This is a genomic window from Paenibacillus sp. PsM32, from assembly GCF_030433815.1.
Taxonomy (GTDB): Bacteria; Bacillota; Bacilli; order Paenibacillales; family Paenibacillaceae; genus Saccharibacillus; species Saccharibacillus kyungheensis.
The window spans coordinates 1-57671 of the sequence record NZ_JARUWY010000017.1; the positions used below are offsets into that span (position 1 = coordinate 1).

70 protein-coding genes and 1 other annotated feature are annotated in these 57671 nt (G+C 40.8%); all 70 genes read right to left on the minus strand.

The annotated features are described in order from the left end of the window. Positions 1 to 189 precede the first annotated feature (189 nt). The gene (locus QCD85_RS21530; protein ID WP_069328383.1) at positions 190 to 420 is read right to left on the minus strand and encodes a hypothetical protein; all 231 of its coding nucleotides are present in this window, start codon (positions 418 to 420) and stop codon (positions 190 to 192) included. Positions 421 to 588: 168 nt separating this feature from the next. Then, complete coding sequence (locus QCD85_RS21535) at positions 589 to 1215, minus strand: stage II sporulation protein M (RefSeq protein WP_301263869.1); 627 nt, start codon at positions 1213 to 1215, stop codon at positions 589 to 591. Between the two features lie 114 nt (positions 1216 to 1329). Continuing rightward, the gene (locus tag QCD85_RS21540; RefSeq protein WP_301263870.1) at positions 1330 to 2439 is read right to left on the minus strand and encodes a P-loop NTPase; all 1110 of its coding nucleotides are present in this window, start codon (positions 2437 to 2439) and stop codon (positions 1330 to 1332) included. Between the two features lie 235 nt (positions 2440 to 2674). Then, positions 2675 to 3844, minus strand: coding sequence for a sulfate adenylyltransferase (gene sat, locus QCD85_RS21545; RefSeq protein WP_301263871.1), 1170 nt, complete (start codon positions 3842 to 3844; stop codon positions 2675 to 2677). Between the two features lie 139 nt (positions 3845 to 3983). Then, positions 3984 to 4676: a phosphoadenylyl-sulfate reductase gene (locus QCD85_RS21550; RefSeq protein ID WP_204827276.1), complete on the minus strand. Its 693-nt coding sequence runs from the start codon at positions 4674 to 4676 to the stop codon at positions 3984 to 3986. Between the two features lie 376 nt (positions 4677 to 5052). Next, positions 5053 to 5445 carry a 30S ribosomal protein S9 gene (gene rpsI, locus QCD85_RS21555; RefSeq protein ID WP_069328378.1) on the minus strand — a complete coding sequence of 131 codons (393 nt, stop codon included), beginning with the start codon at positions 5443 to 5445 and terminating at the stop codon, positions 5053 to 5055. 19 nt (positions 5446 to 5464) lie between these two features. Beyond that, on the minus strand, positions 5465 to 5902 hold the full coding sequence (gene rplM, locus QCD85_RS21560; RefSeq protein ID WP_273613659.1) for a 50S ribosomal protein L13: 438 nt from the start codon (positions 5900 to 5902) through the stop codon (positions 5465 to 5467). A 268-nt stretch (positions 5903 to 6170) separates the two neighbouring features. Continuing rightward, complete coding sequence (truA, locus tag QCD85_RS21565) at positions 6171 to 6950, minus strand: tRNA pseudouridine(38-40) synthase TruA (RefSeq protein ID WP_301263872.1); 780 nt, start codon at positions 6948 to 6950, stop codon at positions 6171 to 6173. Between the two features lie 144 nt (positions 6951 to 7094). Then, a complete protein-coding gene (rplQ, locus tag QCD85_RS21570) occupies positions 7095 to 7460 on the minus strand; it encodes a 50S ribosomal protein L17 (protein WP_069328375.1) in 366 nt (121 codons plus the stop codon). 35 nt (positions 7461 to 7495) lie between these two features. Then, positions 7496 to 8440 (minus strand): DNA-directed RNA polymerase subunit alpha, encoded by a 945-nt coding sequence (locus QCD85_RS21575; RefSeq protein ID WP_069328374.1) that lies wholly within the window; start codon positions 8438 to 8440, stop codon positions 7496 to 7498. A gap of 139 nt (positions 8441 to 8579) precedes the next feature. Next, complete coding sequence (gene rpsK / locus QCD85_RS21580) at positions 8580 to 8975, minus strand: 30S ribosomal protein S11 (protein ID WP_017815387.1); 396 nt, start codon at positions 8973 to 8975, stop codon at positions 8580 to 8582. Positions 8976 to 8991: 16 nt separating this feature from the next. After that, positions 8992 to 9357 (minus strand): 30S ribosomal protein S13, encoded by a 366-nt coding sequence (gene rpsM / locus QCD85_RS21585; RefSeq protein WP_069328373.1) that lies wholly within the window; start codon positions 9355 to 9357, stop codon positions 8992 to 8994. Positions 9358 to 9380: 23 nt separating this feature from the next. Beyond that, positions 9381 to 9494, minus strand: coding sequence for a 50S ribosomal protein L36 (gene rpmJ / locus QCD85_RS21590; RefSeq protein WP_003333770.1), 114 nt, complete (start codon positions 9492 to 9494; stop codon positions 9381 to 9383). A gap of 113 nt (positions 9495 to 9607) precedes the next feature. Continuing rightward, positions 9608 to 9823 (minus strand): translation initiation factor IF-1, encoded by a 216-nt coding sequence (infA, locus tag QCD85_RS21595; protein WP_017815385.1) that lies wholly within the window; start codon positions 9821 to 9823, stop codon positions 9608 to 9610. Between the two features lie 2 nt (positions 9824 to 9825). Continuing rightward, positions 9826 to 10122, minus strand: a complete 297-nt coding sequence (locus QCD85_RS21600; protein ID WP_204827282.1) for a KOW domain-containing RNA-binding protein — start codon at positions 10120 to 10122, stop codon at positions 9826 to 9828. Positions 10123 to 10151: 29 nt separating this feature from the next. Continuing rightward, positions 10152 to 10901 carry a type I methionyl aminopeptidase gene (gene map / locus QCD85_RS21605; protein WP_204827274.1) on the minus strand — a complete coding sequence of 250 codons (750 nt, stop codon included), beginning with the start codon at positions 10899 to 10901 and terminating at the stop codon, positions 10152 to 10154. 5 nt (positions 10902 to 10906) lie between these two features. After that, positions 10907 to 11554 carry an adenylate kinase gene (locus QCD85_RS21610; protein WP_069328371.1) on the minus strand — a complete coding sequence of 216 codons (648 nt, stop codon included), beginning with the start codon at positions 11552 to 11554 and terminating at the stop codon, positions 10907 to 10909. Between the two features lie 94 nt (positions 11555 to 11648). Beyond that, positions 11649 to 12947, minus strand: coding sequence for a preprotein translocase subunit SecY (gene secY, locus QCD85_RS21615; RefSeq protein WP_204827272.1), 1299 nt, complete (start codon positions 12945 to 12947; stop codon positions 11649 to 11651). Next, a complete protein-coding gene (gene rplO / locus QCD85_RS21620) occupies positions 12947 to 13387 on the minus strand; it encodes a 50S ribosomal protein L15 (protein WP_069328369.1) in 441 nt (146 codons plus the stop codon). Before rplO ends, secY begins: the two co-directional genes overlap by 1 nt. Before the next feature lie 45 nt (positions 13388 to 13432). After that, entirely contained in the window at positions 13433 to 13618 is a 186-nt protein-coding gene (gene rpmD, locus QCD85_RS21625; protein ID WP_204827271.1) for a 50S ribosomal protein L30, read from the minus strand. A 12-nt stretch (positions 13619 to 13630) separates the two neighbouring features. Continuing rightward, entirely contained in the window at positions 13631 to 14128 is a 498-nt protein-coding gene (gene rpsE / locus QCD85_RS21630) for a 30S ribosomal protein S5 (protein ID WP_069328367.1), read from the minus strand. Positions 14129 to 14154: 26 nt separating this feature from the next. Beyond that, positions 14155 to 14520, minus strand: a complete 366-nt coding sequence (gene rplR, locus QCD85_RS21635) for a 50S ribosomal protein L18 (protein WP_204827270.1) — start codon at positions 14518 to 14520, stop codon at positions 14155 to 14157. An 81-nt stretch (positions 14521 to 14601) separates the two neighbouring features. Beyond that, complete coding sequence (gene rplF / locus QCD85_RS21640; protein WP_273613661.1) at positions 14602 to 15144, minus strand: 50S ribosomal protein L6; 543 nt, start codon at positions 15142 to 15144, stop codon at positions 14602 to 14604. Positions 15145 to 15175: 31 nt separating this feature from the next. Next, entirely contained in the window at positions 15176 to 15574 is a 399-nt protein-coding gene (rpsH, locus tag QCD85_RS21645) for a 30S ribosomal protein S8 (RefSeq protein ID WP_069328364.1), read from the minus strand. A 32-nt stretch (positions 15575 to 15606) separates the two neighbouring features. Next, on the minus strand, positions 15607 to 15792 hold the full coding sequence (locus tag QCD85_RS21650; RefSeq protein ID WP_037291562.1) for a type Z 30S ribosomal protein S14: 186 nt from the start codon (positions 15790 to 15792) through the stop codon (positions 15607 to 15609). A gap of 68 nt (positions 15793 to 15860) precedes the next feature. After that, positions 15861 to 16403: a 50S ribosomal protein L5 gene (gene rplE, locus QCD85_RS21655; RefSeq protein ID WP_204827268.1), complete on the minus strand. Its 543-nt coding sequence runs from the start codon at positions 16401 to 16403 to the stop codon at positions 15861 to 15863. A gap of 33 nt (positions 16404 to 16436) precedes the next feature. Next, positions 16437 to 16793 carry a 50S ribosomal protein L24 gene (gene rplX, locus QCD85_RS21660; RefSeq protein WP_069328362.1) on the minus strand — a complete coding sequence of 119 codons (357 nt, stop codon included), beginning with the start codon at positions 16791 to 16793 and terminating at the stop codon, positions 16437 to 16439. A gap of 56 nt (positions 16794 to 16849) precedes the next feature. Continuing rightward, on the minus strand, positions 16850 to 17218 hold the full coding sequence (rplN, locus tag QCD85_RS21665) for a 50S ribosomal protein L14 (RefSeq protein WP_069328361.1): 369 nt from the start codon (positions 17216 to 17218) through the stop codon (positions 16850 to 16852). A 37-nt stretch (positions 17219 to 17255) separates the two neighbouring features. After that, complete coding sequence (gene rpsQ / locus QCD85_RS21670; RefSeq protein WP_017815371.1) at positions 17256 to 17519, minus strand: 30S ribosomal protein S17; 264 nt, start codon at positions 17517 to 17519, stop codon at positions 17256 to 17258. Between the two features lie 48 nt (positions 17520 to 17567). Continuing rightward, positions 17568 to 17768 (minus strand): 50S ribosomal protein L29, encoded by a 201-nt coding sequence (gene rpmC, locus QCD85_RS21675; protein ID WP_017815370.1) that lies wholly within the window; start codon positions 17766 to 17768, stop codon positions 17568 to 17570. After that, entirely contained in the window at positions 17758 to 18192 is a 435-nt protein-coding gene (gene rplP, locus QCD85_RS21680; protein WP_069328360.1) for a 50S ribosomal protein L16, read from the minus strand. Before rplP ends, rpmC begins: the two co-directional genes overlap by 11 nt. A 2-nt stretch (positions 18193 to 18194) precedes the next feature. Then, positions 18195 to 18860: a 30S ribosomal protein S3 gene (gene rpsC / locus QCD85_RS21685; protein WP_069328359.1), complete on the minus strand. Its 666-nt coding sequence runs from the start codon at positions 18858 to 18860 to the stop codon at positions 18195 to 18197. Between the two features lie 20 nt (positions 18861 to 18880). Then, on the minus strand, positions 18881 to 19228 hold the full coding sequence (gene rplV, locus QCD85_RS21690; protein ID WP_069328358.1) for a 50S ribosomal protein L22: 348 nt from the start codon (positions 19226 to 19228) through the stop codon (positions 18881 to 18883). Positions 19229 to 19264: 36 nt separating this feature from the next. Continuing rightward, complete coding sequence (rpsS, locus tag QCD85_RS21695; protein ID WP_069328357.1) at positions 19265 to 19543, minus strand: 30S ribosomal protein S19; 279 nt, start codon at positions 19541 to 19543, stop codon at positions 19265 to 19267. Positions 19544 to 19605: 62 nt separating this feature from the next. Continuing rightward, positions 19606 to 20436, minus strand: a complete 831-nt coding sequence (gene rplB / locus QCD85_RS21700) for a 50S ribosomal protein L2 (RefSeq protein WP_069328356.1) — start codon at positions 20434 to 20436, stop codon at positions 19606 to 19608. 13 nt (positions 20437 to 20449) lie between these two features. Next, on the minus strand, positions 20450 to 20743 hold the full coding sequence (rplW, locus tag QCD85_RS21705; protein WP_069328355.1) for a 50S ribosomal protein L23: 294 nt from the start codon (positions 20741 to 20743) through the stop codon (positions 20450 to 20452). Then, positions 20743 to 21366, minus strand: coding sequence for a 50S ribosomal protein L4 (gene rplD / locus QCD85_RS21710; RefSeq protein WP_273613662.1), 624 nt, complete (start codon positions 21364 to 21366; stop codon positions 20743 to 20745). The genes rplW and rplD overlap by 1 nt, the downstream gene beginning before the upstream one ends. A gap of 25 nt (positions 21367 to 21391) precedes the next feature. Continuing rightward, entirely contained in the window at positions 21392 to 22015 is a 624-nt protein-coding gene (rplC, locus tag QCD85_RS21715; protein WP_069328353.1) for a 50S ribosomal protein L3, read from the minus strand. A 44-nt stretch (positions 22016 to 22059) separates the two neighbouring features. After that, a complete protein-coding gene (gene rpsJ / locus QCD85_RS21720; protein ID WP_028609655.1) occupies positions 22060 to 22368 on the minus strand; it encodes a 30S ribosomal protein S10 in 309 nt (102 codons plus the stop codon). 329 nt (positions 22369 to 22697) lie between these two features. Further along, positions 22698 to 23888: an elongation factor Tu gene (tuf, locus tag QCD85_RS21725; RefSeq protein WP_204827267.1), complete on the minus strand. Its 1191-nt coding sequence runs from the start codon at positions 23886 to 23888 to the stop codon at positions 22698 to 22700. Positions 23889 to 23998: 110 nt separating this feature from the next. Beyond that, positions 23999 to 26074, minus strand: coding sequence for an elongation factor G (fusA, locus tag QCD85_RS21730; RefSeq protein ID WP_273613663.1), 2076 nt, complete (start codon positions 26072 to 26074; stop codon positions 23999 to 24001). A gap of 51 nt (positions 26075 to 26125) precedes the next feature. Then, positions 26126 to 26596: a 30S ribosomal protein S7 gene (gene rpsG / locus QCD85_RS21735; protein WP_069328350.1), complete on the minus strand. Its 471-nt coding sequence runs from the start codon at positions 26594 to 26596 to the stop codon at positions 26126 to 26128. Positions 26597 to 26645: 49 nt separating this feature from the next. Continuing rightward, positions 26646 to 27065 (minus strand): 30S ribosomal protein S12, encoded by a 420-nt coding sequence (gene rpsL, locus QCD85_RS21740; RefSeq protein WP_069328349.1) that lies wholly within the window; start codon positions 27063 to 27065, stop codon positions 26646 to 26648. Positions 27066 to 27208: 143 nt separating this feature from the next. Further along, positions 27209 to 27457 (minus strand): ribosomal L7Ae/L30e/S12e/Gadd45 family protein, encoded by a 249-nt coding sequence (locus QCD85_RS21745; protein WP_069328348.1) that lies wholly within the window; start codon positions 27455 to 27457, stop codon positions 27209 to 27211. A 229-nt stretch (positions 27458 to 27686) separates the two neighbouring features. Beyond that, positions 27687 to 31301: a DNA-directed RNA polymerase subunit beta' gene (rpoC, locus tag QCD85_RS21750; RefSeq protein WP_204827264.1), complete on the minus strand. Its 3615-nt coding sequence runs from the start codon at positions 31299 to 31301 to the stop codon at positions 27687 to 27689. A gap of 156 nt (positions 31302 to 31457) precedes the next feature. Further along, positions 31458 to 35006 carry a DNA-directed RNA polymerase subunit beta gene (gene rpoB / locus QCD85_RS21755; protein ID WP_204827263.1) on the minus strand — a complete coding sequence of 1183 codons (3549 nt, stop codon included), beginning with the start codon at positions 35004 to 35006 and terminating at the stop codon, positions 31458 to 31460. A 368-nt stretch (positions 35007 to 35374) separates the two neighbouring features. Next, on the minus strand, positions 35375 to 35971 hold the full coding sequence (locus tag QCD85_RS21760; RefSeq protein WP_273613664.1) for a class I SAM-dependent methyltransferase: 597 nt from the start codon (positions 35969 to 35971) through the stop codon (positions 35375 to 35377). Positions 35972 to 36058: 87 nt separating this feature from the next. Then, the gene (gene rplL, locus QCD85_RS21765) at positions 36059 to 36424 is read right to left on the minus strand and encodes a 50S ribosomal protein L7/L12 (RefSeq protein ID WP_273613665.1); all 366 of its coding nucleotides are present in this window, start codon (positions 36422 to 36424) and stop codon (positions 36059 to 36061) included. A gap of 102 nt (positions 36425 to 36526) precedes the next feature. Continuing rightward, positions 36527 to 37030 (minus strand): 50S ribosomal protein L10, encoded by a 504-nt coding sequence (rplJ, locus tag QCD85_RS21770; protein ID WP_273613666.1) that lies wholly within the window; start codon positions 37028 to 37030, stop codon positions 36527 to 36529. 72 nt (positions 37031 to 37102) lie between these two features. Beyond that, positions 37103 to 37267 (minus strand) — a sequence feature (ribosomal protein L10 leader region). Between the two features lie 76 nt (positions 37268 to 37343). Then, complete coding sequence (gene rplA, locus QCD85_RS21775; RefSeq protein ID WP_273613667.1) at positions 37344 to 38036, minus strand: 50S ribosomal protein L1; 693 nt, start codon at positions 38034 to 38036, stop codon at positions 37344 to 37346. A gap of 97 nt (positions 38037 to 38133) precedes the next feature. Continuing rightward, positions 38134 to 38559 carry a 50S ribosomal protein L11 gene (rplK, locus tag QCD85_RS21780; RefSeq protein WP_069328341.1) on the minus strand — a complete coding sequence of 142 codons (426 nt, stop codon included), beginning with the start codon at positions 38557 to 38559 and terminating at the stop codon, positions 38134 to 38136. A 174-nt stretch (positions 38560 to 38733) separates the two neighbouring features. Next, on the minus strand, positions 38734 to 39267 hold the full coding sequence (nusG, locus tag QCD85_RS21785; protein ID WP_204827258.1) for a transcription termination/antitermination protein NusG: 534 nt from the start codon (positions 39265 to 39267) through the stop codon (positions 38734 to 38736). A 22-nt stretch (positions 39268 to 39289) separates the two neighbouring features. Continuing rightward, positions 39290 to 39481, minus strand: a complete 192-nt coding sequence (gene secE / locus QCD85_RS21790; protein ID WP_069328339.1) for a preprotein translocase subunit SecE — start codon at positions 39479 to 39481, stop codon at positions 39290 to 39292. Between the two features lie 320 nt (positions 39482 to 39801). Further along, positions 39802 to 40446, minus strand: a complete 645-nt coding sequence (sigH, locus tag QCD85_RS21795) for an RNA polymerase sporulation sigma factor SigH (RefSeq protein WP_069328338.1) — start codon at positions 40444 to 40446, stop codon at positions 39802 to 39804. A gap of 185 nt (positions 40447 to 40631) precedes the next feature. After that, the gene (locus tag QCD85_RS21800) at positions 40632 to 41156 is read right to left on the minus strand and encodes an NYN domain-containing protein (RefSeq protein ID WP_273613668.1); all 525 of its coding nucleotides are present in this window, start codon (positions 41154 to 41156) and stop codon (positions 40632 to 40634) included. 5 nt (positions 41157 to 41161) lie between these two features. After that, on the minus strand, positions 41162 to 41914 hold the full coding sequence (gene rlmB / locus QCD85_RS21805; protein ID WP_274171827.1) for a 23S rRNA (guanosine(2251)-2'-O)-methyltransferase RlmB: 753 nt from the start codon (positions 41912 to 41914) through the stop codon (positions 41162 to 41164). 32 nt (positions 41915 to 41946) lie between these two features. Next, entirely contained in the window at positions 41947 to 42399 is a 453-nt protein-coding gene (locus QCD85_RS21810; protein ID WP_273613670.1) for a Mini-ribonuclease 3, read from the minus strand. Further along, positions 42396 to 43793 (minus strand): cysteine--tRNA ligase, encoded by a 1398-nt coding sequence (cysS, locus tag QCD85_RS21815; protein WP_301263873.1) that lies wholly within the window; start codon positions 43791 to 43793, stop codon positions 42396 to 42398. Before cysS ends, QCD85_RS21810 begins: the two co-directional genes overlap by 4 nt. Positions 43794 to 43854: 61 nt before the next feature. Beyond that, complete coding sequence (gene cysE, locus QCD85_RS21820) at positions 43855 to 44499, minus strand: serine O-acetyltransferase (protein WP_273613672.1); 645 nt, start codon at positions 44497 to 44499, stop codon at positions 43855 to 43857. Positions 44500 to 44962: 463 nt separating this feature from the next. Continuing rightward, entirely contained in the window at positions 44963 to 46423 is a 1461-nt protein-coding gene (gltX, locus tag QCD85_RS21825) for a glutamate--tRNA ligase (RefSeq protein ID WP_301263874.1), read from the minus strand. Positions 46424 to 46462: 39 nt separating this feature from the next. Next, positions 46463 to 46942: a 2-C-methyl-D-erythritol 2,4-cyclodiphosphate synthase gene (ispF, locus tag QCD85_RS21830; protein WP_273613674.1), complete on the minus strand. Its 480-nt coding sequence runs from the start codon at positions 46940 to 46942 to the stop codon at positions 46463 to 46465. Then, on the minus strand, positions 46939 to 47637 hold the full coding sequence (ispD, locus tag QCD85_RS21835; RefSeq protein WP_301263875.1) for a 2-C-methyl-D-erythritol 4-phosphate cytidylyltransferase: 699 nt from the start codon (positions 47635 to 47637) through the stop codon (positions 46939 to 46941). Before ispD ends, ispF begins: the two co-directional genes overlap by 4 nt. Positions 47638 to 47764: 127 nt before the next feature. Next, positions 47765 to 48757 (minus strand): PIN/TRAM domain-containing protein, encoded by a 993-nt coding sequence (locus tag QCD85_RS21840; RefSeq protein WP_301263876.1) that lies wholly within the window; start codon positions 48755 to 48757, stop codon positions 47765 to 47767. A 105-nt stretch (positions 48758 to 48862) separates the two neighbouring features. Next, positions 48863 to 49573, minus strand: coding sequence for a CDP-diacylglycerol--serine O-phosphatidyltransferase (gene pssA / locus QCD85_RS21845; RefSeq protein WP_069328328.1), 711 nt, complete (start codon positions 49571 to 49573; stop codon positions 48863 to 48865). Between the two features lie 55 nt (positions 49574 to 49628). Then, positions 49629 to 50705, minus strand: a complete 1077-nt coding sequence (disA, locus tag QCD85_RS21850; RefSeq protein ID WP_204827281.1) for a DNA integrity scanning diadenylate cyclase DisA — start codon at positions 50703 to 50705, stop codon at positions 49629 to 49631. A gap of 12 nt (positions 50706 to 50717) precedes the next feature. Beyond that, the gene (gene radA, locus QCD85_RS21855) at positions 50718 to 52085 is read right to left on the minus strand and encodes a DNA repair protein RadA (RefSeq protein WP_204827247.1); all 1368 of its coding nucleotides are present in this window, start codon (positions 52083 to 52085) and stop codon (positions 50718 to 50720) included. Between the two features lie 198 nt (positions 52086 to 52283). Then, positions 52284 to 54779, minus strand: coding sequence for an ATP-dependent protease ATP-binding subunit ClpC (gene clpC / locus QCD85_RS21860; protein ID WP_273613677.1), 2496 nt, complete (start codon positions 54777 to 54779; stop codon positions 52284 to 52286). 20 nt (positions 54780 to 54799) lie between these two features. Next, positions 54800 to 55873, minus strand: a complete 1074-nt coding sequence (locus QCD85_RS21865) for a protein arginine kinase (RefSeq protein ID WP_204827245.1) — start codon at positions 55871 to 55873, stop codon at positions 54800 to 54802. A gap of 13 nt (positions 55874 to 55886) precedes the next feature. Further along, on the minus strand, positions 55887 to 56411 hold the full coding sequence (locus QCD85_RS21870; protein WP_273616361.1) for a UvrB/UvrC motif-containing protein: 525 nt from the start codon (positions 56409 to 56411) through the stop codon (positions 55887 to 55889). A 27-nt stretch (positions 56412 to 56438) separates the two neighbouring features. Continuing rightward, positions 56439 to 56900 (minus strand): CtsR family transcriptional regulator, encoded by a 462-nt coding sequence (locus QCD85_RS21875; protein WP_204827244.1) that lies wholly within the window; start codon positions 56898 to 56900, stop codon positions 56439 to 56441. Between the last annotated feature and the right edge of the window lie 771 nt (positions 56901 to 57671).

Below are 57671 nucleotides of genomic sequence, written 5' to 3' on the forward strand. Positions count from 1 at the left end.
CAGCAACTCTTATAATATATCATGCTCATTTCATTTCGTCAACACTTTTTTTCAATCTTTTTTTCAAGCGATCTACAATGTTGAAATTTGTTAATCTCTCTCATTGCGTTCATCACTTTAAAACATTAAAAACAGTGCGAGAATTAATTTATCATATATTTATAGTTTACGTCAATAGTTTTTTATAATTTAATTATTAGTCTCTTTGTAGCGACCATTCCGTACATATTTTGATAGTTCTTTTTGTGGTGCAAAACGTGCATACATTTGGAAAATAGTTTTATATCTTTTATCTATTGATTTACGTATATCTTGATTTAATCGTTGATCACTTAGATCAAATAACATTTCGTCTAACTCTTTCCGTAATACATACGCCATCTCTTTGCACTCTTTATCGTTCAATAACATTCCAAGCATATAAATATCCTCCCTAAATTGTAACTCTTCACAGTATATCTTTCAGGCTGCTATTTATCAGTTCATACCTCTTGATAGAATTATGATAGATAACAGCCTTCTGGATAGTGATGAATTAACCTAATTAGGCATACTTGTAACTGTTTGTATGTGGTTTTTTATAAATAACTAAGCCTTCATCAACCAAAATGTTATTGTACTCTCGATGATTGCTGCTACAAAAAGGATAATTACGATCCAAAATGAAGCAGTAATTGTAGATCTCATAAATTGTTTCCACGCTATTTTAAGTTGATATCGCCCTGCTGGGTTCCAAGTAGTGAGACTATCTAATACTAACTTGCCCAATTTTAAGCTATAAGCTGCTGCGATAAGAATAGCTGGAATTTCAAATATTCCATGTGGTAATAATCCTTTGACTATTAAAGTCACCACATCCTGTCCTTGCATATCATAAGTTCGTAATAGAAATCCTATAATCATTCCGTTCATGACTAAGAAGAATACAGGGACAATCCCAATAAAGACTCCTAAATAGATGATAAGGATACTTTTAATTGCATTGTTTAAAAAGATAAATACAAAATAATTAAGTTCTACATGCTGTCCTTGATCAAGCTGCCCTTTAACTATTTGCAATTGTTGTAATTGTTCTCTTAGATAGTTACCTAATGGTTCCACTAATAAGATACCTGCTATGATTCCTACTACAAACAGAACAGTTGAAACCAACAGCATGGATCGGTTGGATTTGAGATCGCGCCAAAAGGTACGAAATGAAAATAATGAACCCATATGTGTACTCCTTTGCAATGTCATTTGATAGAAAGATAAAAAATAAAGAGAAAGGTATACTACTCCTTCCTCTCTATCTGCTCTTTATATATTCCTCATGATCTAGTTTAAGATTTAGTTGTGTTTTTCAATAATTTTCAGAGCTAATTCATTATACAGTTGACCGATTTCACTATCTTCTTTGTAGACAGAAGGTGAAAAGTCCGGGTCTGTTGGTAAATTATCAGGTGCACCTAATGGGATTTGAGCGAGTAACTCTGTATGCAAGGTTTCTGCAAGTTGTCCACCGCCACCTCTACCAAATACATACTCTCTTTGTCCATCTCTTGCCTGGTAATAGGACATATTTTCAACGACACCTAGAATTTCATGATCGGTCTGTAATGCCATTGTTCCTGCGCGAGCTGCTACAAATGCTGCTGTTGCATGAGGAGTCGTGACGAGTATCTCTTTACTTTGTGGCAGAATTTGATGAACATCGAGTGCGACATCACCTGTTCCTGGTGGAAGATCTAACAACATGTAGTCCAGTTGATCCCAATCTACATCGGCAAAAAATTGACGAAGCATTTTGCCAAGCATCGGTCCGCGCCATATAACAGGATTATTTTCTTTAATAAAGAATCCCATCGACATCACTTGAACTCCAAATCGCTCCACCGGTTGAATACGTCCTTCTTCTACTGTAGGCCCTTCTTCTATTCCCATCATATCTGGAATACTGAAACCGTAGATATCAGCATCAATAATGCCGACTCTTTTTCCTTGGCGCACTAATGCCGTTGCTAAATTGACAGTAACAGTAGATTTACCTACTCCACCTTTACCACTAGCTACAGCTATAAAACGAACACCAGAGTTAGCATGAATGATAGGGAGCTGCTCCAGACCTGCTGCATGACCTTTGTGGGTCTCAGATTCAGGCGGTAATGCTTCTTCTGTGTCTGGAGAGAGTAATTGACGTACTGTAGCCATTTCAAGCTCAGAAGGCGCTCTAAAACGAATATGTAGATCAATAGGTTCTACAATTTTGAGAGCTGACCGAATCGACTGTTCTAAAGCGTCTTTATACTCTTGACCTAACTCAATCCCCACTACGGTGAGAGAAATTCTGGAATCTTTGATCATAATATCACGAATAAATTGCATTTCTACTAGAGGAAAATCATACTGTGGATCTGTAACAGTACTTAGTAATTCCAAAACATAGTCTCTTGATAACATATGAGGTGCACTCCTTATGTGATTAGATTCAATATACCGTTATAAAGATAACCATGAGATCATAACGCAATACGTTGTATTATACCATTTTATAATATTGATTCGCGAATCATACATTGTAAAAATACAAATAAAATGTTTCTGCATCTATTCCAGTTGTTCTATATACTAAAAACCGTTCTACTCTAGATCATCATAACATGACCCAAGTAAAACGGTTTTGTCGTTCTCACATTTAGGAGTTGATATGTTCAGCCATACCTTCAATCAACACTTCTGCTACTTCTGGACGTGTGAACTCAGGTGGAGGGCATTGACCATCTCTTAGTAATGCTCTTACTTTTGTCCCAGAAAGGGTTAAATGATTTTCTTTCGGATGCGGGCAGGTTTTGCTAGAAGCCATGTTACCGCATTTGGTACAAAAAAAGCTATGTTCAAAAAATAATGGCGTAATTCCTAATTCTTCTGCTGTAAAATGCTTAAAAATTTCTTGAGCTTCATATGTTCCGTAATAATCACCCACACCTGCATGATCACGACCAACGATAAAATGAGTACAACCATAATTTTTGCGAACCATTGCATGGAATATAGCTTCTCTTGGCCCTGCATAACGCATAGCCGCCGGAAACACACCTAAAAATGCTCGATCTTTTGGATAGTAATTTTCTAAAAGAACCAAATAACTACGCATCCGTACATTAGCAGGAACATCATCGGATTTGGTTTCACCTACTAATGGGTTTAGAAACAAAGCATCTACAATTTCCATCGCACTTTTTTGAATATACTCATGAGCACGATGAACAGGATTACGAGTCTGGAATCCTACCACAGTTTTCCAACCTTTATCTGCAAAAATTTGTCTTGTTTGTTCGGGATCAAAATAAAACTCACCAAATTTCTCAGGCTGAGGACGTTTTAAGACTTGGATAGGTCCTCCAACATAAATGGAAGAACGACTAATTAATTTTTGTACCCCTGGATGCTCAGGATCATCGGTTTTGAAGACTTTCACAGCTTCTTGTTGTTGATCTACGTTATAGATACTACGTACTTCTAATGTACCGTAGATTTCTCCATCCTGCTCTCCTACCAAAGCCACCTGTTCGCCGATTTGCAATGTGGATGTAATAGACTCGTCTAAAGCTAGAGTAATTGGAATACTCCATACCGTACCATTGGACAATCTCATATTTTCCAAAACAGAATGATAGTCCTTTTCTTCCATAAATCCTTCTAGTGGAGAGAAAGCACCTACACCTATAAGATCTAGATCAGATATAGTCCATGTATTGATAGGAATCTGTTTCCATTGCTGAGCTTGAGCCAATAACTGATCACGATCTTCCTCTTTTACAATACGTTGAATCAATCGACCACCATGCGGCAAAATTGTTGTCATTCTGTAATCGCTCCTGTCTTATCATAAATAGGTATGTTGTATTGTCTAACTGTGCTAAGTATACATGAAGCCGACCAGATGGTTAGAAAAATCACTTGGTCGGCTTATGTTATTTATATTTATCATGAAGTTAATTTGTTTATTTGTGCAATCCACATTCTGTTTTATCTGAATTAGCCCAGCGTCCTGCGCGAGGGTCTTCACCAGGCATCACCTGACGTGTGCATTGTTCACAACCTATACTAGGATAATGTTGATCATGAAGAGGGTTGTAGATAATATCGTTATCACGAATATACTTCCATACGTCTTCAGAAGTCCAATCTGCAATCGGATTAAACTTCATTAACCCAAATTTAGAATCGTACTCTATTTTTTTAGCATTTGCACGAGTTGGCGCTTGATCGCGACGAATACCTGTAATCCAAGAATCATATTGAGATAATATACGAGTTAAAGGCTCTACTTTACGAATATTGCAGCATGCATTAGGATCTACTGTCCATAAAGCTTCTCCATGAGCGGCTGCTTGTTCTTCCGGTGTTAGCTTAGGATCTACTTTTACAAACTCCAAACCATAACGTTCAATCATACGATCACGTGTCTCGTAGGTTTCTTTAAAATGGAAATCAGTATCTAAATAGAAAATATCAGTGGACGGGCTGATATTTTGTAACATATCAACAATAACTACATCTTCCGCTCCAAAACTACAAGCAAAAGTAAGACTTTCAAAATTATCCACAGCCCAACGAATCACTTGTTCAGCTGTAGCATGTTCTAATTCTTCAGCTTTCACTCTAGCTAATTCTTCTTTTTCCAATAGATTCATATTTAGTTCCCCCACCTTTGGAATTCATTTTCCCATTTTGGTTTTAAGTACGTTCAACAAATGACTATTTATTAATCATATTTTTAAAGCCGACTAAACAACTAAGAATTATGTATATTATAGTACTTAATGGTTGAGGATTCAATAGTATTTTGAAAGTTAATCACAAGTTATTCACACTATTTTATAACTAAGAATAACTTTGTTGAAATGATTGTCATAGTAGTTACTTTATACACAAGGTTATGCACAAATCACATGTGGTCAAATGGTGGTCAAATGGTGGTCAAACGAGCTTCAATTGAAAGATAAACACAAAAAAGCCTCCCACCATTTCTGGTAAGAGGCTTCTGTAATCCTTGATAAACAAGGAATATTAACGTTTGGAGAACTGAGGTGCGCGACGTGCTGCTTTAAGACCGTATTTTTTACGTTCTTTCATACGAGGGTCACGAGTCAGGAATCCAGCTTTTTTCAAAGATCCACGAAGTTCAGGATCAGCTTTAAGCAATGCACGGGAAATACCGTGACGGATTGCTCCTGCTTGACCAGAAATACCACCACCGTGAGCCAATACGATTACATCGTAGCTTCCGATTGTTTCTGTCAAGTTAAGTGGTTGTTTTACGATCAGTTTAAGTGTATCTAAACCGAAATATTCATTGATGTCGCGTTTATTGATGACAATGCGTCCTTCACCCGGTACAAGGCGAACACGTGCTACCGAATGTTTACGACGACCTGTCCCATAGTATTGTACTTGTGCCATGAAACTGTCCTCCTTTTAATTAGCCGCGAAGTTCGTAAACTTCCGGTTTTTGTGCTGCATGTGGGTGTTCTACGCCAGCATATGCTTTCAATCTTAACTTCATTTGGTTACCCATACGAGTTTTTGGAAGCATACCATGAACTGCAAATTCGATTACACGTTCAGGTTTGTTTTTGATCATTTCATCAGCAGTGGTAACTTTAAGACCACCTGGATGCATGGAGTGACGGTAGTATTTTTTGTCTTGCAATTTTTTACCAGTCAAGTGGATTTTGTCAGCATTGATTACGATAACGAAATCTCCACCGTCTACATGAGGGGTAAATTGTGGTTTGTGTTTGCCGCGAATAAGTGCAGCTGCTTCACTAGCCAAACGACCAAGCGTTTTGCCTTCAGCATCGATAATGTGCCAATTGCGTTCTACTTCACTTGGCTTCGCAATGTACGTCGTACGCATGAAAAGTTCCTCCTTAGTGTGCTTTTGAAAATATATCATTAAGACATATTCTCATATATCTTCGTTCTTGAGTTAGTGTTGTTAATACACAGTGTTACATAGTCATTAAGTGATGGATTAAAAATTTTTGGTGGTGTTATTCTTAATGGGGCTGTGGGATAGCCTTAAGAAAACACAAACTTTATTTTACAGCATAAAAACATGTTAAGCAAGAACTATTTGAAGTTTTTCTAGAAAAATTTTCTTAGGAATTTCCTTTGAAATTTTACTATGTATTAAACTCCTCATAGTGAACCCCCCACATCGTTAACGCTTTGCTAACTGCGGTAGGTCCTGCCATACTACGATCCTCTGCAGCAATCATTCTAGGAATAGCATCCGGTTCGTGTTTACCTTCTCCCACTTGTACCAGAGTCCCTATAATGATACGTACCATATGCTGTAAAAATCCACTGCCTGTTATATAAAAGTGTAAAATACCTTGGTCTCTTGTATCAGGACGGGTCATAGAATAATCTACTTCCAAACGTGCCTCATAGATTGTACGGATATGACTTTGCTTTTCGGAATGTTTTGAAGCAAACGTTGTGAAGTCATAAGTGCCAATAAAGTAGGAAAGAGCTTCACGCATTGCTCCAATATTCAGTTTGCCTGGATGATGTAATTGCATATGCCTTAGAAAAACGTCTGGATATTGATTAGCGTTAATCGTGTATCGATATGTTTTTCGTTTAGCTGAGCGCCGTGAGTGGAAGTCCAAATGAACCTCGCGCGCATTTGTAACAATAATATCTTTAGGCAAGCGACCATTTAAAGCAAGTGGCCAACGTTCTGCTGGAACAGTTGATTCAGTCAAGAAATGAAATACTTGTCCGATCGCATGTACACCCGCATCGGTACGACCTGAGCCATGAATCTTTGGTTTTTCTCCAATGATCGAAGCAATTGCTTTTTCTAAATGATCCTGAATCGTATTTCCGTCTGGTTGGGTCTGAAATCCGTTATATCTTGTTCCATCGTAATTGACAGTCATACAAAGATTCCTCATATATCCTCACCTTTTATACAAAGCAAGGGAGCCCCTAATGGAGCTCCCTCCCTCATTATCCTCAAACACTGCATGTTCCAAACAGAGAAAAAAAGGGTTTTGTCAGAATCTGTTGACCCTGTCCACCCTTTCCTCATCTGCATGTTACGCGCGGTCTACCAATTCAAGATAAACCATAGGTGCAGCATCGCCGCGACGAGGTCCTAATTTAAGAATACGAGTGTATCCACCTGGACGCTCTGCATAGCGAGTTGCTAAATCAGAAAACAATTTTTGGATAGCATCTTGTCCACCATCGAGAGACTCGCGACGAACATAAGCAGCTACTTGACGACGAGCATGAAGATCTCCACGTTTAGAAAGGGTGATCAATTTTTCAGCGATAGAACGAACTTCTTTCGCTTTAGCTTCAGTCGTTTGAATACGCTCATACAAGAACAGGTCAGTTACCAGGTCACGAAACAAAGCTTTACGAGCGCTGGAATTACGACCCAATTTTTGGTATGCCATGTTGTTTTTCCCTCCTTCATTACACTATTAAATGATTAGTCTTCTTGACGAAGTCCTAATCCTAATTCTTCAAGCTTCTCTTGAACTTCCTCAAGCGATTTGCGGCCCAAGTTGCGGACTTTCATCATATCGTCTTCGGATTTCGTAGTTAGCTCTTGTACGGTATTAATACCAGCACGTTTCAAGCAGTTGTAAGAACGTACAGAGAGATCAAGCTCTTCGATAGTCATCTCGAGCACTTTCTCTTTTTTATCTTCCTCTTTTTCGACCATGATTTCAGCATCTTTTGCTTCGTCAGTCAGACCAACAAATAACATCAAATGCTCAGTCAAAATTTTAGCGCCCAGACTAACTGCTTCTTCTGGTCGAATGCTACCATCCGTCCAAATTTCAATAGTTAGCTTGTCATAGTTCGTTACTTGACCTACACGAGTATTTTCCACGCCATAGTTAACGCGGGAAATCGGAGTATAGATAGAATCTACAGGAATGACACCAATTGGTTGATCATCACGTTTATTCTTATCTGCAGCAACATAGCCACGACCACGATTTGCAAAAATACGCATGTGAAGTCTAGAACCTGGAGCTAAAGTGGCGATATGAAGATCCGGATTCAGGATTTCAACATCACTGTCTGCACGGATATCTCCTGCAGTGATCGCCCCTTCTCCTTCCGCATCAATCTCCAACACTTTTTCTTCATCAGAGTGGATCTTAAGCGAAAGGGCCTTGAGGTTCAGAATGATTTCTGTAACGTCTTCCATCACACCTTGAACCGTTGAGAACTCATGCAATACACCATCGATTTGAACAGATGTTACTGCTGCTCCCGGAAGAGAAGATAACAAAATTCTACGAAGTGAGTTGCCAAGTGTTGTGCCATAACCACGTTCGAGCGGTTCAATGATGAATTTACCGTAGTTACCTTCATCATTTACATCTACGGTCTCAATTTTCGGCTTTTCGATTTCTATCACTGCAATATCCCTCCTTCAAAACGTCGCTCCTGTGAAACTGTCGCTGAATACTTACAAATAGACATGCAGTAGTATACCCGGTAAATGTATCTTTACCTTTGCCGGGGATTATACTACAAAATAAAGAGACATGCTTCAATTATACGCGGCGACGTTTTGGTGGACGGCATCCGTTATGCGGGATTGGCGTTACATCTTTGATTAGGTTAACTTCAAGACCAGCTGCTTGCAAAGAACGAATTGCTGCTTCGCGTCCAGCTCCTGGACCTTTAACCATAACCTCAACGGCTTTCATACCGTGTTCCATTGCTGCTTTAGCTGCTGTTTCAGCTGCTAATTGCGCTGCGAATGGAGTAGACTTACGAGAACCTCTGAAACCTAAACCGCCTGAGCTAGCCCAAGAGATCGCGTTTCCGTGAGGATCCGTAATTGTAACGATTGTATTATTAAACGTGGAACGGATGTGCGCCACGCCAGATTCAATATTTTTACGGTCACGACGTTTTGTACGTACGACTTTTTTAGCTTTAGCCATTGTGCTTTAACCTCCCTTACTTCTTCTTGTTCGCTACTGTACGACGAGGACCTTTACGTGTACGAGCATTAGTTTTAGTACGTTGTCCACGAACCGGCAATCCACGACGGTGACGAACACCACGGTAACATCCGATTTCGATTAGACGTTTAATGTTAAGAGAGATCTCACGACGAAGATCACCTTCAACTTTAGTACTACCAATTACTTCACGCAATTTTCCTACTTCATCTTCTGTAAGATCGCGGACACGAGTGTTCAGGTCAATACCAGTATCACTCAGAATTTTCTGGGAAGTCGTTTTACCGATTCCGAAAATATATGTCAAGGCGATCTCAACGCGTTTATCACGTGGTAAATCCACGCCAGCTATACGTGCCATTTTACGCTACACCCCCTAGATAATTATCCCTGTTTTTGTTTGTGTTTAGGATTCTCACAAATAACCATTACATTCCCTTTGCGGCGAATGACTTTGCATTTTTCGCAGATGGGTTTTACAGAAGGTCTTACCTTCATGCTAATTACCTCCTCAAGTTTTACGTCCGTAAAACTTACTTGTAATCATTGTATCTGCTGACAAGCAATGATTTCATAAACATCTATTATAACATAGATTAGTGTTAAAGTGTCTATTTGCGGTAAGTTATACGACCTTTTGTCAAATCATAAGGTGACAATTGTACAACTACTTTATCTCCAGTCAGAATACGGATAAAGTGCATCCGTAGCTTTCCAGAAACATGAGCGAGAATCTGATGACCATTCTCTAATTCAACTTTGAACGTTGCATTCGGCAAGGGTTCAAGAACCACGCCTTCTACCTCAATAACATCTTCCTTGGCCACAGTCAGTCTCCTTTCTGTTCAACACTGTTTTCGGCAGATTCCAAGAACTTGGTAACTGCATAACGCAATTTCCCGTTCGTGACCCGACCGCTTTCTTGCAAACTGTTTACTACTTCGCTGCTGATCACCGGCATTAGCTCCAGATGAAGCAGATTCTTCTTCTTCGGCTGGTCAAACTTTCGTTTGTTCCCGTCGGCGATATAAACAAACTTCTCATCCGGTATTGCAATGATAACAGCAGGTTGAGGAGCTCCTTGACCTTTTAACACTTTCACAATTTGACCGACCTGCGGGTTCATTGTTGTTTTCACAAGAATCACCTACGCATTTAGTTTAGTTTTGTGAAAATCTCCATACCGTCCGGTGTAACCGCAACTGTATGTTCAAAATGGGCACATAATGAGCCATCAACAGTAACTACTGTCCATTTGTCTTCAAGCGTTTTGACATGTTGCGTGCCGGCATTTACCATCGGCTCGATTGCCAGAACCATTCCCGGCTTCAGCCTTGGTCCGCGATCCTTAACTCCATAATTAGGAATTTGAGGTGCTTCGTGCAGCTTCGTTCCGATACCATGTCCTACGTATTCACGTACAACAGACATACCGGCATCTTCAATAAAACGCTGTATCGCATGCGATATTGTAAACAAGCGTACATCTGGCTTGACCAGTTCAAGTCCTGCATACAAAGAACCTTCAGTTACTTCCAAAAGTTTTTTTGCATCATCAGAAATCTGTCCTACCGGATATGTCCATGCAGAATCTCCATGATAACCACGGTACTCAGCTCCAATATCAAGTGTAACGATGTCGCCTTCTTGCAATTTGCGTTTATTCGGGAATCCATGAACTAATTGCTCATTAACCGAAGCACAAATGCTGGCAGGAAAACCATTGTATCCTTTGAATGACGGTAAGGCATTTTGACTGCGAATATAACGGTCTGCAATCTGATCAAGGTGTTCGGTCGTAATACCTGGCTCGATCGCTTGCTTGATTAGACGATGCGTCTCAGCTACAATTCGCCCTGCTTCCCGCATAAAGCCTAGTTCTGTTTCGGATTTGCAAATGATCATTCTGCCTAACCTCTTAGTAATGAAACAATATCCTTAGATACTGCATCAATACTTTGATCGCCATCAATCTCTCTCAACAGCTTTTGATCACCGTAGTAAGCAATAAGAGGCGCTTCTGTTTTCGTATGGTACTCATTCAGACGCGTTCCTACACTTTCTTCGTTATCATCAGCACGTTGATAAAGTTCACCACCATCAATATCACATACGCCTTCTTGCTTCGGCGGATTGAATTCAATATGGTAAGTAGCTCCACAAGTCTTGCAAATACGTCGTCCGGTAATCCGAACAAGCAATTTGTTGAGATCTACTTTTAAATTGATCACGTGGTCCAGCTTACGCTCCATTGCTGCCAGCATTTTATCCAGTGCTTCAGCTTGAGCTAAAGTTCTTGGAAAACCGTCAAGCAAGAAACCTTTTTTACAATCGGGCTGAGCAAGACGCTCTTCCACGATTCCGTTCGTTACGTCATCCGGTACAAGTAAACCTTGATCTATGAATTCTTTGGCTTTTACTCCAATAGGAGTTTCCTGTTTGATCGCTAGACGAAATGCATCGCCTGTAGAAATATGAGGAATACCTAGCTCTTTCACAATCACAGCTGCTTGTGTTCCTTTTCCTGCTCCCGGAGGCCCCATGAATATGATGTTCACGTAATGTCACTCCCCCTAAGACTAATGCTGCAAGAACAGCACGAAAGGCGCCGGTTGTGAACAAGCATGACTTATTCCAGCCGGAACCTGCCGTCTATTTATTGATAAAACCTTTGTAATGGCGTTTAATGAGCTGGCTTTCGATCGTTTTCATCGTGTCAAGGGCAACCCCAATAACGATAAGAAGCGATGTACCACCGATTTGCACAGATTGTGGCAAACCTGAAATAGCTCCTAAGAATACTGGTAGTACCGAGATAACCGCCAGGAATAATGATCCTGTCATGGTCAAACGAGTCATAACACGAGTCAAATAAGTAGCCGTTGGCTTACCTGGACGAACACCCGGGATATATCCACCATTCTTTTTCATATTATCGGCCATTTGCGTAGGATTCATTTGCACAAATGTATAGAAGAAAGTAAAACCTATGATCATTATAACATACAGCACCATACCAAGCGGTTTGTCATACCACAAATTCTGAGTAATCCATTTCGCCCAGAGATGAGTAGACCAGAAGCTTGCTATAATAATCGGAAATTGTAGCAATGAAACGGCAAAGATAACAGGGATAACACCCGCTGAGTTAACTTTCAACGGAATATGTGTATTCTGTCCACCATACATTTTGTTACCTACAACGCGTTTTGCATATTGTACTGGAATTTTACGAATACCCTGTTGGATAAAGATAACTCCGACAACGATGAAAATCACGACAATAACAACAATGGCTAACTTCGCAACATTAAAGAACGTCTGACCTTGTTGCAGGAAATCCGATTGAACCATATCACGGATATGCTGTGGAATAGCTGCAACAATACCAGCGAAGATGATGATCGAAATACCGTTACCGATTCCTTTTTCAGTGATTTGTTCCCCGAGCCACATCAAGAATGATGTACCCGCCGTCAACACGATTGCAATAATGATGTAATCTACCGCAGTAGCATTAGGAATCATTTCTGCATTGTATAAACGGTTGAAACCAATCGATGTACCAAAGGCTTGGATCAGACCCAGAATAACAGTACCATACCGGGTAATCTGTGCCAGTTTCTTTTTACCGTGTTCCCCTTGTTTGGCCCATTCCGCAAATTTCGGAATGACATCCATCGATAATAACTGAACTATAATGGATGCAGTGATATACGGCATGATCCCAAGGGCAAAAATGGAGAAATGCCCCAAAGCTCCCCCTGAGAAAGTATTTAGAAGACCGAATAGTTCTTTACCTTGAGCGTTAGCAGACTGGAAAACACTTTTGTCTACACCCGGAACCGGTACAAACGCACCGATACGGTAGACAATGAGCACCAGCAAGGTAAAGATAATCCGATTTCTAAGATCCTCAACCCGCCATATATTCTTTAGGGTCTTGAACATTAGATCACCTCGGTTTTACCGCCGGCAGCCTCGATTTTCTCTACCGCAGATTGAGAGAACTTATTCGCTTTTACAGTCAATTTCACAGTGATGTCGCCATTACCAAGAATTTTAATTCCGCTTCTTGCATTTTTAACGATTCCCTGTTCCATCAAGAACGTAGGAGTTACTTCTGTATCAGCAGCAAAGCTGTTTAAATCTTCGATGTTTACGAGTGCATATTCTTTACGAGTAGGGTTAACAAATCCGCGTTTAGGCAAACGACGATACAATGGATTTTGTCCGCCTTCAAATCCTGGACGAACTCCTCCGCCTGAACGAGAGTTTTGTCCTTTGTGACCACGACCCGATGTTTTACCAGTACCACTACTTGGACCGCGACCTACACGTTTGCGTTCCTTGCGTGAACCTGGGCTTGGTGAAAGCTCATGCAATTTCATCGTTCGTTGCACCTCCTTATTGATAGTAGGTTAATTTTTTTAAAATTAACCTTCGATTTCTTTTACAGATACTAAATGTTGCACTTGTTTGATCATACCGCGCATAGCAGCATTATCGTTTTGAACTACTGAGTGGTTCAGTTTACGTAGTCCTAGTGTTTTAACAGTAGTACGTTGTTTCTCTGAACGACCGATCACGCTACGGACGAGGGTAATTTCCAATTTAGCCATGAGGTTCCCTCCTTAACCGAGCAACTCTTCGATAGATTTTCCACGAAGTTTAGCCACGTCTTCAGCACGTTTCAAACGAGACAAGCCTTCTAACGTTGCGTTAACCATGTTCATGGAATTCGAAGAACCCAGAGATTTAGTCAAGATATTGCCTACACCAGCAAGTTCTAGTACAGCACGAACCGGTCCACCAGCAATAACTCCAGTACCTTCGGATGCTGGTTTCAACAATACACGTCCTGCTCCGAATTTACCTGTAACAAGGTGAGGAATTGTTGTTCCAACGATCGGAACATGAATCAAGTTTTTCTTAGCATCTTCGATGCCTTTACGGATAGCGTCAGGTACTTCACCGGCTTTACCGATACCAGCGCCTACCCAACCATTACCATCGCCCACTACTACAAGTGCGCTAAAGCTGAAACGACGTCCACCCTTAACTACTTTAGCTACACGATTAATGTTTACAACTCTTTCAGTCAGCTCTAAAGTGTTTGGATCAATACGCAAGTCGTTAACCTCCTTTTTACAATGTTTTAGAATTGAAGACCAGCTTCACGAGCTGCATCTGCCAAGGCTTGAATCCGTCCGTGATACAAGTAGCCTCCGCGATCAAATACAACAGCTGTGTGCCCTTTTTCAGATGCACGTTTTGCAACCAGTTCGCCAACTTTAGTAGCAGCTTCTACGCTACCGCCGTTTTTAATATCTGCAAGTTCTTTATCAAGAGTCGAAGCGGAAACCAAAGTTACACCCGCTACGTCATCGATCAATTGAGCGTAGATATGTTTAGCAGAACGGAATACGTTCAAACGTGGACGTTGAGAAGTACCAGTGATGTTCTTACGAACACGTAGGTGTCTTTTCAGACGTGCTTTATTTTTATCTGCTTTTGTAATCATGACTGTACATTTCACTCCTTTCACGTTGCCTTCACAGGCTCACTTCAACACGCATAAGGTAAAGGAACGTATTCCTTTATCTTATTTTTTCTTACCAGCTTTACCTTCTTTACGAAGAATACGCTCGCCTTCATACTTGATACCTTTACCTTTATATGGTTCTGGTTCACGTACGGAACGGATTTTTGCAGCGTAAGCTCCTACGCGCTCTTTATCGATTCCATTAACGATGATTTTCGTATTTGTAGGCACATCGAACTCGATGCCTGGTTCAGGAGAAATTTCTACTGGATGAGAGTAACCCACGTTTAGAACAATTTTGTCGCCAGATTTGCTTGCGCGGTATCCAACACCAACTAGCTCTAGGGATTTGGAGAAACCTGTAGTTACTCCACTCACCATGTTACTTACTACACTACGAGTAGTGCCGTGCAGGGAACGATGAGTCTTATTATCAGAAGGACGTTCGATTGTGATCGTGTTCTCTTCGATATTTACTTTCATATCTTTATGAATCTCACGGGAAAGCGTACCTTTCGGTCCTTTAACCGTAATTTGAGTATTATCCAAGTTGATTTCAACACCACTTGGTACTTCGATTGGTTTGCGACCAATACGAGACATAGAGTTGCACCTCCTTATTATATGACGTTAATTACCAAACGTAGCAAACAACTTCGCCGCCGCTTTTCGATTGACGAGCTTCTTTATCAGTTACTACCCCTTTAGAAGTAGAGATGATAGCGATTCCCAGTCCACCTAGTACGCGAGGGATTTCATTGCTTTTCGTGTAAACACGAAGTCCTGGTTTACTGATACGTTTCAAACCAGTAATTACACGTTCGTTATTTTGACCGTATTTCAAGAAAATACGGATAATTCCTTGTTTGTTATCCTCAACAACTTCAGCATCACGAATGAAACCTTCACGTTTTAGGATATCAGCGATTTGCTTCTTCATCGTAGAAGCAGGAACTTCAACTGTTTCGTGACGCACAACGTTGGCGTTACGAATACGAGTAAGCATATCAGCAATTGGATCTGACATAGTCATGTGTGTAAACCTCCTTCCCCTTAATCAAATGTTTACCAGCTTGCTTTTTTCACACCAGGGATCTGGCCTTTATGAGCCAATTCACGGAAGCAAATTCTGCAAATTTTGAACTTTTGCAATACCGAGTGTGGACGACCACAACGTTCGCAACGTGTGTATGCACGTACTTTGAACTTCGGAGTGCGTTGTTGTTTAACTTTCATTGAAGTTTTAGCCACTTAGCCTGACACCTCCTAATATTTTCGGAGAACTAGGGTTTATATCCGAACCCTGTACATTTCAATAATTATTTTACGAAAGGCATTCCCAATTGGGTAAGCAATTCGCGAGACTCTTCGTCAGTTTTAGCAGTCGTTACGATAACGATGTCCATACCGCGAACTTTGTCTACTTTATCATACTCGATTTCCGGGAAGATCAATTGCTCTTTCAAACCCAGTGTATAGTTACCACGTCCGTCAAATGCTTTAGAAGAAACACCGCGGAAGTCACGTACACGTGGAAGTGTGATGTTGAACAATTTATCTAAGAAATAGTACATACGATCGCCACGAAGTGTTACTTTAACACCGATAGGCATGTTTTCACGAAGCTTAAATCCAGCAATAGATTTTTTAGCACGTGTGATAACTGGTTTTTGACCAGAAATCAATTGAAGATCGTTAACAGCAGAATCCAATACTTTGGAGTTCGATACCGCTTCACCTACACCCATGTTGATAACAACTTTTTCAACTTTTGGTACTTGCATAACCGTTGTATAGTTGAATTTTTGTACCAAAGCCGGGGAGATCTCATTCAAGTAAAGCTCTTTCATTCTTGTTGCCATTTTGGAAGGTCCTCCTTTCCGTAACAATTAGTATTAGTCGATTGTTTCACCGGAGCGTTTAGCTACGCGAACTTTTTTGCCGTTATCCAATGTTTTGTAACCGATACGGGTTACTTTTTTTCCGTCCTTAGGATCAACGTGCATTACGTTCGAAACGTGGATCGGCGCTTCTTGCTCAACACGTCCTCCTTGCGGATTCAGTTGAGTTGGTTTTTGGTGTTTGGTGATCATATTCACGCCTTCAACCAACACGCGGTTTTCACGAGGATACGCTGCGATAACGCGACCTTTTTTACCTTTGTCTTTACCGCTGATTACAAGAACCGTATCATCTTTTTTCACGTGTAGTTTGTGGTTGTGAGATTCCAACACTTTTTTCACTTTCGCCATTTGTGTACACCTCCTATAACTCACTTCAGGCCATAGCCTTTATATCTTACAATCGTTTAGATAACTTCCGGAGCCAAAGAAACGATTTTCATGAAGTCTTTATCACGCAATTCACGAGCAACTGGTCCAAAGATACGAGTACCACGAGGGCCTCTGTCATCTTTAACAACTACTGCTGCATTCTCATCAAATGCGATGTAAGATCCGTCTTTACGACGAACGGAACTCTTTGTACGAACGATTACCGCTCTTACAACATCACCCTTTTTGACAACGCCGCCTGGTGTTGCTTGTTTTACAGAACAAACGATCAAATCGCCGATTGCAGCTGTACGACGTCCAGTACCACCTAGTACGCGGATACACATAAGTTCTTTTGCGCCAGAGTTATCGGCTACAGCCAAACGTGTAAATGGTTGAATCATTGTTAGTTCCTCCTTCCAGACAGGTTAGCATCATTCATCAAATGATGATTGCTTCTTCTACAACTTCCACTAATCTCCAGTTTTTATCTTTAGATAATGGACGTGTCTCCATGATTTTAACAACATCACCAATTTTAGCAGTGTTATTTTCATCATGAGCCTTGAATTTTTTCGTATATTTAATACGTTTGTGATACAAGTCATGCTTTTTATAAGTTTCTACAGCAACAACGATGGTTTTATCCATTTTATCACTGACCACTTTGCCTACTTGTACTTTACGGGCATTGCGTTCGCTCATAGTTAATCTCCTTCCTAGCTGATAGCATTTAAGCTCTCAAATATTGGATTACGATGTGATTCCAAGTTCTCTTTCACGAACTACTGTTTTAGCACGTGCAATTTGTTTACGCACAGCACTGATACGAGTAGGGTTATCCAATTGACCGGTAGCAAGTTGAAAGCGCAGGTTAAAGAGTTCCTCTTTAAAACCAGCAATCTTTTGCTCGATTTCAGCAGTGGTAAGGTTGCGCAATTCATTAGCTTTCATTTGCTTCACCACCCAATTCTTCACGTTTCACAAACTTAGTTTTTACAGGCAACTTGTGAGAAGCAAGACGCATAGCTTCACGCGCGATCTCTTCAGAAACACCTGCAAGTTCAAACATAATTTTACCTGGTTTAACAACGGCAACCCATTTTTCTACGTTACCTTTACCACTACCCATACGAACCTCAAGAGGTTTTTGAGTGATTGGCTTGTCCGGGAAAATTTTGATCCATACTTTACCACCACGTTTGATATAACGAGTCATAGCAATACGAGCAGCTTCGATTTGACGGTTAGTGATCCAAGAAGGCTCAGTAGCTTGCAAACCGAATTCTCCGAAGTTCAATTCAGTACCGCCTTTAGCGCGACCTGACATGCTTCCGCGTTGTTGTTTACGGTGTTTTACACGTTTTGGTACCAACATGATTAGTTGCCTCCTTCCTGAGCAGCTTGTTTCTTAGCCGTAGGAAGAACCTCTCCACGATAAATCCATACTTTTACGCCAATACGACCATAAGTAGTATGCGCTTCTGCTGTACCATAGTCAATATCGGCACGAAGCGTATGAAGTGGAACAGTTCCTTCGCTGTAGCCTTCAGAACGGGCAATTTCAGCACCGCCAAGACGTCCGCTAACTGCTGTTTTAATTCCTTTAGCGCCTGAACGCATAGTTCTTTGAATTGCTTGTTTCAATGCACGACGGAAAGAAACACGACGTTCCAATTGTTGTGCAATACTTTCTGCAACTAGAATTGCATCAAGTTCTTGATTTTTGATTTCAGAAATGTTGATATGAACTTTTTTACCACCAGCAATTTTAGTTACTTGTGTACGAAGAACTTCAACTTCTGAACCACCGCGTCCGATAACCATACCAGGTTTAGCTGTATGGATCGTCACGTTCACACGATTAGCCGCTCTCTCGATTTCGATATGAGAGACAGCAGACTCTTTAAGTTTGGTTTTAAGGTATTCACGGATTTTAACGTCTTCGATAAGAAGATCGCCAAAGTCTTTACCAGCATACCATTTAGATTCCCAATCACGGATAATACCTACACGTAATCCGACGGGATTTACTTTTTGGCCCACACGTTTTCCCTCCTTCTATCTTATTTTTCAGCTACCACCAAAGAAATATGGCTGGTGCGTTTGTTAATTTTACTTGCACGTCCCATTGCACGAGGGCGGAAACGTTTCAGTGTTGGTCCTTGGTTAACGTAAACCTGGGAAATTACCAAGTTGTTAACATCAAAAGTCAACTCTTTTTCTGAGCTAATAAACTCAGCGTTGGCAATTGCGGAGTTAAGAAGCTTCTCAACAATTGGGGATGCGGATTTCGGCGTATGACGCAGAATTGCGATCGCTTCTCCAACTTGCTTACCGCGGATCAAGTCAACTACTAATTGAACTTTACGCGGAGCGATGCGTACAAACTTTGCGTGTGCTTTCGCTTGCATTGCGTGACCTCCTCTCTTACTTTAAATCCTTATATATTAACGTCTTGTTTTTCTGTCGTCATTAGCATGACCTTTGTACGTACGAGTTGGTGCGAACTCACCAAGCTTGTGTCCGACCATATCTTCCGTTACATATACCGGTACATGTTTGCGACCATCATAAACAGCGAATGTATGTCCGATAAATTGTGGGAAAATCGTCGAGCGACGGGACCAAGTTTTGATTACGACTTTTTTATCGTCTTCGTTCAATACTTCTACTTTTTTAAGCAAGTACCCGTCCACGAAAGGACCTTTTTTAAGACTACGGCTCATAGGTTGAATCCTCCCTTCATCTTTTCGTCACTTCACACTTTACAAGCATTCAAGCACAAATCTTACTTCGTGCGGCGGCGAATGATGTATTGATCGGAAGCCTTACCTTTTTTACGAGTTTTGTATCCAAGAGTAGGTTTACCCCATGGAGACATTGGAGATTTACGTCCGATTGGAGCTTTACCTTCACCACCACCGTGTGGGTGATCATTAGGGTTCATTACTACGCCTCGAACTTGTGGACGTTTGCCCAACCAGCGATTACGACCGGCTTTACCGATTTTAATCAATTCATGATCTTCATTACCAACAGATCCGATTGTAGCACGACATACTTTAAGTACGCGACGTACTTCACCAGAAGAAAGGCGAATGGAGACATATTTTTCTTCTTTACCAAGTAATTGAGCTTCCGTACCAGCTGCGCGAACAAGCTGACCACCTTTACCTGGTTTTAATTCGATATTGTGAATAACTGTACCAACTGGAATGTTTTCCAATGGAAGGCAGTTACCGATTTTGATATCAGATCCTACGCCAGAGAAAATTTGATCTCCAACTTTTAATCCTTTAGGAGCGATAATGTAACGTTTCTCTCCATCAGCATAGTGGATCAGAGCAATGTTAGAAGTACGGTTTGGATCGTACTCGATTGTAGCAACGTTACCTGGTATTCCATCTTTAGTACGTTTGAAGTCGATGATACGGTATTTACGTTTGTGTCCGCCGCCGTGGTGACGAACTGTAATTTTACCTTGGTTGTTGCGGCCTGCTCTTTTGAAAAGAGGAGCCAACAACGATTTCTCCGGTTGGTTCGTTGTAATCTCTTCGAATGTAGAAACACTCATGTTACGACGAGCCGGGGATGTCGGTTTGTACTTTTTAATTGGCACTGTTTATTCCTCCTTACTCTACAGATTCAAAAAACTCAAGCGGTTTACTTTCTGGAGCCAAAGTCACGATAGCTTTCTTCCATTCGGAAGTGTAGCCGGAATGACGTCCATAACGTTTCGGTTTAGCAGGCATGCGAAGAGTGTTTACTTTAGACACTTTCACTTTGAAAATTTCTTCAATTGCCTTTTTAACTTCCGTTTTATTAGAACGAATGTCTACTTCGAAAGCATATTTCAGTTCACTCATGTACTCGGCAGTGCGCTCAGTAATTACCGGACGCTTAATAATATCACGAGGATCTTTCATTACGCGAACACCTCCTCTACCTTGTGAACTGCATCCTTAGTAAGGATCAGCTTATCGTACGTAAGTACGTCTAGAACATTAACGCCGTCAGCTGCAACGAATTTAACACCTGGGATGTTACGAGCAGATAGTGCAACATTATCATCATAACTAGGAGTTACGATCAATACTTTGCGATCTACTTTCAGGTTGTTCAAAATTGCTGCGAACTCTTTTGTTTTCGGTGCGCTAAAGCTTAGTGCATCCAAAACGATGATTTCGTTAGCTACTACTTTAGAAGATAAAGCAGATTTGATCGCTAAACGACGAACTTTTTTAGGCAGTTTGTAAGCATAGCTGCGTGGAGTCGGTCCAAATACTACGCCGCCGCCTTTCCATTGTGGAGAACGAGTAGAACCTTGACGCGCGCGTCCTGTTCCTTTTTGTTTCCATGGTTTACGTCCACCACCACGAACTTCAGAGCGTCCTTTTACTTTGTGATTACCTTGACGAAGGGAAGCACGTTGCATAATGACTGCATCATGAAGCACATGAGTGTTAGGTTCGATACCGAATACGGAATCACTCAATTCAACTTCGCCAACTTGGCTACCGTCGATACTATAAAGTGCTACTTTTGGCATTTCCTGTTCCTCCTTTCTTGATTGGTTATTTTTTAACCGTTTCTCTTACTTTTACATAACTATTTTTAGCACCAGGGATAGAGCCTTTAACGAGAATTACGTTACGTTCAGCATCTACTCTGATAACTTCGAGGCGTTGGATCGTTACTGTATCATGACCCATGTGACCTGGCAGACGTTTACCTTTCGGCACACGGTTCGCTTGGATAGAACCCATTGAACCTGGTCTGCGATGATAACGGGAACCGTGAGACATTGGTCCGCGGCTTTGGCCCCAACGTTTGATAACGCCGGCAAAACCTTTACCTTTAGAAATACCCGTTACGTCAACGAACTCACCTTGAGCAAACAAGTCTGCTTTGAGTTCCTGGCCAACCTCGACATTAGCGAGGTCAACACCGCGAATTTCGCGAACGTAGCGCTTAGGCACAGTATTCGCTTTAGTAGCGTGTCCTGCTTCCGGTTTGTTAGATCTGCTTGCTTTTTTATCAGCAAAACCGATTTGTACCGCTTCGTATCCGTCATTTTCCAGGTCTTTCTTCTGCAGAACCACACATGGTCCAGCTTCGATAACCGTTACAGGAATTACGTTACCTTCCGCGGTAAAGACTTGAGTCATACCCAGTTTTCTTCCTAAGATACCTTTCATGTTGACACCTCTTTTCATTTTACGTGTTACCACATCTATGTGGATTATAATTTAATTTCGATATCTACGCCAGACGGTAAGTCCAAACGCATCAATGCATCCACAGTTTGTGGAGTTGGGTTAACAATATCGATCAAACGTTTATGTGTACGTTGCTCGAATTGCTCACGAGAATCCTTGTATTTATGAACCGCACGAAGAACAGTGATAATCTGTTTTTCAGTAGGAAGCGGAATTGGTCCAGATACTCCTGCGCCAGAACGTTTAGCTGTTTCAACGATTTTCTCTGCGGATTGATCAAGAATTCTATGATCGTATGCTTTCAAACGAATACGAATTTTTTGCTTTGCCATTTTTAGTCCCTCCTTCTATCGCCCAATTTGGTATCGGACATACTCAGTGAAAATTTTCCGGCATACCGTCCATGGCAAAGGAGCCGGGTGTGTCGGTAACCTCTCACGTCATCGCAACGTCTCAGAACAACATTTATTATTGTATATGATAACAAACAGTTATGCAAGTCTTTTTTGAAACATTTACACAAAAAAATAAGACCTGTCTCCCTTATAAGGAAACAGGCCTCATTTGGTCTTTCGTTTACAATACAATGTTACTTCGTTACAGTACAATGTTGCTTATATTAAAATCTTCAAATCATTTCTGATTCACAATGAAGATTTAATTATTTTTGGATAGATGCTACAGCGCCAGCGCCTACTGTACGTCCACCTTCGCGAATAGCGAAACGTGTACCTTCTTCAATCGCGATTGGATTGATTAGGGATACAGTAACAGTGATGTTATCACCAGGCATAACCATTTCAGTACCTTCTGGTAAAGAAATAACGCCAGTTACATCAGTTGTACGGAAGTAGAACTGTGGACGGTAACCAGTGAAGAAAGGTTTGTGACGTCCGCCTTCTTCTTTAGTCAAAACGTATACTTGAGCAGTGAACTCAGTATGAGGTTTAACAGTACCTGGTTTAGAAAGTACTTGACCACGTTCGATTTGGCTACGCTCTACACCACGCAACAATGCGCCGATGTTGTCACCCGCTTGTGCGGAATCCAACAATTTACGGAACATCTCTACGCCTGTAACAACGGATTTTTTAGTTTCTTCATGGATACCAACGATTTCGATCTCTTCGCCGACTTTAACAGTACCACGCTCTACACGACCAGTTGCAACTGTACCACGACCAGTGATCGAGAATACATCCTCAACAGGCATCAAGAAAGGTTTGTCAGTGTCGCGCTCTGGATCTGGAATGTAAGTATCGATTTCTTCGAACATTTCAACGATTTTTTTAGCCCATTCGCCATCAGGGTTAGCCAATGCTTCACGAGCAGATCCACGAGTGATTGGAGTATCGTCACCAGGGAACTCATATTCGTTAAGAAGGTCGCGTACTTCCATTTCAACCAATTCCAAAAGCTCTTCGTCTTCAACCATGTCGCATTTGTTTAAGAATACAACGATGTAAGGTACGCCTACTTGACGAGACAACAAGATGTGCTCGCGAGTTTGTGGCATAGGACCGTCAGCTGCAGATACAACCAAGATCGCTCCGTCCATTTGTGCAGCACCAGTGATCATGTTTTTAACGTAATCGGCGTGACCTGGGCAGTCAACGTGTGCATAGTGACGGTTAGGTGTTTCGTACTCAACGTGTGCAGTTGAGATTGTGATACCGCGTTCGCGCTCTTCTGGAGCTTTATCGATTTGATCAAATGCTACAGCAGCACCACCGTAAGTTTTAGACAATACAGTTGTGATTGCAGCAGTCAAAGTTGTTTTACCATGATCGACGTGACCAATAGTTCCGATGTTAACGTGCGTTTTATTACGTTCAAATTTAGCCTTTGCCATGTTAAACGTTGCCTCCTTGAAGGTAGAGTTGTTTATATTTTAGTTTGAAATGTACAGAGAGCAGTCATGCTACTTCCTGTACATCCCAGAAGTGAAAACGGATTAAGAACTTAGCCGTTTGCTTTGGAGCTAATTTCGTCAGCGATGCTCTTAGGTACTTCTTCATAATGAGAAAGTTCCATTGAGAACACACCGCGACCTTGTGTACCAGAACGAAGTGTTGTGGAATATCCAAACATTTCAGATAAAGGTACTTTTGCACGAATGATTTGAGTACCACCGCGTGAATCCATACCTTCGATACGGCCACGACGAGAGTTCAACATACCCATAACATCACCCATGTATTCTTCAGGTACTGTTACTTCAACTTTCATGAGTGGCTCAAGCAATACAGGACGACATTTGTCTTTTGCAGCTTTAAGCGCCATAGATCCGGCAATTTTAAATGCCATCTCATTGGAATCGACATCATGATAAGATCCGTCCACTACAGTAGCTTTTACGTCTACTAGTGGGAAACCAGCAAGAACACCGTTCTTCATAGCTTCTTCAATACCTTGTAGTGCAGGACCAATGTATTCTCTTGGTACTGAACCACCGACAACTTTACTTTCGAACTGACTACCAGTACCTGCTTCAAGAGGTTCGAACTCAACCCATACATGACCGTATTGACCACGACCACCGGATTGACGAACAAATTTACCCTCGACGCGAGCTGGTTGACGGAATGTTTCACGATAAGCAACCTGAGGTTTACCTACGTTAGTGTCCACTTTGAATTCGCGACGCATACGGTCAACGATGATCTCAAGGTGAAGCTCACCCATACCCGCCAAGATTGTTTGGCCAGTTTCTTCATCCGTATGAGCACGAAGAGTTGGATCTTCTTCAGTCAATTTGGACAAAGCAATACCCATTTTATCTTGGTCAGCTTTTGTTTTTGGTTCAACTGCGAGTTCGATAACTGGATCAGGGAAGTTCATTGACTCCAAGATAACAGTTTCTTTCTCATCACACAGTGTATCACCTGTACCTGTATCTTTCAAACCAACAGCTGCCGCGATATCACCGGAGAAAACTTCGCTGATCTCTTGACGAGCGTTAGCATGCATTTGCAGGATACGACCAATACGTTCGCGTTTGCCTTTAGTAGCATTAAGAACGTAAGAACCGGATTGCAATACGCCAGAATATACGCGGAAGAACGTAAGTTTACCCACGTAAGGGTCTGTCATAATTTTGAACGCTAGTGCAGAGAATGGCTCTTCATCCGAAGAATGACGAACTGCCTCTGTGCCGTCTTCGTGCAAACCTTTAATTGCCGGTACATCCGTAGGAGCCGGAAGGTAGTCGATAACAGCATCCAACATAGGTTGAACACCTTTGTTACGGTAAGAAGAACCACAGATTACAGGGAAGATTTTAACGTCACAAACACCTTTACGTAGAGCAGCCTTAATCTCAGCGACTGTTGGCTCTTCTCCTTCAAGGTATTTCATCATTAGATCTTCGTCTAGTTCTGCAACTCTTTCGATCAAGTCAGCACGCAGTTCTTCAACTGTTGCTTTAAGATCTTCTGGAATTTCGATAGATACTGGATCGCGTCCAAGATCATCTTGATATTCGATAGCTGTTTGCTCGATGATATCGATAATACCAACGAAGTCATTCTCTGCGCCGATCGGCAATTGAATCGCTACTGCGTTCGCTTGCAGACGTTCACGCATGTCTTTAACAACGTTAAGGTAGTCAGCACCAATAATATCCATTTTATTAACATATGCTATACGAGGTACACCATAACGATCTGCTTGTCTCCAAACAGTCTCGGATTGTGGTTCTACACCCTCTTTTGCACTAAATACGCCTACTGCTCCGTCCAATACACGCAGGGAACGTTCAACTTCAACTGTAAAGTCAACGTGACCTGGAGTATCAATGATATTAACGCGGTAGCCTCTCCACTGAGCCGTAGTAGCTGCGGACGTAATAGTGATCCCGCGCTCTTGCTCTTGTTCCATCCAGTCCATTGTAGCAGCGCCTTCGTGAACTTCACCGATTTTGTGCGTACGGCCTGTATAGAACAAGATACGTTCTGTAGTGGTAGTTTTACCAGCATCGATATGAGCCATGATACCAATATTACGTGTATTTTCTAAGGAGAACTCTCTTTTTGCCATGAATGGGTGCTCCCTTCAAAAATATCAATTTTTGAAATAAAGGCTTTAATCCTACCAGCGGTAGTGAGCGAATGCTTTATTCGCTTCAGCCATTTTGTGTGTATCTTCGCGTTTTTTCACTGCTGCGCCTGTATTGTTAGAAGCATCAATGATTTCAGCTGCTAAACGTTCTTCCATTGTTTTTTCTCCGCGGCTACGTGAATAGTTCACTAACCAACGAAGTCCCAATGTAGTACGTCTTTCAGGTTTAACTTCGATCGGAACTTGATAGTTAGCGCCACCTACACGGCGAGCTTTAACTTCGAGAACTGGCATGATGTTCTTAATTGCCGCCTCAAATACTTCCATAGGATCGTTACCTGTACGTTCTTGAATCAATTTGAAAGAATTGTAAAGGATGCTTTGAGCAACCCCACGCTTTCCGTCGACCATAATGCGGTTGATCAAACGTGTAACCAACTTGCTGTTATACATAGGATCTGGCAATACGTCTCTTTTCATTACTGGACCTTTTCTTGGCATGGTTATCCCCCTTTCTTAGATATGCAGCGCAGTGGTCTGCGCTAACGAATTATTTTTTCTCTTTCGGACGTTTTGTACCGTATTTTGAACGTGATTGCATACGATTGTTTACGCCTGCTGTATCCAAAGCACCACGAACGATATGATAACGAACCCCTGGTAAATCTTTAACCCGTCCACCGCGGATAAGTACCACGCTGTGTTCTTGAAGGTTATGACCGATACCTGGAATGTAAGCAGTAACCTCGATACGGTTCGTTAAACGAACACGAGCATACTTACGAAGTGCGGAGTTCGGTTTTTTTGGAGTCATAGTACCTACACGAGTACATACACCACGTTTTTGTGGAGCGCTAATGTTCGTCTCTTGACGTTTCAAAGCATTGTACCCTTTTTGAAGTGCAGGTGATTTTGATTTCTCAATTTTTGCTTGACGTCCTTTACGGACTAATTGATTAATAGTTGGCATTGTGTTGCCACCCCCTTCCCATATTTGTAGTTCCAATATAAACCATATATTAAGTCCACAGACCCAGGTGGTTCATAAAAGAACAAATGAAAAGCCTTTGCCTGCCACTCACGACCAGCAAAAACATTCCTGATTGCATTACATTATTTAAGGACAACGGCCATAGCAGTTCCCACTTCGATTCCGCAAGCTTTGCCCAATTCTTTCATTGTATCCACATAAGTGATTTTAACAGAATGAGTCGAGCATAATTGAACGATTTTCGAGATGAGATGATTTTCCGCATCCTGCGCAACATAGACTTCTTCAGCTTGACCCGTCTCGACCATCCGCATAGTTTGCTTCGTGCCTACTTTGATCCGGGCATCCTTTAATCCTTTGTCATTAGTCATCTTCCGATTTCCTCCAAAAGATCAGGGATCAGCACTCTATTCACGCACCTTTGCTATAGTACCATTAGCTAAAGGATACTGTCAATAGATAACTATAATTCTATTTGATAAATAATTGTTATATTGTCTTATCACACTCATTAAACCGTAGCTAAAACTGAATAATATAATCATTATTCAGCTTAGCCACGTATGAATGAGCAATACAACTTTATAGTTACTTCTTTAATTAATCAACAGTTACTGTTTCCAGACCTTCTTGTTTTGGTTCAAGTTTGTCTGCATCCTCAAATTGAACGCTACGGTAACGATTCATTCCTGTACCAGCTGGAATTAGCTTACCGATAATAACATTCTCTTTAAGTCCAAGTAATTTATCGACTTTACCTTTGATTGCTGCATCAGTAAGGACACGAGTTGTCTCCTGGAAGGATGCCGCAGACAAGAAGGAATCAGTTTCCAGAGATGCTTTGGTAATACCAAGCAATACTGGTTTAGCAACAGCTGGCTCTTTGTCAGCCATGATTGCTACTCTGTTTGCATTCTCGTATTCGTACATATCAACAAATGAACCTGGCAACAATGTTGTTTCACCAGCATCGATGATACGGATTTTACGTAACATCTGTCTGATCATAACTTCAACGTGCTTATCATTGATTTCTACACCCTGGTTACGATATACACGTTGTACTTCTTGCAGGATATAGTTTTGTACGCCACGGATACCTTTGATACGTAGCATTTCTTTAGGGTCAATCGAACCATCTGTTAGTTCATCCCCAGCTTCGATTTCCATACCTTCTTTAACTCTTAGGCGGGAACCGTAAGTAACAGGGTAAACTTTAGTTTCCGCTTCACCTTCAACCTCGATTTCGCGACGGTCTTTAGCTTCACGAATTTCTTTAACAATACCATCAATTTCACTGATGATTGCTTGACCTTTAGGATTACGCGCTTCGAAAAGCTCTTGAATACGCGGCAAACCTTGAGTAATATCGTCTCCTGCAACACCACCGGTATGGAACGTACGCATTGTAAGCTGTGTTCCTGGTTCACCGATAGATTGTGCTGCAATAATACCAACTGCTTCACCAATCTCAACGTGTTTACCAGTAGCAAGGTTACGACCGTAACATGTTTTACATACTCCGTGTTTTGCACGACAACTAAGCACTGAACGGATTTGAAGTTTTTCAACTCCAGCTTCAACGATTGCTTCAGCTTTATCCGAATCAAGTAATTCGTTACGACGAGCAAGAATCTCACCTGTTTGTGGATGGCGAACAGTTTCGAAGCAATAGCGACCTTCTAAACGATCGTATAGATCTTCAATAACTTCTTTACCATCTTGAATACGGCTTACAGTGAAACCTTTATCTGTTCCGCAATCTTCTTCACGTACGATTACATCTTGTGCTACGTCCACTAGACGACGAGTTAGGTAACCTGAGTCAGCGGTACGAAGTGCTGTATCCGCCAAACCTTTACGCGCTCCGTGAGTAGAAAGGAAGTACTCTAGTACTGTCAGACCTTCACGGAAGTTCGATTTGATAGGAAGTTCGATAATACGACCGGATGGATTCGCCATCAGACCGCGCATACCACCAAGCTGAGTGATCTGCGATTTGTTACCACGAGCTTTGGAGTCAACCATAAGCATAATAGAGTTATAGCGATCCATTGATTTCATAAGAACTTCTGTAATATCGTCCTTCGTACGAGACCAGATCTCAATAACACGATCATAACGCTCTTCATTCGTAATCAAACCACGACGGTATTGATTCGTAATAACAGCAACTTTTTTATCAGACTCATCCAAAATTCCTTGTTTTTCAACAGGAACAATAACGTCAGATACACCAACAGTGATACCTGCACGCGTAGAATAAGTGAATCCAAGTTGCTTAATTTTATCCAAAATCATAGATGTTAGTGTTGTATGGTAAATTTCAAAACAACGAGCGATAATTGAACCCAAATACTCTTTACCGATAGCGCCTGTTTGAGGAACACTACTGATAAATTCACGGATATTTACGCCTTTATCATAGATAAAGTAATGATCCGGTGTACCCTGGAACAAGTTACGACGTGTTGGCTCATTGATATACGGGAATGATTCAGGGAAAATCTCGTTAAAGATAATTCGTCCGATAGTTGTTACCATCATTCCTGTTTGTTGCTTCTCTGTAAAGCTTGTTTTGTTCAAAGCTTTAACAGGGATTGCTACACGAGCATGCAATGAAGCTACACCACGTTGATAACCAGATACTGCTTCATTTACTGTACGCAGGATCATACCAGAACCTTTAGCTTCATCGTTATCCATTGTTAGATAGAATGAGCCCAAGACCATATCCTGTGAAGGAGTAACAACTGGTTTACCATCTTTAGGGTTCAAAATGTTACCAGATGCAAGCATCAAGATGCGTGCTTCCGCTTGCGCTTCAGCAGACAATGGTACGTGAACCGCCATTTGGTCACCATCAAAGTCAGCATTATATGCTGTACATACAAGTGGGTGAAGACGAATAGCACGTCCTTCAACCAAAATAGGTTCAAATGCTTGAATACCAAGTCTATGCAGCGTAGGTGCGCGGTTTAGAAGAACTGGATGTTCTTTGATTACTTCTTCTAGTACATCCCATACTTCTGGACTTACACGTTCTACTTTGCGTTTTGCGCTCTTGATATTATGAGCAAGACCTTTGTTAACCAATTCTTTCATAACGAAAGGTTTGAATAACTCTAGTGCCATCTCTTTTGGAAGACCACATTGGTACATTTTCAGGTAAGGACCTACAACGATAACCGAACGACCAGAATAATCGACACGTTTACCTAGTAAGTTCTGACGGAAACGTCCTTGTTTACCTTTTAGCATATGGCTAAGAGATTTCAATGGACGGTTACCTGGTCCTGTTACTGGACGACCACGACGACCATTATCAATAAGAGCATCGACAGCTTCTTGAAGCATACGTTTCTCATTTTGTACGATAATGTCAGGCGCGCCTAGATCCAATAAACGTTTAAGACGGTTATTACGGTTAATTACACGACGATACAAATCATTCAAGTCAGACGTCGCAAAACGTCCACCATCCAACTGTACCATCGGACGAAGTTCTGGAGGGATAACTGGCAATACATCCATGATCATCCAATCAGGGAAGTTACCAGAGTTACGGAATGCTTCGATAACTTCAAGGCGTTTGATCGCACGATTACGACGTTGACCTTGAGCAGTACGTAGCTCTTCACGTAAAAATTCTAGTTCTTTATCGATATCAAGGTCTTGAAGCAATCTTTTAATCGCTTCTGCACCCATACCTGCATGGAAACCATGACCGTATTTTTCACGGTAGCTACGGTATTCTTTTTCAGATAAAAGTTGTTTTTTCTCCAGTGGAGTCTCACCTGGATCAGTAACAACATAAGATGCGAAGTAAATTACTTCTTCCAAAGAACGTGGAGACATATCAAGTGCTAGACCCATACGGCTTGGAATACCTTTGAAATACCAAATGTGAGATACAGGAGCAGCAAGCTCAATGTGTCCCATACGTTCGCGACGTACTTTAGCGCGTGTTACTTCAACGCCGCAACGATCGCAGACTACGCCTTTGTAACGTACACGTTTGTATTTACCGCAGTGGCATTCCCAGTCTTTGGTTGGTCCAAAAATACGTTCACAGAACAACCCGTCTTTCTCTGGTTTAAGCGTACGATAGTTGATTGTCTCCGGTTTTTTAACTTCTCCGCGGGACCAAGAACGAATTTTGTCTGGGGAAGCTAGCCCAATTTTCATAAATTCGAAATTGTTAACGTCTATCAAAAGACACCCCTCCTAAGGCCAAATCCTGTTTATTGTCATTCTTATCAAAAGCTGTATAAATCCCAAAACATGATCTCACCAATAAGGGATAGACCGGGATAAATCTCCGGTCTACCTTCATTGTTAGATCACATAGGGAATGTGTAGTGGCAATAGTTACTCGGCTCCGACTTCAGAACCTTCTAGATTAAGACTTAGCTTATCGTTCGTGCTAGTCTCTTCTTCATCATCCAATTCTCGCATTTCAATCTCATTCTCATTTTCGTTGAGAATTTTGACATCCATACCCAAACTTTGCAATTCTTTGATTAGAACTTTGAATGACTCAGGAACGCCTGGTTCAGGAACATTCTCGCCTTTAACGATGGATTCGTATGTTTTCACACGACCAACGACATCATCGGATTTGACTGTAAGGATTTCTTGTAGGGTATATGCAGCACCATAAGCTTCAAGTGCCCATACTTCCATCTCCCCGAAACGCTGTCCACCAAACTGAGCTTTACCACCCAGCGGCTGTTGCGTAACCAAAGAGTAAGGACCTGTAGAACGAGCATGGATTTTATCATCAACCATGTGTGCCAGCTTGATCATGTGCATGACACCAACAGTTACTTCACGTTCAAATTCTTCACCGGTTCTACCATCGTAAAGGATAGTTTTACCATTACGTTGCATACCTGCTTCTTCCATCGTATCAAATACATCGTACTCTTTTGCTCCATCAAATACTGGTGTAGCAACATGAATACCCAGTTTCATCGAAGCCATACCTAAATGGACTTCAAGAATCTGACCGATGTTCATACGGGAAGGTACACCTAGTGGATTCAATACAACTTGTACTGGAGTACCATCAGGCATAAACGGCATATCTTCTTCTGGCAAAATACGTGCTACAACACCTTTGTTACCATGTCGTCCCGCCATTTTATCGCCTTCAGAGATTTTACGTTTTTGAGCAATGTACGCACGTACCAAGTGATTAACACCCGGTGGCAACTCATCGCCATTTTCTCTAGTGAACACTTTAACGTCTACAACAATACCATCTGTACCATGCGGTACACGAAGACTAGTGTCGCGAACTTCACGAGCTTTTTCACCAAAGATAGCGTGCAGAAGGCGTTCTTCAGCAGTTAGTTCAGTTACACCTTTAGGTGTTACTTTACCAACAAGAATATCACCAGCGGCAATTTCAGCACCGATACGAATAATTCCGCGTTCGTCAAGGTTTTTGAGTGCTTCTTCACCAACGTTAGGAATATCACGTGTGATTTCTTCAGGTCCAAGTTTAGTGTCACGAGCTTCAGATTCGTATTCCTCGATATGAATCGAAGTGTATACATCTTCTTTAACAAGTTTTTCACTCAATAGGATCGCATCTTCATAGTTGTAACCTTCCCAAGTCATGAAGGCAACGACTACGTTACGTCCTAATGCAATCTCGCCCATCTCAGTCGAAGGACCATCAGCAAGGATATCTCCTTTTTTGATGTAATCGCCTGTTTTAACGATTGGACGTTGATTAATACAAGTTCCCTGATTCGATCTCATAAATTTGTGTAATTTATGTTTAATAAGATCGCCTTTTACTTCTTTGCCATCTACGACTTCAATACGACGTACTGTAATCTCGTTAGCAGTAGAGCGTTCAACGATTCCATCATGTTTACTTACGATACAAACGCCTGAATCTTTAGCTGCTTTGTGCTCCATACCTGTACCAACTAGTGGCGCTTTAGGAATAAGCAAAGGAACAGCCTGACGCTGCATGTTAGAACCCATCAATGCACGGTTGGAGTCATCATTTTCCAAGAAAGGAATCAATGCTGTTGCTACAGACACAACCTGTTTAGGAGATACGTCCATATAATCAACACGTTCATTTGGCATTGGCAAAATGTTATCCGCTTGTTTGTTATAACGAACGATAACCATTTCTTCAGCGAAAGATCCATCTTCATTCAATGCTGCATTCGCCTGAGCGACAACATAGTTATCTTCTTCATCAGCAGTCAAATAATCAATTTGATCTGTAACACGGTTTGTCTTCGGATCTACACGACGGTATGGAGCTTCAATAAAGCCATACTCATTAATACGTGCAAATGTAGACAAGGAGTTAATCAAACCGATATTCGGTCCCTCTGGAGTCTCGATCGGACACATACGGCCATAGTGACTGTGATGGACGTCACGAACTTCAAAGCCTGCGCGTTCACGAGTCAAACCGCCGGGTCCCAAAGCAGATAAACGACGTTTGTGCGTCAATTCACCTAATGGGTTCGTTTGGTCCATAAACTGTGAAAGCTGGGAGCTACCGAAGAACTCTTTGATCGATGCAATAACAGGACGTATATTGATCAAAGCTTGTGGTGTAATGACGTTAGCATCTTGAATAGACATTCTTTCACGAACCACACGTTCCATACGGGACAAACCGATACGGAATTGGTTTTGTAAAAGCTCACCTACAGAACGCAAACGACGGTTACCCAAGTGATCGATATCATCTGTATCGCCAATACCGTTCAACAAGTTCAAGAAATAACTGATTGAAGCGATAATATCAGCTGGAGTAATATTTTTAACTGTTTTATCAATAATTCCGTTCGCAATCAAAGTAACGACTTTACCATCTTCGATTGGAGAGAATACATTGATGCTTTGCATTGGGATATCATTATCATCCAATACGCCGCCAGCCACATGATATGTTTTATGATTCAAATCGCCTTCCAAATACGGCATAATTTCGTCTAAAAGACGACGGTCTACCATTTGTCCAGCTTCAGCAATAATTTCGCCTGTATCTGTATCAATAAGCGTCTCAGCCAAACGTTGGTTGAATAGACGGTTTTTGATGTGGAGTTTTTTGTTGATTTTGTAACGACCTACGTTAGCAAGGTCATAGCGTTTTGGATCAAAGAAACGTGCTACTAACAAGCTTTTCGCATTGTCGAGAGTTGGTGGTTCACCTGGACGCAAACGCTCATAAATTTCAATCAGCGCTTTGTCAGTGGAATCCGTGTTATCTTTATCTAAAGTATTGCGGATATATTCATCATTACCAAGTAGGTCTAAGATTTCAGCATCTGTACCGAATCCAAGTGCCCGCAATAGTACCGTAACTGGAATCTTACGAGTACGGTCAATACGAACATAAATGATATCCTTAGCATCCATTTCAAGTTCAAGCCATGCGCCACGGTTAGGAATAACTGTAGCAGTATATGATGTTTTACCATTCTTATCGACTTTAGTGCTGAAATAGACGCTGGGAGAGCGAACCAACTGGCTGACAATAACCCGTTCTGCACCATTAATAACAAAGGTACCGGTTTCCGTCATCAACGGGAAATCACCCATAAATACTTCCTGCTCTTTGACTTCACCCGTTTCTTTGTTGATGAGACGGACTTTTACCCGAAGTGGAGCAGAATAAGTAACGTCACGCTCTTTTGCGTCGTCTACTGTATATTTCGGCTCACCAAGGCTGTAATCGATGAACTCAAGAACCAAATTGCCTGTAAAATCTTGGATTGGCGAGATATCGTGAAACATTTCGCGCAAACCTTCTTCCAAAAACCACTGATATGATTTTTGTTGGATTTCGATCAGGTTAGGTACTTCAAGAACTTCGTTAATTCGTGCATAACTTCGCCGAGTGCGTCGACCATATTGAACAAGATGTCCTGCCAACTTAAACTCACCCCTTAATGTCTACTCGCTTAAAAATTTCATTGCGAACTACTGTTTGGATCACGTATAATAGGTGCATACATAGAAGTTCACATCCATTAAATAGAGAAAAGCCCTTATCGAATGCTTTCGAAAAAAGAGCAGCATCAGCTATCAACGCATGTGATTACACATTTGAATGCTGTATAACGGTTGAAATTGACCGAAATACCCCTTAATATACGATTATAGACAATACTAAACACCTTCGTGGATGAATAATTTTCATGATTATTTCAGAAAACTAAAGCCAAGAAGGGCATCTTAATACTGACATTTTGTAATCATACCACGTTCAGAACTTCGAGTCAATGATCCTAAAGCAACTTTTATTTTGTCGCTTTAAAAATCCGATAGCCTTTATCCTTTGTTACTTCCTCTACCGTTTCAAACAACTCTTCTAATTTAGCTTTGGCTGAAGGTGCACCTTGCTTCTTCTGAATCACAATCCACAATGTACCATTTGTATTCAAATGTTCAAAAGCCTCTTCAAAAATAGTATGAACTGTTGATTTACCTGCACGAATAGGTGGATTGGTTAGAATCACATCAAACATCTTTCCTTTGACTGAACTAAACAAATCACTTTCCAAAATAGTTACGTTTGTGATCCCATTCAACTTTGCATTTTCTTTTGCTAATTGAACAGCTCTTTCGTTTACATCAATCATTGTCACATGACCTTTAGCAGCAAGATAAGCAGCTGATAAACCCATAGGTCCATACCCGCAACCTACATCTAACACTTGAGCATCTTCATGAATATCCATTGCCTCAATCAATACACGACTTCCATAATCAATGCCTGTTTTGGAAAAAACACCAGCATCGCTTGTAAAACGAAATACTTTACCTCGCAAGGTTGCTTCCAGGACTCGCCGATCGTGTGCCGCTCCTGGCTGATTGGAATAATAATGGTCTCCCATATTCTCCGCTCCCTCTTTTCAAGCTGATCTACAAAACAAACCCCTTGAACGAATTCAAGGGGTTTGCCGAAAATAAGAGAAAAACTCTTATTTTACTTCTACAGATGCGCCAGCTGCTTCTAATTTTTCTTTGATAGAATCAGCTTCTTCTTTAGCAACGTTTTCTTTGATTGCTTTAGGAGCGTTATCTACTACTTCTTTAGCTTCTTTCAAGCCAAGACCAGTGATTTCGCGTACTGCTTTGATTACGTTGATTTTAGATCCGCCAGCAGAAGTCAAGATAACTTCGAATTCTGTTTGCTCAGCAGCAGCTTCTCCGCCACCAGCGCCACCAGCAGCAGCTACAGGAGCAGCAGCAGTTACGCCGAATTCTTCTTCAATTGCTTTTACAAGATCGTTTAATTCAAGAACTGTCATGCCTTTGATGGCTTCAAGGATTTGTTCGTTACTCATTTGTAAACCCTCCATATAATGGTTTTATTTTTAAATCAATTTTAGCTGATCACACAGCCATCGTTATATCTGTTAAACAAATGTAACGGTTGAGCAAAAAGCTTACGCGCTTTGCTCTTCTTTTTCTGCAACAGCTTTGACAGCCAGTGCAAAACCGCGCATTGGTGCTTGAAGCACGCTGAGAAGCATAGACAACAAACCTTCGCGTGATGGCAATTCTGCCAACGCTTTGATTTCTTCAGCTCCAACAATACGTCCTTCAACCACTCCACCTTTTAATTGAAGAGCATCGTTTTTCTTAGCGAAGTCATTCAAAATTTTAGCTGGAGCAATTGCATCATCTTTACTGAAAGCAATAGCAGTAGGACCGGTAAGAATTTCATTCAAACCAGCAAGATCAGCAGATTCAGTAGCGCGACGAACCAATGTATTTTTCAATACTTGGAATTCAACTCCAGCTTCACGTAATTGCTTACGTAATTCTGTAACTTGAGCTACGTTTAGACCACGATAGTCAGCTACAACTGTAGTTGTGCTTTCGCGCAATTTACTTGCTACAACTTCTACCGCTTCTTGTTTTGCTTGGATTACTTTTGCGTTTGCCAAATTGGACACCTCCTGATCGTATTCTAGCTTTTCTCTGTTTCCGTAGAAGTCAGAAGAAAAGACTTTCCTACACGGACATTAAAAAAAGCCCCCGCAGAATGACGAAGGCTTGATTGAGCGGAACCGAGACGCAGACTAATCTGCGCTCCCAAGTATCCGGTATTCTATCATAACACCTCGGTAGGAAATTAAGCCTGTTACAGCACCTACTGTCTACGGTTAAACATATTCAAATGTAAATGCAAGTACAAAGTTCAAGCATTTTCACAACTTTTACATAATATCAAGTATATTGACTATTGTCAACAACTAATTATCTGTAAGTAGAAGCGTTGATGCGTGCGCTTGGTCCCATTGTCGAAGAAATCGCAATGTTTTTAAGGTAAACACCTTTTGCAGCAGCAGGTTTAGCACGGTTAAGAGCTTCAACAAGTGCAGAAAGGTTATCGTTCAATTGCTCAGAACTGAAAGATACTTTACCGATAGGAGCGTGAATTTGTCCTGCTTTGTCTAGACGGTATTCGATTTTACCAGCTTTGATTTCTTGAACAGCTTTGGTAACGTCGAATGTTACTGTGCCGGCTTTAGGGTTAGGCATAAGACCTTTACCACCAAGCAAACGACCCAATTTACCAACTTCGCTCATCATGTCAGGCGTAGCTACGCAGACATCAAATTCGAACCATCCTTGTTGGATTTTGTTAATCATATCTTGATCGCCTACGAAATCAGCTCCAGCAGCTTCTGCTTCTTTTGCTTTTTCTCCTTTAGCGAATACCAAGACACGTTGAGTTTTACCAGTACCGTGTGGCAATACAACTACACCACGAACAGCTTGGTCTTGTTTACGTGGGTCTACGCCCAAACGTACTGCTGCTTCAACAGTTTCGTCGAATTTTGCAGTAGATGCCTTTTTCACTAGTTCAACAGCTTCTGAAGGCTCGTAAGTTGCTTCGCTATCAATAAGCTTAACAGCTTCTAAATATTTTTTACCGTGTTTAGCCATTTTATATTCCTCCTTTGTGGTATTAGCGGATATTCCTCCCACAACTACTGGGTTCATAAATGAACTCAGTACTGAGACTATTCACTACAAGAGTGAATTAGTCTTCGATCGTGATACCCATGCTACGTGCTGTACCTTCAACCATCAACATCGCCGCTTCTACGGACGCTGCATTCAAGTCAGGCATTTTTTGTTCTGCAATTTCACGAACTGCGGAACGTTTAACAACTGCAACTTTTTTCTTGTTAGGTTCGCCAGATCCTTTTTCGATCTTAGCAGCAACTTTCAAAAGAACTGCAGCCGGTGGAGTTTTAGTGATGAAAGTGAAAGAACGATCTTCAAACACTGTGATTTCAACCGGAATGATCAAACCTGCTTGATCAGCTGTACGAGCGTTGAATTCTTTACAGAATGCCATGATGTTGACACCTGCTTGACCCAATGCCGGACCTACTGGAGGAGCCGGATTCGCTTTACCCGCTGGAATTTGCAGTTTCACCATTTTGATTACCTTTTTAGCCATGTAAAACACCTCCTTGCGAATAGTGGTAGACGGACATTGCTGCCCTCCCACGCAAAACGCCGCATTATATGAAAATCGTAATCCTCATATAATTACGGTAAAACTGGAAGCACTGATCAGGAGCCATTGTGATACAAGATCATCAACGATTCCCCGTGTCATCCTAGAAACCTACTATATCTTTTCCACTTGAGTATAATCTAGCTCAAGCGGGGTTTCCCGTCCGAACATGTTAACATGTACTCTCAGCTTGCTCTTTTCAACCAAAATTTCTTCCACGGAGCCAACAAAGTTCGCAAACGGTCCAACTTTAATGCGTACAGATTCTTTAACGTCGAATTCAATAGTTTCCTTCGGCTCATCCATACCCATGTGTTTGAGAATTTGTTCTACTTCTTCCGGTAATAATGCGGTTGGCTTAGAGCCAGCACCTGTTGAACCGACAAAGCCAGTTACACCAGGAGTATTACGCACAACATACCAAGAATCGTCAGTTTGAACCATTTCGACAAGAACATAACCGGGGTAAACTTTACGCATAACGGTTTTTTTCTTACCGTCTTTGTTTACCACTTCTTCTTCCATAGGAACAAGAACGCGGAAAATTTTGTCTTCCATGCCCATAGACTCAACGCGTTTTTCTAAATTGGCTTTGACTTTGTTCTCATACCCTGAATAGGTATGAACGACGTACCATCTTTTTTCCATATCAAGCCACCTGGAACCCTTCTTAAATTATCGCTTCGATCACAGCGGAAATGCCGATGTCTAGAACCCAAAAATAAATGGCGACAAACAAAATCGTACCAATAACGATAAGAGTATAGTTAGTCAGCTCTTTACGATTAGGCCAGCGAACCTTTTTAAGTTCAGCCCAGCTTTCGGAGAAAAAGGAAAACACAGACTTGAAGCTTCGTGCCACGACTACACCTCCAAAAGACTATCTGGTTACATGATGAGAATCACAAGTTCTGGAACTAGTGCATTCCGCATCCCATGCGGTCAGGGTGGTTACACTTGCTTTAAATGCATTAATTTTGCAATATAGCAAAGATTGACACATTTAAGAGCAGGCGAAATTAGGCCTACCTAAAACACTTTATCATAGCGCTCCAACCCTGTCAACGAATAAAGCACAACGACCAACAAATATTTTCCATTCATAGGGTTACTATTTCAATACATCATTTGGAAAATAAAAAAGACTCCAGAGTAAGAGTCTTTACTTGATTGCTTCCGGATTCAATTATCACGTACTTCGAGATAGCGTTCCAGTTTACGTTTGACACGTTGTAGTGCATTATCAATAGACTTGACATGACGACAAAGATCAACAGCAATTTCCTGATACGAACGACCATCCAGATAGAGCATTAGAACTTTTCGTTCTAAATCGCTCAAAATCTCAGACATCTTGTCTTCCAATCCTACGAACTCTTCCTTGTTAATGACTAGCTCTTCGGGATCAGATACCTGAGAACCGCAAATGACATCAAGCAGGGTACGATCAGAATCTTCATCATAGATTGGTTTGTCTAGTGACACATACGAATTGAGCGGAATATGCTTTTGCCGTGTTGCCGTCTTAATAGCTGTAATAATCTGACGAGTAATGCATAATTCAGCAAAGGCTTTGAACGAAGAAAGTTTATCACCTTTAAAGTCACGAATCGACTTGTACAGGCCAATCATACCTTCTTGCACAATATCCTCACGATCTGCACCAATCAAAAAGTAAGATCGGGCTTTCGCACGCACAAAATTTTTGTACTTGGTAATCAAGTACTCTAGTGCCTGAGAATCGCCTTGCCGGACGGCTTCTACAAGATCTTCATCACTTTGGTAATCGTACGGTGACACCATCATATCTTTGAGGTCGACACTCACAAACAATCCCTCCGGTTGCAACGCAAGGTCTCCGTTACCCTATGAAATATAGCCCAAGTATATATTATGTAACCTCACATCGTCAACAACTTATGTCGTATTTACCGCTTATTTGCGCATATTCATCGCTATTTAGCAATAAATAGAACGCAGGTTCGTAAGTAAGCTGTCATTTGACTGACAACTTACTCTCCTCTGCGCCACTTTTCAAACAGATCACGTTGTTTTGAGTTTAATTTACCATCTAATGTATTACGGGCTCCAGTTTGCTTATGATCTGTAATTTTCTGTTCTACTTCTCGTTCACTCAGTTGAACTTCTATCAACAGTTCTCTTGCCGACACCCTTAGTGCACCTTGTCCAAAAATAACGTGTTGTTCAGTCATATCGCTAGTTGCCACATAAATTTGTCTGCGTTTACGTCCAAGCTCACGCACAAACCGTTCTATTGCTTCATCGGCTGTTTCTTTTTCTTTGGTAAAATACACTTCTACTTTACCTTGATTAAACGACTTGCCAAGACCAATCACCCGGTACGCATCAAATACAGCAATCACTCGTCGATCTGAAAAAGCTTGGTAATTAGCTAATCGTTTTAATAAATGATCGCGAGCTTCCTCCAAACCGATTTCGGAAAGCTGAGCCAGTTCAGGCCAAGCTCCGATCATGTTGTAGCCATCTACTAGAAGCACATCCCGTAAATCGGTCATCGCATTTAACCTTGACCTAAAGATTGTCTGCGACGCAACACTTCATACATTACTACACCTGCTGCTACAGAAGCATTCAGTGAATTGATTTGCCCTTGCATCGGTAGCTTGATTAATACATCGCATTTCTCACGAATTAATCTGCCCATCCCTTTGCCTTCGTTACCAATCACTACAGCAACAGGTCCTGTAAATACATCGGTATCATACAGGCTACTCTCTGTATCTACATCTGTTCCTACTACCCATACACCTTGTTCTTTCAAACGATCGATCGTTTGTCCCAAATTAGTAACTCGTGCTACAGGCACGTACTCTACTGCGCCGGCTGATGTTTTGGATACTGTAGCTGTAATAGAAGCAGAGCGACGCTTAGGTACAATCACTCCATGTACACCTGTACAATCTGCGGTACGGAGAATAGAACCTAGATTATGAGGATCTTCAATTTCATCTAGCAAAATTAAAAACGGTGCTTCATTTTTGTCTTTGGCTGCTTGAAGAAGATCTTCCACTTCTGCATATTCATAAGGAGCTGCTTGAGCAATTACGCCTTGATGTTGTACATCAGGTACAAGTGTATCTAATTTGCGCTTATCTACTAACTGTACAACGATTCCTTTTTTCTTAGCTTCAGTCAGGATAGGTTGTGTTAGATTTTTTTGCGATCCTTCTGCAATCCAAATTTTATTAATACTTCGTCCGGCACGTAAAGCTTCTGTTACTGAATGCTTACCGGCAATATACTCTTCTTCCATACTGTTTCCTCCTAATGTTGTATACATCCGTATCAGGACTGTTTTTCCAGATGACGGATTCCTTCAGTGATCAATTGCTCCATACGTGCATGTTCACCTTTATAATATAGATAACCCAAAAGACACTCCCATGCTGTCGCATACCGATAATCAATCACACTGGCATTTTTAGGAATAGTACCTGATTTGGCATTTCGCCCCTGACGTACGACATTGCTTTCAGTTTCAGTTAACGTTGGTTCTAGATGTGCCAGTATTTTGGCTTGCGCGCCCGCCGATACAAAGCTTGTTGAAGCGCGATGTAAATGATGCGGACGCAAGTTTTTGCCAGATAACAGATATTGTCTTATCGCTACTTCATGAATAGCATCGCCCATATACGCTAGAGCTAGCGGTGGAAGCTGTTCTATCGGTTTGGACGGATCGAAGCTAAACCAACCTTCATTACTTTTAGATTGAGCTGGATTCAATGATTCTTCACTCATTTGCGGCGCCATCTCATGCCTTGTGGAGTATCCTCCAACATGATCCCTTGCGCAGATAATAAGTCACGAATCTCATCCGCACGTGCCCAATTTTTATTTTGACGAGCTTCTACACGCTCTGTAATTAACTGATCAATATCAGCATCTACCAATTCTTCTTCTTGCCAGAAAATACGTAGCACTTCATTCATTTCATTAAACAATTCTAGCAATGCTTCAAGCGCAGCTTTGGCAACTACTTCTTTTTGCAATAATAAATTAGCTTCATTCACCCATTCGAAAATAGCTGTAATCGCATCCGGTGTGTTGAAATCATCTTGCATTTTCTCATGGAATAACTGACGAATTTCTGTCAAACGCTTAGCTAGGCTTGCTTCTACTGGTGAAGCTTGATCCGAAGCAGACAAGCGATGTTTTACATTATTTACAGCATTCGCAATACGATCTACACTGTTTTCAGCTTGTTGGATTGTATCTGCATTGTAGTTCAATGGATTACGGTAATGCGTAGATAACATAAAGTAACGAATCGCTGCTGGTTTGTGTGCTTTACGCAAATCTTTTACCAAAATACCGTTACCTAATGATTTGGACATTTTCTCATCGTCTATACGAATAAATCCATTGTGCATCCAGTAATTTGAAAGTGGCTTGCCTGTAACTGCTTCAGATTGAGCGCATTCGCACTCGTGATGCGGGAACTGTAAGTCTTGTCCGCCACCATGAATATCAAGTGTATCTCCCAAATAATGACGTGCCATTGCAGAACACTCGATATGCCAGCCCGGTCTACCTGCTCCCCATGGACTTTCCCAAGATACTTCACCTGGCTTAGCAGCTTTCCATAATACAAAGTCTTCTGGATTTTCTTTGCGTTTATCCACTTCAACTCGGATCCCGAATTGTAACTCATCTAGCTTCTGATGCGATAATTTACCATAGTCTGCAAATTTACGAGTACGGAAATAAACATCGCCCTCTTTGGCATATGCATAATCTTTATCCACAAGACTCTGAATAAATTCTAAAATGATATCCATATTCTCAGTCACTCGAGGATGCATGGTGGCATGACGAATGCCTAATCCTTCTAAATCTTCAAAGTACGCAGCAATAAAACGTTCTGCTACATCCGCTACTGTTGTGTTTAGCTCTTCTGCTTTGCGAATTAATTTATCATCTACGTCTGTAAAGTTAACTACATAATTCACTTTGTACTGCTGATTTTCCAAATAGCTACGTACAACATCGAAAAAGATCATCGGTCTTGCATTGCCAATATGGATATAGTCATATACGGTAGGTCCGCATACATACATTTTAATTTCTCCTGGTGTGATACTAACAAACTCTTCTTTCATACGGCTCATCGTGTTATATATTTGCAATGCCATACTGTCATCCCTTTCGTATATGGTGCTCTAGTACTTATCGAATTCTTTGCAGAAGTAGAAATTATTCTTTTTTGATCTCTGCTTCACAGGTAGCTAACTGTTTGCGTAATTGATCAATCTCGGATTGTAATTCATTGAGTTTACTTGTAATAGGATCTGGCATTTGATGTCTTAAACGATCAGCAGGTTTTCCATTTTGACGGACAATTTTGCCCGGAATCCCTACCACAGTGCTGTCTGGAGGAACTTCACGAAGAACGACCGAATTAGAACCGATATTACTTTGATCGCCTACTTTAAAAGAACCCAGAATCTTAGCGCCTGATCCTATGACCACATTGTTGCCAATGGTAGGATGACGTTTACCTTTTTCTTTCCCTGTTCCACCTAATGTGACTCCTTGATAGATCAACACATCATTACCGATCTCACACGTTTCCCCTATGACTACACCCATACCATGATCAATAAATAATCTTTCTCCAATCGTAGCACCTGGATGAATCTCAATCCCTGTCATAAAGCGACTACATTGTGACAGTGTACGTGCGACTGTAAACCAACCTCGACGATAAAAAGCATGAGCTATCCGATGCCACCAAATCGCGTGTAATCCGGAATACGTAAAAATCACTTCAAACCAGCTACGTGCTGCTGGATCATTGTCAAAAACAGCTTGTATATCAGATCGCATATTTTTCAGCATTACGTTTCCCCTTTAACTTGCGCTTCATTAAAAAACGCCCCCACAGCCCCTTAGAGGCTGCAGAGGCGTGAATTGACGCGGTTCCACTCTGCTTGAGCTTGTCTTTTATCCGCTTTTGTAAAAAGACGAATACATATACAGACGAACTCTACTTATCATGTTCCTTAACGAGGAACGACCGGTATACTTTACTTCATCGTTTGCTATCTTTTCATCAATACGGATAAAAGATGGCAAATATGGTTCAAATATACAGCTCACAGGTGCATATTCAAATGTTTGTAAATAGATGATTTCCAGCCAACATTAGATAATAGTATTATCTAACCCGATCATCGTCTCTGGGATTTACAATATCATTTTACTTTTCCTGATCATCGCTATTTATAGGTATACAACAATTATTCTCAGGTCATCATTATAACGAACTCTATGCGATTAGACAATACAGTCTGTTCACCATTTAGCCTTTTATTTGAGAAGCTAGACGTTCAATTACACGATCACGTCCTAAAAGGTAGATCGTATGGTTAAGATCACGTCCATGCATTTCACCTGTTAATGCTACACGAATCGGCATAAATAGTTGTTTGCCTTTAAATCCTGTTTCTTTTTGTACTTCTTTGATCAATGCTGCTGCACGAGTAGGACTGAACTCTTCGGAAGCTTTGATTTTTTCCAATAACGCACTAAGCACTGTACTTACATGCTCTTCTCCCACAATCACTTGAGCTTCATGATCCATTTGCAAATGACTGCGGAAAAACACTTCAGATAACTCAACAATATCTGAAGCAGAAGTCATCTGTTCCTGATACAATGCCACAAGATCATGTGCCCATTGTTGCTGTTCTTCACTTAGTTCTGCTGGCAAACGTCCTGCTTTTTGTAAATGAGGAATAGCCAGTGCTGTGATACGGTCGGTATCTGCATTTTTGATATACAGATTGTTCAAATGAGACAATTTGTGTGTATCAAATACAGCCGGACTTTTCGATAGACGCTTAGCATCAAAGATCTTGGTCAATTCTTCGCGAGAGAAAATTTCTTCTTCGCCTTCTGGAGACCAACCTAGCAAAGCAATAAAGTTGAACATTGCTTCTGGCAAATAACCCAAATTATCATATTGCTCGATAAATTGAATAATCGACTCATCACGTTTACTTAATTTTTTGTGATTCTCATTCACGATTAAAGTCATATGTCCGAAAACAGGAGCTTCCCAATTCAAAGCTTCATAGATCATCAATTGACGTGGTGTGTTGGAAATATGATCTTCTCCGCGTAGCACGTGAGAGATTTTCATCAAATGATCATCTACAGCTACAGCAAAGTTATACGTAGGAATACCGTCTTTTTTAACGATAACGAAATCGCCTGTATCTTCGGTTGTAAATGAAATTTCACCTTTAACGATATCATCGAATGTAAATGTTTTATTTTCAGGTACACGGAAACGAATACTTGCAACTCTACCTTCTGCTTCAAAAGCAGCACGTTGTTCGTCTGTTAGATCACGGTGTTTACCAGAGTAACGAGGATTCTCTCCACGTGCAATTTGTTCTTCCCGTTCTTGCTCTAATTCTTCTTCTGTGCAATAACATTTGTATGCCAGACCACGATCTAGCAAGTCTTGCCAGTATTCACGATAGATATCTAGACGTTCTGTCTGACGGTAAGGGCCATAGTCGCCGCCTACATCAATACTTTCATCCCAGTTCATACCTAACCATTTCAAATACGTCAGCTGGCTTTCTTCGCCACCTTCGATATTACGTTTGATATCTGTATCTTCAATTCTTATAATAAATTTGCCACCTTGACTGCGAGCAAATAAATAGTTGAATAATGCTGTACGTGCATTTCCGATGTGTAAATGTCCTGTTGGACTTGGTGCATACCGTACTCGAATTTCGTTAGTCATTTGTTATTTCCTCCTTCAATCTATTGCAACTCATATTTATTATGATTCTTTGATTAAGCATACCACTGCTTGTGCAGCAATACCTTCGCCACGACCTGCAAATCCAAGTTGTTCTGTCGTTGTCGCTTTGACATTCACTTGGTCAATTTCAGCTTCCAAAGCTTTTGCAATGATTTCTACCATTTGCGGAATATATGGAGCCATTTTAGGTTTTTGAGCAATAATGGTTGCGTCGATATTTCCCAAACGATATCCTCGTTCACGAATAAGCGCCCATACATGGTTAAGCAATTTCAAGCTATCTGCATCTTTAAATTCAGGATCAGTATCTGGAAAATGCTTACCGATATCTCCCATTGCTAATGCACCTAATACAGCATCTGTAATCGCATGTAATAACACATCTGCATCAGAATGACCTAACAATCCCTTTTCATAAGGAAGTGTAACTCCTCCGATAATACAATCTCTTCCTTCTACAAGCTGGTGTACATCGAATCCTTGTCCAATACGAATCATTCTATTTTCTCTCCCCTACGTTGCAATACATACGACGCATAATCCAGATCATCTGGTGTGGTGATTTTGATATTTTCGTAACTGCCTTCTACCACAGCTACCGTCACACCCATTCGCTCGATCAGCATCGAATCGTCTGTACCGCGAAAATTTTCATCTTGTGCTTGTTGGTGTGCTTGCTGAAGATCGGCACTACGAAACGTTTGCGGTGTCTGAATGGCCCATAACTGACTACGATCCGGTGTATTTACGATATGCTTCTGTTGATCCACCTGCTTGATCGTATCTTTGACCGGTACAGCTAAGACAGATGCTCCTGAAGTCACTGCACTATGATAACAGTTCATAATCTGCTCTTCTGTTATAAAAGGGCGTACGCCATCATGCACCATAATCCAATCAGAGTGTATAAACTGTAGACCATTAGCAACAGATTCCTGACGGTCGTAACCTCCAGCCACCACTTTTTTCACTTTGGTCAGTCCATACTCTTTGATCCAATCCTCACAACGCTGTACATCGTCTTTACCTGTTACTATTACAATCTCATCAATAATTGATGAGTGTTCAAAGACTTCCAGTGTATGTATCAGGATCGGCTTATTTTGCAGCCTTAGATATTGTTTGCTCTCTGTTGTGCCCATCCGTGAACCTTTACCCGCGGCAACAACTATCACACCCGCTTTATTTTCCATAATCCCCATCCTTAGCCTACTGTCCTGCACTTTTAATCCTATCAAAGTGCCAAACTCCATTCCTTAATAATATACCCGTCTATAGGTACAGCACAACAATTAAAAGGAATTGTCTCTGAATCGTAGCTTATTCAGAACGATGTAACTTGGCAAAAACCATTTTTCCATTCGCTGTTTGTAATACACTGGTCACGATCACTTCACATTCTTGTCCGATATAGGATTGGCTATCTTCTACCACAATCATTGTTCCATCATCCAGATAAGCGATACCTTGCCCTGCTTCTTTACCAGATTTGATAATCGCTGTTGTTACAATTTGTCCTGCACGCAGAATAGGCTTCATAATCGAAGCAAGGGTATTCAGATTCAACACGTGGATATGCTGGAGATGACCCAGTTGTTGTAGATTGCTATCGTTGGTAATTAAGGTAGCCGATGTGTCCAAAGCCAATCGAAGCAACTTGTTATCTGTAGGCTCTGTCTCTGGGTATTGGGTATTTTGGATAATGACTTTTACCTGTTCTAGTTGTTGCAAATGAGCGATCACTTCAAGTCCTCTTTTTCCTCGATGACGACGTAACATATCTGAAGAATCTGCAAGCAATTGTAGTTCATGTAATATAAAATCCGGTATCAGTACTGAGCCCTCGATAAATCCATCCTGACATAATTCTATAATTCTTCCGTCTATCGCTATATTGGTATCGATTATTTTGCTCATCGAAGATAGTAATGGTTCGGCAGGAGATTCATGTTTCCAAAAAGAAAGAATATCTTCGCTTTTGGTAATTCCTATTCGCAATCCAACATAACCTAAAATGGTCATCAAAATCGCTCGAATAATCTCTCCTATACTTCCTAGCCATAACATAATAAATGAACTAAGTAATCCAAGCAGTAGACCTATCGCAAGCCCACTCGTTCCTGTAATCATTAACGAGATCGGTACAGTTAATAGATGGTTTTTGGTGCATTCTACAAAATGCACTAATTTACGTACACTAAGTACAGCAACAGCCAACATAATTACGATAACAGCGAGACTAATCCATAGTTCTTTCATACCTTCTTGTTCTTCAATCCAACCTTTTGGAAATCCTATTAATTGTTGCCACATGCTTGTAATCTCCTTACATAATCTATTTTTTCCATGAAAAAAAGCATTCATTTCCCGGGAAGTAGAGAAATAAATGCTTTTAAGCATAACATGTGCTGTAACGGTTTATCGAAGCGATTCTTTTTCTTTTTTAGAACGACGACGTATCAGACGATCTATACTTTGCTTCACGCCTAACAATGCATATAAAGCTAACGGTACAAAAATCAATTTGGATACCTGATTAGGAAACATGACTGCGATAAATACAGCAGCAATAATCACCCAAGGAGCCAACCATAAAGCTTTACGTGGAATACCTGCTTTTTTGAAATTAGGATAGCGTACACGACTTACCATCAAATACGACAATAAAATAGTACTTATGATCATATACGGTGTAGTCACATCATTATGAAATAAAGACAAGGTAGCTAATACACCACCAGCTGCTGGGATAGGTAATCCTGTAAAATAACCAGGAACTCCCGCACGTACATTAAATCTTGCTAGACGAAGTGCTCCACACATAGGAAAAATTAAAGATGCCGAAATCGCTAATACCGGATTTAATTCTTTAAATGCTATATCGTACATAATGATAATAGGTGCTACACCAAAAGAAACTAGATCAGACAATGAATCCAATTCTTTTCCAAACTCACTTTGCGCATTAAGTGCGCGTGCCATACGACCATCCAGACCGTCCATCAACATCGCTATTATAATCATAATGGCGGCAAGACTGTAATTATCATTCAGTGCCATTAGAATAGCTACCATTCCAAGACATAAGTTAAATAGTGTACAAATGTTTGGAATTGACTTTGTTATCATTTTTTCACCTCAAAGATGGATATATTAACCAGTTCATCTCACGATTGTAGCTAAATTAAATTTGTCTGTCAATGAATACTTGATCTTGGATACGATGCAAACCTGCTCGAATCGTCCGTGCGCGTACTTCACCGATACCTTCTACTTCATCCAGATCATCAATACTAGCGGCAATCACATGATGCAATGCTCCAAACCGTTCCACCAAATTATGGATAATCACATTAGGCAAACGTGGAATTTTACTAAGTACACGATATCCTTTAGAAGCAATCACTTCTTCGGATTGAGCCGCTGCTGTTGGATATCCCAACAACTTAATAATCTGAGTAATATCTAACAATTCATTTTCAGTAGTTCGTTTAAGACTGTTTGTAATTTCGTTGAGACGTTCTTCGCTAGTATCCCGACCATAGTCTTTTAACAATAATACAAACTCTTCTTCTGTATTTCCGATCAGTTCTTCCATTTGCATCGTAATCAAGCGACCTTCAACACCTAATTCGTTGACATAGCGGCGAATCTCTGTCTGAATACGCAATACCATTTCTACGCGTTGAACCACACCTGCAACTTCGGTAATCGTAACTAACTGTTCAAATTCAGATGCAGTCAAATTCGTGAAAGATTGACTCAATACAGCTCGGTACCGTTCTAACGTCTGAATCGCTTGATTGGCTTTTGTCAAAATAACACCAATTTCTTTTAGTGCATATCTAAGATTACCCTGATATAGCGTAATAATATTCCGACGCTGTGAAATTGAAATAACAAGTTCTCCGGTTTGCTTGGCTACACGTTCTGCTGTACGATGTCGAATCCCTGTTTCTGACGATGAGATCGAAGAATCAGGAATCAACTGCGTATTCGCATATAAAATACGTTTTAGATCATCACTTAAAATGATCGCTCCATCCATTTTACCAAGTTCATACAAGTAGTTTGGTGAAAAATCACAGTCAATTGAGAATCCTCCATCGACAACTTCTCTAACTTGCGGGCTATAACCAACCACAATCAATGCTCCTGTTTTGGCACGCAATACATTTTCCAAGCCATCTCGAAAAGCAGTGCCAGGTGCAACCATCTTCAACAAATTATTCATCTTCTCAAGCTGACCGAGTTCTTTCATCATCTTGTCCCCCTAATCTAACGCAGCCTTTAATGCTTCTGCTACCGTATTAACTCCAATTAATTGAATACCTTTAGGATGCTTCCATCCTTTCAGACTTTTTTCTGGTAAAATCACTCGTTTAAATCCTAATTTTGCTGCTTCTTTCACACGCTGCTCTGCGCGAGATACTCCACGAACTTCTCCAGTCAATCCAATTTCTCCAAAGATCACATCATCTGGTTTGGTTGGAGCGTCTTTGAAGCTCGAAGCTAAGCTTACAGCAATTGCTAAATCTACCGCAGGTTCATCCAGTTTAACCCCACCGGCTACGTTTAGATAAGCATCTTGATTTTGTAAAAACATCCCCATTCGCTTTTCCAATACAGCAATAATAAGACTCAAGCGATTATGATCTACACCTGTACCCATCCGCCGTGGAGAAGGAAAATGAGTTGCAGCAACAAGAGCTTGTAATTCAACAAGCATAGGACGTGTGCCTTCCATGCTAGCTACAACTGTTGAACCTGCTACTCCTATCGAACGTTCTGATATAAATAATTCTGATGGATTAGAGACTTCGATCAATCCATCTTCATGCATTTCAAAAATACCCATTTCATTTGTTGAGCCAAAGCGGTTTTTGACAGCTCGTAATATGCGGTACGTATGATGACGTTCCCCTTCAAAATAAAGAACACAGTCTACCATATGCTCCAACATTCTTGGGCCTGCAATAGCACCTTCTTTGGTAACATGTCCAACAAGTACTGTAGCGACACCACGAATCTTGGCTACTCTCATAAAGCGTGATGTACATTCCCGTACTTGCGATACACTACCAGGAGCACTTGTGACTTCTGGTTGATAAACCGTCTGTATCGAATCAATCACTAGAAAATGAGGATCTAATTGATCAATCGCTTCCTCGATCAAATCCATATTACTTTCACACAGTACAAATAACTGATCAGATAATGCTCCAAGTCGCTCTGCACGTAACTTGGTCTGTCTTACAGATTCTTCTCCTGATACGTAAAGAACACGTAGTCCTGCTTGTGTTAGTGCATGTGAAGTTTGTAATAACAACGTAGACTTACCAATACCAGGATCTCCACCTACTAATACTAGCGAACCTGGCACTACACCACCACCTAAGACGCGGTTAAGCTCTCCGATACCGGTCTGAATACGCGGTTCTTTCCCGCTTTCAATTTCAGTAATCGCTTGTGGTTTCTGCTTGGTTTGAAATAAAGAAGAATTCATTCCTTGCGTTTTTACGTTGCTTTCTTTTTCTTCCACCATACTATTCCAAGACTGACACCCCGGGCATTTACCATACCATTTTGGAGATTCATATCCACATTCTGTACAAAAAAACTTGGTTTTGACTTTAGCCATGGATAACTCCCTCTATATTGATGTCAACTTATTATAAGCTTAACATTCTATACGTTTTATCGTAAAACAATATTGTAAACTTTACATCTTTGCGCTACATCTTCTCTATTATAACATCAAAAAGGTTGATCCCGGAGCAATTTCTGCTCTTAAGGACCAACCTTTTATTAGACGTAAATTAGATGAAATAAGTTACACTCAGTTAGATGATTTTGCTTCATCTGATTCTGTAGTATCGATAGAAACGTTCTCTACAGGCTCTTCTGTTTTAGCTACTTTCTCTACAGTCAAAGCGCCATCTTTTTCATCGATAATCAGTGTATCACCTTTAACAATACCACCAGTTAGCAATTCTTCAGACAATTTGTCTTCGATATGCTTTTGAATAGCACGACGTAGTGGACGTGCACCATAAGCAGGATCGAATCCTTCTTTAGCCAAGAATGCTTTAGCTGTGTCTGTCAAAGTGAAATCTACAGCATATTCACGTAGACGTTTGCGAAGTTCTTCAGACATCAATGTTACGATCTCAGCAATATGTTTTTGTTCCAATGAGTGGAATACAATCGTATCATCAATCCGGTTCAAGAACTCAGGACGGAAACTACGTTTCAACTCATCTGTTACTTTGCCCTTCATGTTGTTGTAATCTGCTCCTGAATCAACAGCAGCGGTGAATCCAAGTGTAGAATTACGACGAATCGCATCTGCACCAACATTAGAAGTCAAAATAATCAACGTATTACGGAAATCGACAACACGTCCTTTAGAATCAGTAAGGCGTCCATCTTCTAGTACTTGTAGTAAAATGTTAAATACTTCTGGGTGAGCTTTTTCAATCTCATCCAATAACACTACAGAATACGGTTTGCGACGTACTTTCTCTGTCAATTGACCGCCTTCTTCATATCCTACATATCCTGGAGGAGCCCCTACTAGACGTGAAGTAGAATGTTTCTCCATGTACTCGGACATATCAATACGGATAATTGCATTTTCATCGCCAAACATAGATTCTGCCAAAGCACGAGCCAATTCTGTTTTACCAACCCCTGTAGGACCTAAGAAAATAAAGGAACCCATAGGACGTTTAGGATCTTTCAATCCAGCACGAGCACGACGAATCGCACGGCTGACAGCGATAACAGCTTCATCTTGACCGATTACACGTTGATGCAATAGATCTTCCATATTCAACAGACGATCTGTTTCTTCTTCTTTCAATTTCGTTACCGGAATACCTGTCCAGCTAGCTACAATATCAGCAATATCTTCTGGAGTAACTTCGGAATCGGTACGACCTTGTTTTTCTTTCCACTGATTTTTCGTTGTATCTAATTCTTCACGAATTTTTTGTTCTGTATCACGCAAAGCCGCTGCTTTTTCAAATTCTTGACTTTGTACAGCTGCATCTTTCTCTTTACGGATATCTTCTAAACGGCTTTCCAATTGTTTAAGATTTGGCGGAATCGTATAAGAGTTCAATCTTACTTTAGATCCTGCTTCATCGATCAAATCAATTGCTTTATCCGGTAAGAAACGATCTGTAATATAACGGTCAGACAATTTAACAGCTTGTTCGATAGCTGCATCTGTAATTTTTACACGGTGATGGGCTTCATAACGATCACGCAATCCCATTAAGATCTGAACAGCTTCTTCTGGAGAAGGTTGATCTACAGTAATGGGTTGGAAACGACGTTCCAATGCTGCATCTTTTTCGATATATTTACGGTACTCATCAAGTGTTGTTGCACCGATACATTGTAGTTCACCACGAGCCAATGCAGGTTTCAAAATATTAGAAGCATCAATAGCCCCTTCAGCTCCACCAGCACCGATTAACGTATGCAACTCATCAATAAACAGTACAATGTTACCTGCTTGACGAATCTCATCCATAATTTTTTTCAAACGATCTTCAAACTCACCACGATATTTAGTTCCAGCTACTACAGAACCCATATCTAGTGTCATAACGCGTTTGTCACGCAATGTTTCAGGAATTTCATTGTTGATGATTTTTTGTGCTAATCCTTCAGCGATTGCTGTTTTACCAACCCCTGGTTCACCGATCAACACTGGATTGTTTTTGGTACGACGGCTTAGAACTTGAATCACACGCTCAATTTCTTTGCTACGTCCAATAACAGGGTCCAAGTTACTATCTTTAGCAATAGCAGTCAAATCGCGTGCTAGGCTATCTAGCGTAGGCGTACTTACATTTGCTGGTGTACCATGATGACTGGATACTGCCTCATTACTACCAAGCAATTGCAATACTTGTTGACGCGCTTTGTTCAAGCTAATACCTAGATTATTTAGAACACGAGCTGCTACTCCTTCGCCTTCACGAATCAATCCCAATAAAATGTGTTCTGTACCTACATAGGTATGACCCAATTTACGAGCTTCATCCATAGAAAGTTCGATGACTTTTTTAGCACGTGGTGTATAAGCAATATTGGTAGGTTGTTCTTGACCTCTACCTATAAGAGATTCAACCTCATCTTGAATTTTTTCAAGTCCAAGACCTAGACCGATAAGTGCTTTGGCTGCAATGCCTTCACCTTCACGAATCAAACCAAGCAAAATATGCTCTGTACCAATATTATTGTGACCCAAACGAACTGCCTCTTCTTGTGCCAACGCAAGAACCTTTTGCGCACGTTCCGTAAATCTACCAAACATCATATCTAAAGCACCTCCACGGTTTAGTCTTGTACGTTTACTTTACTTAATGTATTACGGATCAATTGCGCGCGGTACATATCGCTTTCTCCTGACCCCATTTTAACACCGAATGTTTTCTGAAGAAAACCCGGTTGTGTCATTATCGTTAATTCGTTCATTTGTGTAACCGAAGCTTTGTCGATCAGACCCAGATCTACGCCTAGACGCACATCTGAAATGCGTTGAAATGCTTCTTTGGAATCCATCATTGTTGCATAAGACAGTATTCCATACGAACGCATAATGCGATCTGTAACACGTAACTTCGATTCACTGAGTAGACGACTGCGAGCATGATGTTCATACTCAATCATTTGCAACACAACACTATGCAAGTTATCAATGATCTCTTCTTCTGATAGACCTAATGTAATCTGGTTAGAAATTTGAAAAATATTTCCGATCGCTTCACTACCTTCTCCATATAACCCACGTACAGCGAGCCCTACTTGAGATACAGCAGATAATACACGACCTACCTGATTCATAATAGCTAATGCAGGTAAATGTAGCATAACAGACACTCTAAGCCCTGTACCTACATTTGTTGGACAACTGGTAAGATAACCTCTACGATCATCAAAAGCAAAGTCCACTACATCTTCAAAAGCATCATCGATCTGAGTAGCACGTTCCCATGCTTCTTGCAATTGAAAGCCTGGATACAAACATTGAATACGCAAATGATCTTCTTCATTGACCATAATACTAACGGATTCATCATCTGTTAGCAGAACAGCTCCACTTTTGGAGTCGTTTAGCAAATTCGGACTGATCAAATGTTTTTCCATCAAGACTTGTCGATCTACATCTTCTAATTCATCCAAAAGCAATGGCTCAAACGGTCCGAGAGCTTGAAGCGCTTCATTACTTAGCACTTCTGTTAGCTGGTTCCGTGTCTCTTGCGCCTGCTCCATATTTGCCAGAATCGGGAAAGGGTGATGTATCAGATTACGGGCTATACGCACCCTACTACTGATAACAACATCCGAATATTCTCCGCCCTTTTGCATCCAATCGCTCAAAGGTTTTTCTGTAAAACGGAGATTCGGCATAAGTTATTCCTCCTTATGACTCCTGTGAAATTTGTTTTTCTAGCTCGCGTATTTCATCTCTTAAATGTGCGGCTTCTTCAAATTCCTCATCAGCAATACGCTGTTTCAACTCTTGCTTCAAGTCAGTCATTTGACGTTTGATTTTTACTTTGATCCCGCCTCGTTTAGGAAGCTTACCGGCATGAGCAGTACTACCATGCACTCTTTTAAAAAGAGGATCTAATTGATTATCAAACGTTTTGTAACAAGAGCTACACCCAAATCGTCCTAATTTACGAAATTGAGTATATGTCATACCACATTCTTCACAATGGACATCTTCACTGCATTGACCGGCGAGTTGCCCTTTACTGCTTGAATCAAAATCCATCAACCCTGACAGTAGACTGTGAATCGAAAAGCCTCCTGAAGTTCCTGGAATCAATTCACCTTTTTCACGGGCACAAGTTTCACAGATATGAAACTCATTTTTTTCACCATTTACAATCTTTGTAAAATGAAGAGTTGCCGGTCTTACCTGACATTCTTGACAAATCATCATGTATTGCCCCTTTCTCCCGAATGATTAGGGACGAAGTAATGCAATCAACATCGCCTTCATCATTCTTGCACGGATCTCATCCCTGTAGGGAAGCTTGATCGAAATAACATCTCTACATACTGCTGCACGCATCAGTTCCGCTTCACGATTAGAAATCACTCTAGCTTCTAGCAACTGGTATAGTAAACCTTCAGCAGCTGTCTGACTCATATGCTGTCCAATACTTTCATGAATATGAGTATGAAGGATAGCCTGAGCAGGCAATTCAAGACGCCGTATACGAATATAGCCACCGCCACCACGTTTACTTTCAACCAGATATCCTTTTTCCAATGTAAAACGTGTACTAATTACATAATTGATCTGCGAAGGTACACAAGAGAATTGATCAGCTAAATCGTTACGCTGTATTTCTACTGCTCCTTCTCCACTATCTTGCAGCATTCGTTTTAGATATTGTTCGATAATGTCGGAGATATTACGCATTGTATATTCCTCCATCATGTTTTAAAACATTTACTTATTCTAAATTTGACCCATTTATCATAAGTTCAAAATAGCAGATAAATATCACTTAACCATAAACCTAATCGTAAGAAACCAAAGAAGACAGCATTTGATGATACAACAATAGATTCATGAATAATCTGATCATTATAATCAAAAGTTCATAAATCTTATTTACCATCAAATCATCAGGCATATTCACGTCATCTAATAACTGTATTCATCATTACTTTGACTACGCGCTGACTTTGACTTTCTTTGACTTTAAATTAATTATAACATATTTTCAGAATTTGCCAAGGGGTTACAACAAAATATAATACAGGAAATCATATTTTTTAGAATTTAGTTTTTCGCAATTGAATTAAATATTAATAATCTGATGATATATCGTTTTTATAATATATAGTTCTTGCTATCGTTTACTATTCTTAATATCGTTCTGGAAGTATTTGGCTTAATATCATTCTTGTAGTATTTAAGTTTTATAAAGACTGGCCCCTAATAATGTTTCCCCTAATATCTAATTTTGATAAAAACTAGACCTTGACACTCTTTTTAACTATACGTTACAATACAACAAATTCAATATATTGAAACGGCCATCGAAAGGAATCCAACCTGGAGGCGTTTTCGCCAAGAGATAGCATAAGCGAATAGTCACTGCTTGCTATTTCCTAAGTTAAACGGTTTTCGCCCGTTATCGCGAAACCTAAGAGGATCAGATACACTATCTGTATTTGATCAAGT

Bases quoted from the DNA above. Each gene is read 5' to 3' on its own strand.
- QCD85_RS21530 (WP_069328383.1), bottom strand. From the start codon at position 420: ATGCTTGGAATGTTATTGAACGATAAAGAGTGCAAAGAGATGGCGTAT.
- QCD85_RS21535 (WP_301263869.1), bottom strand. From the start codon at position 1,215: ATGGGTTCATTATTTTCATTTCGTACCTTTTGGCGCGATCTCAAATCC.
- QCD85_RS21540 (WP_301263870.1), bottom strand. From the start codon at position 2,439: ATGTTATCAAGAGACTATGTTTTGGAATTACTAAGTACTGTTACAGAT.
- sat (WP_301263871.1), bottom strand. From the start codon at position 3,844: ATGACAACAATTTTGCCGCATGGTGGTCGATTGATTCAACGTATTGTA.
- QCD85_RS21550 (WP_204827276.1), bottom strand. From the start codon at position 4,676: ATGAATCTATTGGAAAAAGAAGAATTAGCTAGAGTGAAAGCTGAAGAA.
- rpsI (WP_069328378.1), bottom strand. From the start codon at position 5,445: ATGGCACAAGTACAATACTATGGGACAGGTCGTCGTAAACATTCGGTA.
- rplM (WP_273613659.1), bottom strand. From the start codon at position 5,902: ATGCGTACGACGTACATTGCGAAGCCAAGTGAAGTAGAACGCAATTGG.
- truA (WP_301263872.1), bottom strand. From the start codon at position 6,950: ATGAGGAATCTTTGTATGACTGTCAATTACGATGGAACAAGATATAAC.
- rplQ (WP_069328375.1), bottom strand. From the start codon at position 7,460: ATGGCATACCAAAAATTGGGTCGTAATTCCAGCGCTCGTAAAGCTTTG.
- rpsK (WP_017815387.1), bottom strand. From the start codon at position 8,975: ATGGCTAAAGCTAAAAAAGTCGTACGTACAAAACGTCGTGACCGTAAA.
- rpsM (WP_069328373.1), bottom strand. From the start codon at position 9,357: ATGGCACGTATAGCTGGCGTGGATTTACCACGTGATAAACGCGTTGAG.
- rpmJ (WP_003333770.1), bottom strand. From the start codon at position 9,494: ATGAAGGTAAGACCTTCTGTAAAACCCATCTGCGAAAAATGCAAAGTC.
- QCD85_RS21600 (WP_204827282.1), bottom strand. From the start codon at position 10,122: ATGAACCCGCAGGTCGGTCAAATTGTGAAAGTGTTAAAAGGTCAAGGA.
- map (WP_204827274.1), bottom strand. From the start codon at position 10,901: ATGATCATTTGCAAATCCGAAACAGAACTAGGCTTTATGCGGGAAGCA.
- secY (WP_204827272.1), bottom strand. From the start codon at position 12,947: ATGTTCAAGACCCTAAAGAATATATGGCGGGTTGAGGATCTTAGAAAT.
- rplO (WP_069328369.1), bottom strand. From the start codon at position 13,387: ATGAAATTGCATGAGCTTTCACCAAGCCCAGGTTCACGCAAGGAACGC.
- rpmD (WP_204827271.1), bottom strand. From the start codon at position 13,618: ATGGCTAAATTGGAAATTACCCTCGTCCGTAGCGTGATCGGTCGTTCA.
- rplR (WP_204827270.1), bottom strand. From the start codon at position 14,520: ATGATTACAAAAGCAGATAAAAATAAAGCACGTCTGAAAAGACACCTA.
- rplF (WP_273613661.1), bottom strand. From the start codon at position 15,144: ATGTCTCGTATTGGTCGCAAACCAATCGAAGTACCAAGTGGTGTTGAA.
- rpsH (WP_069328364.1), bottom strand. From the start codon at position 15,574: ATGACTATGTCAGATCCAATTGCTGATATGCTTACTCGTATTCGTAAC.
- rplE (WP_204827268.1), bottom strand. From the start codon at position 16,403: ATGGCAACAAGAATGAAAGAGCTTTACTTGAATGAGATCTCCCCGGCT.
- rplX (WP_069328362.1), bottom strand. From the start codon at position 16,793: ATGGCGAAAGTGAAAAAAGTGTTGGAATCTCACAACCACAAACTACAC.
- rplN (WP_069328361.1), bottom strand. From the start codon at position 17,218: ATGATTCAACCATTTACACGTTTGGCTGTAGCCGATAACTCTGGCGCA.
- rpsQ (WP_017815371.1), bottom strand. From the start codon at position 17,519: ATGAGCGAACGCAATGCCCGTAAAGTACAAGTAGGCAAAGTGGTCAGT.
- rpmC (WP_017815370.1), bottom strand. From the start codon at position 17,768: ATGAAAGCTAATGAATTGCGCAACCTTACCACTGCTGAAATCGAGCAA.
- rplP (WP_069328360.1), bottom strand. From the start codon at position 18,192: ATGTTGGTACCAAAACGTGTAAAACACCGTAAACAACAACGCGGAAGC.
- rplV (WP_069328358.1), bottom strand. From the start codon at position 19,228: ATGCAAGCGAAAGCACACGCAAAGTTTGTACGCATCGCTCCGCGTAAA.
- rpsS (WP_069328357.1), bottom strand. From the start codon at position 19,543: ATGAGCCGTAGTCTTAAAAAAGGTCCTTTCGTGGACGGGTACTTGCTT.
- rplW (WP_069328355.1), bottom strand. From the start codon at position 20,743: ATGAAAGATCCTCGTGATATTATTAAGCGTCCGGTAATTACTGAGCGC.
- rplD (WP_273613662.1), bottom strand. From the start codon at position 21,366: ATGCCAAAAGTAGCACTTTATAGTATCGACGGTAGCCAAGTTGGCGAA.
- rplC (WP_069328353.1), bottom strand. From the start codon at position 22,015: ATGAAAGGTATCTTAGGAAGAAAACTGGGTATGACTCAAGTCTTTACC.
- rpsJ (WP_028609655.1), bottom strand. From the start codon at position 22,368: ATGGCAAAGCAAAAAATTCGTATTCGTTTGAAAGCATACGATCATAGA.
- tuf (WP_204827267.1), bottom strand. From the start codon at position 23,888: ATGGCAAAGGCTAAATTTGAACGTAATAAAACGCACGTTAACATCGGA.
- fusA (WP_273613663.1), bottom strand. From the start codon at position 26,074: ATGGCAAAAAGAGAGTTCTCCTTAGAAAATACACGTAATATTGGTATC.
- rpsG (WP_069328350.1), bottom strand. From the start codon at position 26,596: ATGCCAAGAAAAGGTCCAGTAATGAAAAGAGACGTATTGCCAGATCCT.
- rpsL (WP_069328349.1), bottom strand. From the start codon at position 27,065: ATGCCAACTATTAATCAATTAGTCCGTAAAGGACGTCAAGCAAAAATT.
- QCD85_RS21745 (WP_069328348.1), bottom strand. From the start codon at position 27,457: ATGACTAATGACAAAGGATTAAAGGATGCCCGGATCAAAGTAGGCACG.
- QCD85_RS21760 (WP_273613664.1), bottom strand. From the start codon at position 35,971: ATGGGAGACCATTATTATTCCAATCAGCCAGGAGCGGCACACGATCGG.
- rplL (WP_273613665.1), bottom strand. From the start codon at position 36,424: ATGAGTAACGAACAAATCCTTGAAGCCATCAAAGGCATGACAGTTCTT.
- rplA (WP_273613667.1), bottom strand. From the start codon at position 38,036: ATGGCTAAACACGGTAAAAAATATTTAGAAGCTGTTAAGCTTATTGAT.
- rplK (WP_069328341.1), bottom strand. From the start codon at position 38,559: ATGGCTAAAAAGGTAATCAAAATGGTGAAACTGCAAATTCCAGCGGGT.
- nusG (WP_204827258.1), bottom strand. From the start codon at position 39,267: ATGGAAAAAAGATGGTACGTCGTTCATACCTATTCAGGGTATGAGAAC.
- QCD85_RS21800 (WP_273613668.1), bottom strand. From the start codon at position 41,156: ATGACCGATTTACGGGATGTGCTTCTAGTAGATGGCTACAACATGATC.
- rlmB (WP_274171827.1), bottom strand. From the start codon at position 41,914: ATGGAAGAAGAGTATATTGCCGGTAAGCATTCAGTAACAGAAGCTTTA.
- QCD85_RS21810 (WP_273613670.1), bottom strand. From the start codon at position 42,399: ATGAGTGAAGAATCATTGAATCCAGCTCAATCTAAAAGTAATGAAGGT.
- cysS (WP_301263873.1), bottom strand. From the start codon at position 43,793: ATGGCATTGCAAATATATAACACGATGAGCCGTATGAAAGAAGAGTTT.
- cysE (WP_273613672.1), bottom strand. From the start codon at position 44,499: ATGCTGAAAAATATGCGATCTGATATACAAGCTGTTTTTGACAATGAT.
- gltX (WP_301263874.1), bottom strand. From the start codon at position 46,423: ATGACTAACGAAATTCGAGTACGGTATGCACCAAGTCCAACAGGACAT.
- ispF (WP_273613674.1), bottom strand. From the start codon at position 46,942: ATGATTCGTATTGGACAAGGATTCGATGTACACCAGCTTGTAGAAGGA.
- ispD (WP_301263875.1), bottom strand. From the start codon at position 47,637: ATGGAAAATAAAGCGGGTGTGATAGTTGTTGCCGCGGGTAAAGGTTCA.
- QCD85_RS21840 (WP_301263876.1), bottom strand. From the start codon at position 48,757: ATGTGGCAACAATTAATAGGATTTCCAAAAGGTTGGATTGAAGAACAA.
- pssA (WP_069328328.1), bottom strand. From the start codon at position 49,573: ATGATAACAAAGTCAATTCCAAACATTTGTACACTATTTAACTTATGT.
- disA (WP_204827281.1), bottom strand. From the start codon at position 50,705: ATGAAAGAACTCGGTCAGCTTGAGAAGATGAATAATTTGTTGAAGATG.
- radA (WP_204827247.1), bottom strand. From the start codon at position 52,085: ATGGCTAAAGTCAAAACCAAGTTTTTTTGTACAGAATGTGGATATGAA.
- clpC (WP_273613677.1), bottom strand. From the start codon at position 54,779: ATGATGTTTGGTAGATTTACGGAACGTGCGCAAAAGGTTCTTGCGTTG.
- QCD85_RS21865 (WP_204827245.1), bottom strand. From the start codon at position 55,873: ATGCCGAATCTCCGTTTTACAGAAAAACCTTTGAGCGATTGGATGCAA.
- QCD85_RS21870 (WP_273616361.1), bottom strand. From the start codon at position 56,411: ATGATTTGTCAAGAATGTCAGGTAAGACCGGCAACTCTTCATTTTACA.
- QCD85_RS21875 (WP_204827244.1), bottom strand. From the start codon at position 56,900: ATGCGTAATATCTCCGACATTATCGAACAATATCTAAAACGAATGCTG.